The sequence below is a fragment of the Vibrio coralliirubri genome (assembly GCF_024347375.1).
GTDB lineage: Bacteria > Pseudomonadota > Gammaproteobacteria > Enterobacterales > Vibrionaceae > Vibrio > Vibrio coralliirubri.
In genome coordinates this window covers 3,513,095-3,570,765 of record NZ_AP025470.1, presented here as the reverse complement: position 1 = coordinate 3,570,765, position 57,671 = coordinate 3,513,095, and the positions used below count along the sequence as shown (strand labels likewise).

Here is a 57,671-nt window from a genome sequence, read left to right as displayed (position 1 = left end):
CCAACCAACAGACGTGGCATTCTTAACAGATAATTTCTGTACTTACTGGATACACAAACATTATGGCTCGTATTCCTGATAATCCATTGATTCTGATCGATGGCTCTTCTTACCTATATCGCGCGTTCCATGCTTACCCTGGCACAATGAGCAATGGTGATATCCCAACTAACGCTGTTTACGGTGTAGTTAATATGCTGCGCAGCATGATGCGTCAATTTGCTTCTGATCGTATTGCGGTAATTTTTGATGCGAAAGGAAAGACGTTCCGTGATGACATGTACCCAGAGTACAAGGCAAATCGTCCACCTATGCCTGATGATCTTCGTTGCCAGATTGAGCCTTTGCACAATGTGATTCGTGCAATGGGTTTGCCACTTATCTCTATTCCCGGCGTTGAAGCGGATGACGTGATCGGTACGCTTGCTTCTCAAGCTTCTGCGATGGGTATGCCTGTGCTTATTAGTACTGGCGATAAAGATATGGCGCAGCTTGTCGATGACAACGTTACTCTGATCAACACCATGACCAACGTGGTAATGGATCGTGAAGGCGTGATTGAGAAGTTTGGCATTCCACCAGAGCTGATTATCGACTACCTTGCGCTGATGGGTGATAAAGTCGATAACATCCCAGGTGTTCCGGGTGTCGGTGACAAGACAGCGACTGCTCTGCTGCAAGGCATTGGTAGCATCGAAAAGCTGTATCAAAACCTGGATGATATTGCCGCTCTTGGCTTCCGTGGTTCAAAAACCATGGCTAAGAAGCTGATTGATAATAAAGACAACGCTGAGATGTCTTACGAGCTTGCAACGATCAAACTGGACGTCGAGTTAGAAGAGACACCTGAGTCGCTTGTAAAAGCCCAACCAAACACGGATGAGCTGATTAAGCTATACGGTCAACTGGTCTTCAAGTCTTGGTTGAACGAGCTACTTGAAGGTGGCAATGGTGTGGTTGAGGCGGATGAAAAGTCGGGCGCAGTGCGTAGCAATACGGCATCAACCACTTCTACCGTAGAAATGAACACCTCTGCCGTGACGATTGATCGCAGCAACTACGAAACCATCCTAGATGAAGCGTCATTCAATGTTTGGTTAGAGAAATTGAAAGCATCTGAAGTGTTTGCTTTCGATACTGAGACAGACAGCCTAGATTACATGGTGGCGAACCTCGTTGGCCTGTCATTCGCGACTGAAGAAGGCGTTGCCGCTTACGTACCGGTTGCCCATGATTACCTAGATGCACCTCAGCAGCTGGATCGTGATTGGGTACTTGAACAGCTCAAGCCGATTCTTGAAGATGATGCACAAGCGAAAGTAGGTCAGAACCTTAAATACGATATGAGTGTGCTAGCGCGCTACGGTATCGAGATGAAAGGCATCAAGCACGATACCATGCTGGCGTCTTACGTTTTCAATAGCGTAGGTGGCAAGCATGATATGGACAGCCTAGCGCTGCGTTTCCTACAGCACAGCTGCATCTCATTTGAGCAAATCGCAGGTAAAGGTAAGAAGCAGCTTACTTTCAACCAGATTGAGCTGGGTGAAGCGTCTCCATACGCAGCAGAAGATGCTGACGTGACTTTACGTCTTCATAACCGTTTGATGGAAAACATTGAACAAGATGAAAAGCTAAAAGCCATCTATGAAGAAATCGAAGTACCACTGATCCCTGTTATGTCTCGTATTGAACGTACTGGCGTATTCATCGATGACATGCTGCTAGGCGCTCAATCGCAAGAGATTGCGGTTCGTTTGGATGAGCTAGAACAGAAAGCCTACGAGATTGCAGAGCAAGAGTTCAACATGAACTCGCCAAAACAGCTGCAAGCGATCCTGTTTGAGAAAATGGGTCTGCCAGTTATCAAGAAAACGCCATCAGGTGCGCCTTCAACCAACGAAGAAGTGCTGCAAGAGCTGGCTCTTGATTACCCGCTACCTAAGCTGATCATTGAGTATCGTGGTCTTGCGAAACTGAAGTCGACGTACACAGATAAACTGCCGAAGATGATCAACGCTGAAACGGGTCGTGTTCACACGTCTTATCACCAAGCGGTGACAGCAACGGGTCGTTTGTCTTCGACGGATCCAAACCTACAGAACATCCCAATTCGTAATGAAGAAGGCCGTCGTATCCGCCAAGCATTCGTTGCACAACATGGTTGGAAGATTCTAGCGGTCGATTACTCTCAAATTGAATTGCGTATCATGGCGCACCTTTCGGGTGATAAAGCGCTTCTGGAAGCATTCCAACAAGGCAAAGATATCCACGCGGCAACGGCGGCTGAGATCATTGGTGTTGATATTGAGCAGGTAACGACTGAGCAGCGTCGTCGTGCTAAAGCCGTTAACTTCGGTCTTATCTACGGTATGAGTGCCTTTGGCTTGGCTAAGCAACTGGGTATTCCTCGTGGTGAAGCACAGCACTACATGGATACTTACTTCGAGCGTTACCCTGGCGTAATGCAGTATATGGAAGACACGCGCAGTGCAGCTTCAGAGCAAGGCTTCGTTGAAACCATTTACGGTCGTCGTCTGCACCTTCCTGAGATTCAATCTCGTAATGGCATGCGTCGTAAGGCAGCTGAACGCGCGGCGATCAACGCGCCAATGCAAGGTACAGCGGCAGACATCATTAAGAAAGCGATGTTGTTGGTGGATGAGTGGATTCAAGCGGAAGGCGATGGTCGTGTGAAACTGCTTATGCAGGTACACGATGAATTGGTGTTTGAAGTGGAAGAGTCATCTTTAGCCGAAATTGAAAGTAAAGTACAAGAATTGATGGAATCCGCTGCAGAGCTAGAAGTGCCGCTTGTCGCGGAAGCTGGCCACGGTGACAACTGGGATCAAGCCCACTAATCAGTTTTTGACCTTAATAAGCAAATTAGTATGAGCCAGTGCACAAACACTGGCTTTTTTTTGTCTCAAATAAAGTTAAGTCGTAATAAGAATTTAGGTGTTTTAATAAAACATTCATGAAAAAAAACTACAAAAGTTGTTTTCATTTCTGAGCAATTGTTGTACATTAAATCTCGTAGGGTACAGAGGTAAGATGTTCTATCTTTCAGACCTTTTGTTTCACGTTATTGGATTAGGCTGATTCAGCCGCCCCAGTCAGTATTTGACTGGGGCGTTTTTTCTTGTGCGAAAGAAAAATATTTCCACCCTGCAATTCCCCCGTAAAACCTCTCATTTTTAGTGCCTTTTATTACACTTTCTCAAGCACAGTGATAAACCCCTGATTTGCCTTAGATCTGGAATTCGATCAGCTTTTGGTAATTTAAATCCGTCTCTAAGTCGATTGTTTTATCACTTGAAATAACTTTTATTTTACAAGTGATTGATAAAGGATTGATGGGTTACGCTTTATTTATCAGTGTATTGAGTCGGTGAATGCTCAATGTAATCCATGATTTTCTGTTGTTTCTCGGTGCTGTATTTCAGTGCTTCGGCAGTGATCTGGATGGATTGCGCCATCGAAGAGATATTGTTGGTCGCTTTTACCAAGGTTTGCTGCATTGGTTTCAGGATAAGCAGATAGATAGCGGTCAAAGCGATAATAATGACGGCGATAACGGCCGCCAGCGCAATGATGATCTTGGTCTGAATATCATCCAACAGCATTTGACTGGTTTGTTTAAAGGCGAGTCGAGATTGGTCTAAGGCTTGTGGCAGTTGATTGAGGGATGTCTTGGTGGAGTTCGCAAGCTTATTGATGCTTTCAACGGTTTGATTGAGGGCTTGTTGCTGGTCGTCGCTTAGGTTGGGGTTGTTGACTATCGCCTGCAAAGATTCCGATATCACCTCAAGAGACTCACTCGCATCTTGGGCGTACTTTTCCATGCCATCTAGGTCTAATGTCATATCGACATTGATCAGTGGGGCTTGTTCTTGTTCTGGTTCAGAGGCAAACCCTGTCAATGAGACCAACATAAGTGCAATGATGGCCAATGGTGTTTTCCACATGAGTATTCCTTTCTCATTGTTCTGATTATTTAGATGTGTCTTTTAGTATGGTTCACTTCTATTGGTTTTAGTGGCTAAATCCGATCTTTAACACTAAAAACTTAGGCTTAACTCACTAATTTTTGGGCAAAAAAATACCCCACCTATATAAGGAGGGGCATTGATAAGGCTAAATCACGTGTTGTCAGTGCTCTAACCTATAGCGATAAGTAGGGAAACTACTCTGAGTCGTTGTGCTCTTCGTCCGCTAACTCATCAATGATTTGATCAGCAAGCGCTGGGGCAAACCACTCATCCATCTTGGCACGCAGTTGGTCTACGCCGATGCCCTTCATTGAAGAGAAGACATCAACCGCAACATCACCACCGAAAGATTTTGCATCGTTACGGATTTTCAGTAGCTGTGCTTTACGCGCACCACTTTTCAGTTTGTCTGCTTTTGTTAACAAAACCTGTACTGGGATACGGCTATCGATAGCCCAGTAGATCATTTGTTGGTCAAGGTCTTTCATTGGGTGACGGATATCCATCAATACCACTAAACCTTTCAGGCTTTCACGTCGTTGTAGGTATTCACCTAGCGACTTCTGCCATTTTTTCTTCATCTCAAGTGGTACTTGAGCAAAGCCATATCCAGGTAAATCGACGATATGACAACCGTCTGTTACCTTAAATAGGTTGATTAGCTGAGTTCGACCGGGTGTTTTACTGGTTTTCGCCAAGCTTTTTTGGTTAGTAACGCGATTTAGCGCGCTAGATTTACCAGCATTGGAGCGTCCTGCAAACGCAATTTCGATCCCTTCGTCTTCTGGTAAATGACGAATATCAGGTGCACTGGTAATGAAATGCGTGTTTTGATAATGAATTTTTACGCTCACTGTTAACTCCATCTCGACTTTGTGTAGTCGATTGATTACTTTTTTGTGAATTTGTGTAAAATAACCGTGCTCGGCATAAGGTCGCCTATTGTACCATGAGTGGCAACATAGAGTGGTACTGGAAGCTTGATAATTATAATGGAATGTCATGAAGAAATTAGCGCTAATTTTGAGTCTTTTAGCCAGCTGCTCAGTATGGGCTCAAGGTAGTATTGAAGCTGGTAAAGCCAAATCACAAACATGTGTTGCCTGCCACGGTGCTGACGGCAACAGTCTGATCACTCAGTACCCTAAGCTGGCCGGTCAACATGAGAAGTATCTAGAGAAGCAGTTAAAAGAGCTTAAGCTAGGTATGACAAGTGGTGGTAAGCAAGGTCGTTACGAACCTGTAATGGGTGCAATGGCGATGCCTTTATCTGAAGAAGATATGGCTGACCTAGCGGCATACTACGCCTCTCTACCTATCTCTAGTAACTCTACTCCTGAAAATGTAGTAGATGAAGGTAAGGTTCTTTACACAGCGGGTAACGCAGAACGCGGCGTAACGGCGTGTATTGCTTGTCACGGCCCACGTGGTAATGGTACCGAACTTTCTGGTTTCCCTAAGATTTCAGGTCAGCACGCAGATTACATCAAGGCTCAACTTGAAAAATTCCGCGATGGTGACCGTAATAACGACATGAATGCGATGATGCGTGATGTAGCTAAAAAGTTAACAGACGCTGATATTGATACCTTATCGAAGTACGTTGGTGGTTTACACTAATTTGTCGGTTTCTTGCTCTTAGCCAGAGTAAAGGAATGTACGTTCGAGCGAGATTGAAGAGACGCCCCGATCAGTAATGGTCGGGGCGTTTTCTTTTGTATTGGTTTTATTAATGCATTTTGTGTTTATGTCTGATTTATCAATGTGTGATCGATTTGTGTACAAAAGTGTGAAGTCGCACTCTTGTAGTCTTTTTGTAACACGGTAAAGTAACCGCCATCAGCTAGGAGCTGACTTAGATATGGATGATCATCTAGTCTAACGGTATAGACAGAAACGGATCAGGCTAGGACAGCCCAGCAACAAGGTGTTAGAAAAGGATAGCCAAAACTCATCAGGACGATGAACAACAAACAAATTTGGCATGGAAAGCACCAATAACAAATGGAGATTTGTGTACCAAGTTGAGTATGCAAATTTTGGCCGATATAGGCAGATTTAGAGAGCGATAGGTTTTCCTATCGCTTTTTTTATTGATTTGATGAAAAAACACCCAATACCTCTCCACTATAAACTCAGTTTCTGGTATGTTTCGCATCCCTGTTTAAGGATGTGCTATGTATACTTGTCCCTTATGCCATCACCAAGGCGTGAATCACTATTTTGAAGACAAACGCAGAGCCTATCTGCAGTGTCAGCAATGTGAACTGGTATTTGTTAAACCTGAACAAAGGTTAGAAGCAAAAGAAGAAAAAGCACACTATGATCTCCATGAGAACGATCCTAGTGATGCAGGCTATCGCCGCTTTTTATCTCGCATCGCGGATCCACTAACAGACAAAATTTCATCTAACTCACAAGGGTTGGATTTTGGTTGTGGCCCAGGCCCTACGCTATCTATTATGTTAGAAGAAGCCGGACACACCATGGAGTTGTACGATATCTATTACCACCCAGATACCTCTGTGTTGGAAAAAACGTATGACTTTATGACTGCCACGGAGGTGATAGAGCATCTTTATCACCCAGACAAAGTGTGGCAGCAATGGTTGAATTTAGTTAAACCCAAGGGCTGGATTGGTCTTATGACTAAACTAGTAATAGACGTAGACGCGTTTGCTGGTTGGCACTACAAGAATGACCCGACACATGTCGTCTTCTTTAGTCGTCAAACATTCCAGTTTTTGGCAGAGCGGGATAAGCTCGAACTAGAATTTTTTGGAAATGATGTAATTTTACTGAGGAAAGTGCAGTAATGGGTCGTAGTAAGAAATCAAGAAAGCCGGGAGCACTTGGCGCTCCGGAGCCTATGGTTACTCGTAACCGTAGTGAATCTGATGTTGAAGGTCGTGAACGTAAGCGTGTTAAAAAGCGTAAAGGCCTTAAGTCTGGCAGCCGTCACTCAGATGGTAGCGAAGCAAAACAGCGTAAAGCTGCACAAGCTCGTGACCCTCGTTTAGGCAGTAAGAAAAAAATTCCGCTGATCGTTGAACCAGCGAAGAAGCCGACTAAACAAGAGCGCAAGCTATCTAACGAACAAGAGTTAGAGATGCTTGAGAATGATGCTCAACTGAACACACTGCTAGATCGTATCGAAAATGGTGAAAACCTAGGTGCTGGTCTACAGAAGTTTGTTGATGAGAAACTTGATCGTATCGAACACCTAATGGGCCGCTTAGGTCTACTAGAGCCAGAAGACGATGAAGAAGAGATCTTCGAAGAAGCACCGGTTGCCTCTAAGAAGAAAGCGAGCTCTGACGAAGACTTGCTATCTCAATTCGAAGATTTCGATTTAGACAGCTTTAAAGGTTAATAGCCAATGAACGTAACCTTATTAGCAATTGCTGGTGGAATGATCATTCTCGGCTTGGGCTCTTACGCAGGTTACCTTCTACTTCAAGTGAAGAAGCAGACGGAGTTGCAAAAGCAGCATCAAGCACTAGCCATTGAAAAACGTAACGCGACGATTTACGAAAACGTAAGTACTTTGTGCTTAGCGGGCATTCAAGGGCAATGTGACTTACCTGAGATCAGTATCCGAGTGTGTATCATTATGGATAATGTTCAGGGTGATGAGCGTGTCGATTTTGATTCTGAGTATCCTGCTCTTTCTGAGCTGTACCATATCGTAAAAGATATGGCTCGCGGAGAGGCAAGACAGGAACTGACGAAGAAAGAACGCATGCAGCAGAATCTCACGCGCCATAAGGCAGAGACTCGCTTGAATGATGCGGTCATTGAAGATCTGAAAAGGTTGCAAGAGAAGGTTAAACCTCTCAACAACCAAATCGACATTCAGATGATCTAGTCGCTAAGACTTTTAAAATAGAGGCTTGTTTAATACAGGGTGTTCTTGAGGCACCTTATCTTTATAGATAGTGTTAAATGAGCCTTCTTACCTTTTGCGTCTCGTTAATCCCGACGCTTTGTTAGTGATCAAGCTAGCAGTTCTGAGTTTTTGTCTAAAAAATTGATTTTGTCTTGGAACGACCTTACAGGTCGTGTGGCAAAATAACCCGTCTATATTTTAATGTATGTAAAATGATTTGAGAGACCTTAGGTTCTCGCGGATCTAAATTGGAAATACCGCTATGTCGAGCAAGCCAGTAACAACGAATCAGCAAATCGTTTGGGATCAAGAGATCTTAAACAAGTACAACTATTCGGGACCTCGTTACACCTCATACCCAACTGCGTTGGAGTTTCATGAAGCGTTTACCGTCGCTGATTACGACATGGCGTGTACTCAATATCCTGAGCGTCCACTCTCTCTTTACGTGCATATCCCGTTCTGCCACAAGCTTTGTTACTACTGTGGTTGTAATAAAGTCATTACTCGTCACTCGCATAAAGCGGATGAGTACCTTGATGTGATTGAACATGAAATCCGCCAACGCGCCTCTTTATTGAATGGCCGTGAAGTGACGCAATTGCACTTCGGTGGTGGTACGCCAACGTTCTTGACCAAGACACAAATCACTCGCTTGATGATGATTCTACGTGATGAGTTTAACTTCACCGCTGACGCTGAAATCAGTATCGAAGTTGACCCGCGTGAGATTGAGCTAGACGTACTCGACCACCTACGTAGCGAAGGCTTTAACCGCCTGAGTATTGGTGTTCAAGACTTCAATAAAGAAGTACAGAAGCTGGTTAATCGTGAGCAAGATGAAGAGTTCATCATTGCGATGGTTCAGCGTGCGAAAGAGCTAGGCTTCCGTTCAACCAACCTTGATTTGATCTACGGCCTACCAAAGCAGACTCAAGCTTTGTTCGCTGAAACATTGAAGCAAGTGCTAGAGATGAAACCAGGTCGTTTATCGGTATTTAACTACGCACACATGCCTCAGCTGTTTGCTGCGCAGCGTAAGATTAAAGACGAAGACCTACCAGAAGCGAAAGAGAAAATGGCTATCTTACAAGATACCATCGAGACGCTAACGGGGGCGGGTTACCAGTTCATCGGTATGGACCACTTTGCTCTGCCTGAAGACGAGCTAGCAGTAGCACAACGTGAAGGTATTCTGCATCGTAACTTCCAAGGCTACACTACCCAAGGTGAAGCGGACCTAATTGGTTTCGGTGTTTCTGCTATCTCTATGGTCGGTGATGCTTACGCTCAAAACCAGAAAGAGCTGAAGAAGTACTACGCTCAGGTGAATGACCTGCGCCATGCACTTTGGAAAGGCGTGGCACTAGACAGTGACGACCTTCTACGTCGTGAAGTGATCAAGCAGCTTATCTGTAACTTTAAGCTTGATAAAACGATGATCGAATCTGAGTTCTCGGTTAACTTTAATCGCTACTTCAAAGAAGATTTAGAGCTTCTACAAACCTTCATCAACGATGATTTGGTTGAAGTCGATGACAAAGAAATCCGCGTTACTCTGCGTGGCCGCTTGCTGATCCGTAATATCTGTATGTGTTTTGATAAATACTTACGTGCAAAGGCTCGCCAACAGCAGTTCTCTCGCGTTATCTAATCGCTCGATAGAGAATAGAACAATAAAAAATGCCAGCATCATGCTGGCATTTTTGTATCTGACTCATTCAATTTCTGCCTGATTTAGGTGAGGTTCTCAGTGGTATTTTGTTTGATCTTGGCACTTTGCTTGGAGTTGCTAAGGTCGGTAGGCCATTGGTCAAACGGAACTGGGCGACTGTATAAGAAGCCTTGAGCAAGCGGGCACTGCAGCTGCTTAAGAAGTTCAGCCTGTTGCTGTGTTTCAACGCCTTCAGCCACTAAGCTTACTTTGAAACCTTTAGTGATGTTAACGATGGCCGCGACGATGGAGCTGTCGAGATTCTCTTTGCTGAGCTTGCTAACGAAGCTTCGATCTATCTTCAGGCAATCAAATGGCAGCTTTTGCAGATAGGCTAGGGAAGAGTAGCCAGTACCAAAATCATCAATTGCGATTGAGACCCCTAACGCTTTGAGCGTCAGCATGTTATCGATGATGGTCGGATCGTTGTCGACGATGCGTGATTCGGTGATCTCTAGTGTCAGGTTGCTTGCTGGCAGCTTGGTGTCTCTTAGCGTGCCCTTAACCTGTTCGACAAAGCCACTTTCGCTTAGCTGATCGACCGATAGATTGACGTGAATCGAGAAGTCTTTGCTCCACTTTCCTGACTCAATCGCAATGGCTGTATCTCGACAGGACTTATGCAGAATTTGTTTTCCGATATCGTAAATGAGCCCGCTCTCTTCCGCGAGAGGAATGAACTCGAGCGGCGAGATCACCCCTTCATCGGTTATCCAGCGAGCTAAAGCTTCCGCACCAATGGTCGAGCCGGATTCCAGATCAATAATAGGCTGATAAAACGGTTCGAACTGTTGAAGCTCTATTGCTCGGTTCATCCGCGCTAGCATCTTGGTGCGATGTCTCGATGCTTTGCCCATCTCCGGGCTGTAAATGCTGACACTGGTTTTGTCTTGTTTTGCGTTGCTCAATGCAATGCTGCTATTGCGTAGCAGGAGTGTAATGTCGTAGAGATTCGAGACATTCACTATCCCCATCGATACCTTAATCACCACGCTTTCTGATTCCATTGAAAATGGGGAAGCGAAGGTTTGAAGTAAGCGGTTAGTCAGCAGCTGAACATCATCGCTTTGCGTTACGTTTGGGGCGTAAATCGCAAACTCATCACCACCAGTGCGAGCTAATAGGTATTCGGATGGCAGTGTGCCTCTTAAACGAGCGGCCGCAATGATAAGCAGCTGGTCACCATTGTAATGACCTAGGCTGTCATTGATGTCTCGGAAGCGATCAATACCAATCAAATACAGCGTGCCTTCTTCGTTGTCAGGGTGTTTCTTGGCCGCATCAATAAAGCCTTCACGACTGTATAGCTTGGTTAATGAGTCATAGGTAAGTTGAGACTGCAAGGCGTGAAACGAGGCCTTTAAGTTGTTGGCCATTTCATTGAATGACTCCACCAACATGCTGGTTTCATAGATATGCCCCGTCTTTGGCATGCTCGTGTCCCAATCGCCTTTAGCAAGGCGTTTGGCTGCATCTGCAGTCGAGGTGATGGGTTGGGTTACGCGATTAAAGGCAACTAATCCTGCAATGACCCCAAGGCAACTCAGTGCTAGCCCGAGCAACCAGCTGTTTCTTTGATTTTCTGGTAATTCACCGAGCAGATTGCTTTCAGGAATCGACACTCCAATAAACCACGTGAGGCCGTGTTCATCTTCGTAAGGGGTGATTTGGTTAAAGTAGCGTTCGTTGTCTAGGCTAAAGCTAAAGCGCTGCTCGCCCAAATTATCGATTAGGTGGAATTGGTCTACGTAACTGGCGCTTTCACGTATTACGGGGTTAGCACTCTCTGTTGCCAGTAAGCGTTGGCCTTTGTTGGTTTTTCCTGTGCCCCACGAAACGACACTGCCTCCACCTGAGTGCGCGACCAAGCGTTGCTGCTTATCGATGATGTAAACAGAGGCATCTGTTCTATCTTTGAGCTTTCTGAGAAACGCATTGAAGGTATTGATCTTGATGTCGCTGACGACGACGGCTTTGAATTCGTTATCATCATAGATAGGCGCGAGAGCCGATAAGGTGATTTCTTGGCGTTCGTCAGCATTGGCATAAATTGGTGACCACAACGGTTTTTTCTGTGTCGCAACGGGTGTGTACCAAGGACGGATTCTTGGGTCGTAACCTGAAATTACCGATCGAATGTCTTCACTAATCTTGCTGCCACGGTAAATGACCAACTGATCATTGGTGCGTTCGTCTTGCACCATCAAGGTGTAGCCTTTGTTGGCTTCTTTGCGGAAACCGACGTAGTTACCATCTTCAGAGCCAAAGCCGATCACATCGAGTTGAGGTACAGCAGTGTAATGGTCTGAAAACGTATAAAAAATATAGTCTTGGACCTTACTAAGATTACCCGCTTGATAAAGATGGTGGTAGCCGATGTTATGGCTGAGCGAGAGGTTCGCGTGAAATGGCTTTTCTAAAAAATTAGACAGGCTTTGATGAACATTGTCAGTCAGTGATGTTAGTTGGCGTGCACTAACATCACTCACCATCTCTTTGTAGCTTAGCTTTTGAGTGAAAACCATTACGCCCATAGTGAACAGAAAAATCATCACGAATGGCAGAACCACTGCGGTTCTCAAAGTAATTTGTGTTTTCAAAGACATCTTTAGCTACAACTTTGGTGAATAGTGTACTGTAATTGTACCGACACTATTCAAACCAAGCGACACTTTTTTGGTTAAAAAGTAGCTGCATCGAGAATCATATAAGGTCTAGTACAGTTCTTTGAGTTTACGAGTTAGGGTATTTCTTCCCCATCCCAAAACCTTAGCTGCATCCTGTTTATGACCATTAGTATGGTGGAGTGCAGCCTCTAGCAGTATACGTTCAAACTCTGGCAGAGCATAAGTCAGCAGCTCTTTTTCTCCTGAATCAAGCGCACACTTTGCCCAATTAGCGAGCAGTTGTTGCCAGTTATCTCCAGTTCCTGAGGTGGTCACTACTTTTTCTTCCAGCAGCTCTGGTGGCAGGTCTGAAGGAAGAATTTCGCTGCCGCTCGCCATCACGGTGAGCCAACGACAAATGTTTTCAAGCTGACGCACGTTACCCGGCCAATTGAGCTGGTTGAGCTTCAAAATGGTCTCAGGATGCAGCGTCTTCACTTCAACACCGAGCTCTTCGGCGGCGGATGCTAGGAAGTGATGAGTCAGTTTTTCAATGTCTTGTTTACGTTCGCGAAGTGCCGGGATATGGATTCGGATAACGTTGAGTCGGTGGAAAAGGTCTTCACGGAAGTCGCCTTCATGCACTAAGCGCTCAAGGTCTTGGTGGGTTGCGGCAACTATACGAACGTCAACCTTAACCGCAGAGTGTCCACCCACACGATAAAATTGGCCATCAGAAAGTACACGTAGCAAGCGAGTCTGAATATCGAGTGGCATGTCGCCGATCTCATCAAGAAACAGGGTGCCGCCGTTGGCTTGTTCGAAGCGTCCTTGGCGAACGCTGTTAGCACCGGTAAAGGCGCCTTTTTCGTGGCCAAACAGTTCAGACTCGATCAGATCTTTGGGGATAGCAGCCATGTTCAAGGCAATGAAGGGCTTCTTAGCTCTTGGGCTGTGACGATGCAGAGCGTGAGCGACCAATTCTTTACCGGTACCCGATTCACCATTGATCAGCACGGATATGGATGAGCGAGACAAACGACCAATCGCTCGGAAAACTTCCTGCATTGCCGGTGCTTCACCGATGATTTCTGGCGCGTTGGTGTCTTCAGCGACTTCGCTGGCTTGTTCGCGTTTCTGTTCTTGGCTGTGCGCGATCGCTCGTTCGACTAGAGTCAGTGTTTCATCAATATCGAACGGCTTTGGTAGATATTCAAAGGCGCCTTTTTGATAAGCATTCACCGCCGCATCAAGGTCTGAGTGCGCGGTCATAATGATCACGGGCAGGTCGGGAGAGCGCTGGTGAACTTGATGCAACAGCTCTATCCCATCAATGCCGGGCATGCGAATGTCAGACACCAAAACGTCCGGTGTTTCGCGCTCAAGCGCAAGTAACACGCTCTCAGCATCAGCAAATGTTTCGCACTTTATATCCGCAGATGAAAGTGTTTTCTCTACTACCCAGCGGATAGAGCTGTCGTCATCGACGACCCAAACGTATCCCTTACTCATAATTCAATTCCTTTGCAGCCAAATCTATTGTGATAATCATTGTTGTTTTTATGATGTCTTAATCTTTGTGTACCGAGCTAATCCTTTCATCTCGCTGTTCAATAGCGAGGCTCTTGTGACCTAAATCGGTAGATAAATCGTGAATGTGGTGTTGCCCGGCCAGCTTTCAACATCAATTTTCCCATTGTGTTGATCGATCAGGTTTTGAGAGATCGATAACCCCAGCCCTGTTCCACCTTCTCGTCCACTGACCATTGGGTAAAACAGCGTGTCTTTTAAATCATCGGGGATACCCGGACCGTTATCGCTGATCTCAATACGAGCCGCGAGTTTGTGTCGCTGCCCGTGAATATTTGCTTGATGCACCGTTCTGGTGCGAATGGTGATTTTTCCAGAATCTTGAGTCTTTAGAATTTGCGCTGCATTGCTAACGATATTGAGCATCGCTTGTTCAACCTGTGCCGAATCCATCAAGATGTCCGGTAAGCTAGGGTCGTAATCCCTTTCGATGGCGAGCGTTGACCCCGATTCTAGCTCTACGAGCTGCCTGACTTTCTCAAGTATTTGGTGAAGGTTCTCTTCTGACTTAGTTCCTGGCTTTTGAGGGCCAAGTAGACGGTCGACCAATGCTCTTAAGCGGTCGGCTTGCTCAATAATGATCTGCGTATATTCATTAAGAGACTGATCAGGAAGCATTTTCCCAAGTAACTGCGCCGCACCTCTTAAGCCACCGAGTGGGTTTTTGATTTCATGTGCTAACCCGCGTACCAGCAACTTAGCCGCTTGTTGTTGTGCGTGTTGGTTGAGCTCTTGGCTAAGGCGTCTTTGCTGGTCTATTTTGCGCATCTCAACCAATAACAGCGTCTCTCGCTGCCAAGATATTGGGCTAACCGTGACTTCAAGCATCAGTGGGCGGTTATCAACAACGAAGGTAACGTCACTGTCGGTAATGCTCTGGCCACTTTGTAGTGGTTGCGTCAGAAGTGCCAAATCCAGTGAGGCGTGTTGGATAAGTTGGCTCAGTGGATGATCAACGATGCGTCGTGCGCTCTGTGAAAAGAGCTGCTCAGCCGCCGGATTGGCGTATCGGACATACAATTGCTCATCGAGCATCAATGTCGAAGTCACCATATTGTCGAGAATGGCGCTGGAAAGATGGTGTGTATCTATGCTGTCGCTTTTGGCTGATCGATTCACTATTTCGTCCTTGAACTGGTGTTTTTCTCACTGCACCAAATTGGTGCGTAGCTAAGTTCAAGTATGGCGCATATCAACCAGAAGCTAAAGATAATTCATTAGAGTCGCTGAAAGCTGCTTCGATTAGGTGAAAAGTAGAGGTTATTTGGCCTCTTTTAACACATTGGCCTACTTGAGCGTCGCTCGATGTAAATACACGGTGACTGGACTAGTAGATGCAATAAGCTTGCCGCTTCTATGTGCTTGAATTGCAATGGTGTGAGTACCTCGATCGATACCTTTTAATTCCCAAATAGGTTGGGTCTGTGGGGCGCCATATCGACGGCCATCAAGCATCAATTGTAATTGCTCCCCAATACCAAGTTTTCGGTTGAGCTCTATCTGAATCGGAATTAAGCCGCGATTACTACGAATGGTTTGATCATGAACTGGAGTCAACATGGTGAGGGCTAATTGAGTAGGAACCTCACGCTCTGTGGTTTCTGCTTCTGCCTGGGTTTTAGCTGGCGTTTTAGTTGTAGAGGAAGCCGCGGCGTCAACCGGAGTTGAGGCCTCAAATTTAGGGGCGGGTGCTGAAGCTTGCACATCTGGCAGGCGAAGAGCCTCGGCATCTTGAGCGCTAGGGTTATCACTAAAGTGGAGCACGCCATCTTCATCTACCCAGGTATACACCGTTTGAGCAGAGCACGAGAGCGCGACTGTTAACCCGATCAGGAACAGTATGTTTTTCATATCTTTAGCCTCTTTTCACAGCTAGGTGATTTCACGTTTGGCGTTGGTTTTGTTATCGGTTTTTTTGAATTTAGCGCGACAGCCTCTGAGGGCTTTTGTCTAAGGTATGTTACGAGGAGGGGAGCGTCGGGAGAATATAAAAAAGGCCCACCTGCGAGGCGAGCCTAATATTTAGTCAGCGATTCTTACAAGGTTGCAGTAAGAAATAGCTTATCTCTACAGGAGATTAAACTGAGTAGTACAGTTCAAACTCAAGTGGGTGTGTAGCCATGTTCACGCGTTGTACGTCGTCAGATTTCAGAGTGATGTAAGAATCGATGAAATCGTCAGAGAATACGCCGCCAGCTGTTAGGAACTCACGGTCTTCGCTAAGCGCTGCTAGAGCTTCTTGTAGAGATTCTGCAACTGTTGGGATTTCAGCTGCTTCTTCTGCAGGAAGGTCGTATAGATCTTTATCCATAGCTTCGCCTGGGTGAATCTTGTTCTTGATACCGTCAAGGCCAGCCATAAGCATTGCTGAGTAGCATAGGTATGGGTTAGCTGCTGGGTCACCAAAACGTAGCTCGATACGACGTGCTTTAGGGCTTGGTACTACTGGGATACGGATAGAAGCAGAACGGTTACGTGCTGAGTAAGCAAGCATTACAGGTGCTTCGAAACCAGGTACAAGACGCTTGTACGAGTTAGTTGATGGGTTAGCAAACGCGTTGATTGCACGAGCGTGCTTGATTACACCACCGATGTAGTAAAGAGCCATTTCAGATAGGCCGCCGTACTTATCACCAGCAAACAGGTTAACGCCGTCTTTTGCTAGAGATTGGTGAACGTGCATACCAGAACCGTTGTCACCAACTAGTGGCTTAGGCATGAATGTCGCTGTTTTACCAAATGCGTGAGCAACGTTGTGTACAACGTACTTGTAGATTTGAGTTTCATCAGCTTTCGCTGTTAGCGTGTTGAAGCGAGTTGCGATTTCGTTTTGACCCGCAGTTGCTACTTCGTGGTGGTGAGCTTCAACAACTAGGCCCATCTCTTCCATTACTAGACACATTGCTGAACGGATGTCTTGAGATGAATCTACTGGAGCTACTGGGAAGTAACCGCCTTTAACGCCAGGACGGTGACCTTTGTTACCGCCTTCGAAGTCAGAACCTGTGTTCCAAGCTGCTTCTACGTCATCGATCTTGAAGAAAGAACCAGACATGTCGTTTGAGAACTTAACGTCGTCAAATAGGAAGAATTCTGGCTCTGGACCAACTAGAACTGTGTCTGCGATACCTGTAGAACGTAGGTACTCTTCAGAACGTTTAGCGATAGAACGTGGGTCACGGTCGTAGCCTTGCATTGTTGCAGGCTCTAGGATGTCACAACGGATGTTTAGCGTTGCGTCTTCTGTGAATGGATCCAGTACAGCAGATGCTGCGTCTGGCATCATTACCATGTCAGATTCGTTAATGCCTTTCCAACCAGCTACTGAAGAGCCGTCAAACATTTTGCCTTCTTCGAAGAAGTCTGCATCAACTTGGTGAGAAGGAATAGAGATATGCTGCTCTTTACCTTTTGTATCAGTAAAACGTAAGTCGATAAATTTAACTTCGTTCTCTTGGATCAGGGATAGTACATTTTCTACTGACATCTTGGATAACCTCCAGTGTTATTAATTCGGTATTAGCTCGATTCGGTTGAAACTAGCATTGATTAATGTCTATAAGTGCATTAATCGATGCTGATTTATCTATTGCCAAAAACGTGCCAAAAAAATTATTCCATTAATTTCAATGATTTACTTGTTTTGCGATTTTGCTTAATCTGGTTTTTGCACCAAAATGATCTCTAGTTGCACCTTTTTGGTGCAATCGTTTGTCTGTGCACCAATATGAGACATAAGCGAGCACCATTCAGCAATGAATTGCCTAAGTTGTCAATCCACTTTTGTTATTTTGCGGGAGATTTGGCTCGCCACTCGCAGGTGATACTTTTTTAGAGTCCTACGAATTTGGCTGCTCAACACTGTACTGAATCAAAGTTAAGCGGATATGAATCGCTAATAAAGAAAAAAGCCTTGGTTCAGATCACATATTTCTGGGTTTTTGTCTAGAATCTGGTATATTATTGACCGTTTTTTAAATCAAGCTAGCGGTTATTATCCAAACTTTTGAGATAAGTGACGGCTACTTTTATGAGTGAATCGAGAATCCATGTCTACTCCACAGATTGATAAGTTAAGAAATATCGCGATCATCGCGCACGTTGACCACGGTAAAACGACTTTGGTTGATAAACTGCTACAACAGTCAGGCACTCTTGAGTCTCGTGGTGAAGCTGAAGAGCGTGTCATGGATTCGAATGACATCGAAAAAGAGCGTGGCATTACCATTCTTGCTAAGAACACAGCAATCAACTGGAATGATTACCGCATCAACATCGTAGATACTCCGGGACACGCGGACTTCGGTGGTGAAGTTGAGCGTATCATGTCTATGGTTGACTCTGTTCTGCTTATCGTTGACGCAGTTGACGGCCCAATGCCTCAAACTCGTTTCGTAACGCAAAAAGCATTCGCACACGGTCTTAAGCCAATCGTTGTAATCAACAAGATTGACCGTCCAGGCGCTCGTCCTGATTGGGTTATGGATCAAGTATTTGACCTTTTCGACAACCTAGGTGCTACTGATGAGCAACTAGACTTCACCGTTGTTTACGCTTCAGCTCTAAACGGTTGGGCAACAATGACTGAAGGCGAAACTGGCGAGAACATGGAACCATTGTTCCAAGCTGTTGTTGATACAGTAGACGCGCCTGCAGTTGACCTTGACGGTCCACTACAAATGCAAATTTCGCAACTTGATTACAGCTCTTACGTAGGTGTTATCGGTGTTGCTCGTGTTACTCGTGGTTCTGTTAAACCAAACCAACAAGTAACTATCGTAAATGCAGAAGGCAAAAAACGTAACGGTAAGGTAGGTACAGTTCTTGGTTACCTAGGTCTTGACCGTCACGAAGTTGAGCAAGCTAACGCTGGCGACATCATTGCAATCACTGGTCTTGGTGAGCTGAAAATTTCAGACACTATCTGTGACGTAAACAATGTTGAAGCAATGACTCCGCTTTCTGTTGATGAACCAACAGTAACAATGACGTTCCAAGTAAACACTTCTCCGTTCGCGGGTAAAGAAGGTAAGTTCGTTACTTCACGTAACATCCTTGAGCGTCTAGAGAAAGAACTAGTACACAACGTTGCACTACGTGTTGAAGAAACTGATAACCCAGATCGTTTCCGTGTTTCAGGTCGTGGTGAACTTCACCTATCTATCCTGATCGAAAACATGCGTCGTGAAGGCTTCGAGCTAGCTGTATCTCGTCCAGAAGTTATCATCAAAAAAGACGAAGATGGCAACCTAACTGAACCGTTTGAAACTGTGACTATCGACGTGCTTGAAGAGCACCAAGGTGGCATCATGGAAAACATCGGTCTACGTAAAGGTGAGCTAACTGATATGTCTCCAGATGGCAAAGGCCGTGTTCGCATGGACTTCATGATGCCTTCTCGTGGTCTTATCGGTTTCCAAACTGAGTTCCTAACTCTAACGTCTGGTTCTGGTCTTCTTTACCACTCATTTGATCACTACGGCCCTCACAAAGGCGGCGTAATCGGTCAACGTAACAACGGTGTTCTAATCTCGAACGCAACTGGTAAAGCTCTGACTTACGCACTATTCAACCTACAAGAACGTGGTCGTCTATTTGCTGAGCACGCGGATGAAGTATACGAAGGTCAAATCATCGGTATTCATAACCGTTCAAACGACCTAACAGTAAACTGTCTGAAAGGTAAGCAGCTAACGAACGTTCGTGCATCTGGTACTGATGAAGCACAGGTTCTTTCGCCACCTATCCGTCACACTCTAGAGCAAGCTCTTGAGTTCATCGACGAAGACGAACTAGTAGAAGTAACGCCAGTAAGCATTCGTATCCGTAAGAAGCTTCTTACTGAAAACGAACGTAAGCGTGCAGCACGTCCAGCTAAGGCTTAATTGCCAGCTGACTAGCTTCTAGCTAAGTAGATAAGAAACCCCGAGTAGCCTAGCTGCTCGGGGTTTTTGTTTTTTAGTTTGTTTAGATTCGAGTAAACGAGATGCGGGATACGAAGAGCATGCTCCATACCTATTCATCGAGTCGTCATTCCAGAATCGAGGGACGAGATATCTGGAATCTTTCTTTTACGGCATCCAAGAGATTTCCTATCACGCTCGTTCCTCACTGTAGGGAATGACGGTAAATTTGTTTAGATACGGTTAAACGAGATGCGAAGAGTGTTTAAGTCTTCGTCATCCTCAAGAGGGAGGAACGACCGAGTTGGGGATCTAGCTTTTGATATCTAAGTAACGCTCAACGAATTGAAGCCGTTCTTCGACTGGCATAAACGGCACTTCAACCATCTCATAACCAAGTTCTTGGTAGACTGTTACTAACGCGTGGTGAATCTCTAATGCCTCCTCAAACGGATAAGGTCTCACATCATCTTGTACATAAATTGAAGCCTCAGGGCGACAGAGCAAGGCTTGTGAGTGATAGCCTTGGCTTGCTTCTCGGTAGGTCGCATCTATCTCTAGACTAGCCTGAGTTAAGTAACCACAGATATCTGGAATGGCACGATCGAGAAAGGCAACTGGATGCTGACTGGCTTGGTCTTTTTGTTCGCTCATGACGGTTAAACATAGGCGAGCAAAGCCCGGAAGGTCTAACCAAGGTAAGATACCGTTCTCAAGTTGGCTCTGCTGTTCGATTAACTGGCGAGAGGATTCAGCGAAAGTGGGGTAACCCGCATCACCCAAGGTATTGATCAATGTGGTTTTTCCGGCGCCTGGGCCGCCAGTAATAATGATTGGGTTCATACGGGCTTATCTTTATTTGTGTCTACGAGCGTTATTTTTGGTTCAGTTGATCAAGGAATTTATCCGATTCGGCGATCGCAGCATTCATCTGTTCTATCGCGTAGGCGATGTCTTTTTCTAAGCTCATAAACTCACCTTGCAGCGAGCCGACAGCGCTCGCATTGAGGTTATGTTTTAAGTAAAGCGTGTTGTCGCGAAGGGTATTGAGCACGGGATCCATTTTCTTCTCGGCGCGCTTCATTGCTGACAGCATCGTTTGGTAAGACGATTTAGTTTCACGAAGCTTTTGCTCGCTCGAGCGGCGCAGTGAATCACTGGTGTAGAGATCTAACTCACTCTGCCACTCTTCAAACAGCGCATCCGACACATCTTCAATCGCAGCAATGCGGTCACTGACATTTTGCGCGGCTTTCTCGCTGTCTTGGTATTTATCGTTGATTTGGTTGTACATGTCTCCAAGGTCGCCGCCACTGAAATTAGTCAGGCTACTCAAGGCTTCAAGTGCGCTGGTAAACTCTTCCTGAGCATCCTGCTGCGACTCTTTAGCGTCTTCCACTCTATCGACCATAATGTCACGCTTGTGGTAACCCACTTGCTCCATTGCGGAGTAATAAGCTGATTGGCATCCAGTAAGAGTGAAAATAGAGAGGACTATAACTATTAAATAAGGCATCCTAGTTTCCTATAGTTAAATGATATCAATCGTAGTAAATAACTGCTCAACCTAGCTTGTTAAAATGCTCGATAACGGCGTTAGAATTTTTGATTGTAGAATAACTACTTATCAAAACTATTCTTTGCCGAGAAGGGCTTCCTTGTTCTCAAGCCTTTTTCCTACGCTATTTTTGAACATTTTCTTACTGTGATTGATATGTCGGAATATTAATTAGGACTATGAACGAGTTACAAGGGAGTTACAAGTTGAAGATAAAAAAGGTCGCCACACTCAGTATTCAGTTTTCTCGCTATCTTTTGGCGCGAATGACACACGATAGAGTCAATGTGAATGCGGGCTACTTGGCGTACATTACCTTGCTCTCGATCGTACCGATGCTGACGGTTCTGCTCTCTATCTTGTCGTCATTCTCCATCTTTGCTGATGTTGGTATCGTGATTCAAAACTTCGTTATTACCAACTTTGTTCCCGCGTCTGGGGATGCGGTACACGGTGCTTTGTTAGAGTTCGTTGCCAATACCGGAAAAATGACGGCGGTGGGTAGTGTGTTCTTATTCATTGCAGCGCTGATGCTGATCTCGAATATTGATAAGAACTTAAACTACATCTGGCGTGTCGACGAGAAGCGTCGTGCGGTGTTATCTTTCTCTATGTACTGGATGGTGCTCACGCTTGGACCTATTTTAGTTGGGGCGAGCATTGCAGCCACTTCTTATGTGACATCATTGAGCTTGCTGCAAAACGAAGTGGTGTCTGGCGCCTTTAACACCGTGATTCGCAAACTTCCTTTGATTCTCTCTTTCTTTGCGTTTTTCGGTCTGTACCTGTTGGTTCCCAACAAAAAGATACACTTTTCTCATGCGGCTGCAGGTTCTCTAGTGGCGGCTCTGTTGTTCGAACTCAGTAAGAAAGGCTTCGCGGCCTACATTACTCAATTCCCTTCTTACCAGTTGATTTATGGCGCATTGGCGGCAATACCAATTCTTTTTGTCTGGGTTTATTTGTGCTGGTTGATTGCGCTGGTGGGTGCTGAGGTGACCGCTGCATTGGGTGAGCAGGAACAGTGGAGTGACTCGAAAGAAATGGTACACTCGTCGGATAAAGACAAAATCACAGAGCAAGGAAACAACAGTGATAGCACTGATCCAGAGAGTAAGTGAAGCTGCCGTCCGTGTTGATGGCGAAGTAGTTGGTGAGATTGAGCAAGGCTTATTGGTTCTGTTAGGCGTAGAAAAAGGTGATGACGAAGCCAAAGCCAAACGTTTGATGGAACGAGTAACCACTTATCGTGTCTTTGGAGATGAAGACGATAAAATGAACCTCAACGTGAAGCAGGTAGAAGGTAAGGTATTAGTGGTGTCTCAATTCACTCTGCCGGCCGATACCAAGAAAGGGACTCGAGCAGGGTTCTCTCGTGGTGCTCACCCAGAAGATGCTGAGCGTCTTTACAACTATTTCTCTGACCAGTGTGAATCAGTGTTGCCAACGGAACGTGGCCGATTCGCAGCCGACATGAAAGTGTCTTTGGTTAATGATGGCCCAGTGACATTCTGGCTGCAGGTTTAGGCTTAAAGGAATAAGCATGTTTAAACTCATAACACCGACCACCGAAAATCAGCTAAACAAGTATTATCATTTTCGTTGGCAGATGCTCCGTGAACCTTGGCGAATGCCGGTAGGTTCAGAGCGCGATGAATATGACCCAATGAGTCACCATCGTATGATTGTTGATGGCCGTGGTCGTCCGATGGCGATTGGTCGTCTGTATATCACCCCAGATCTGGAAGGTCAGATCCGCTATATGGCGGTGAAGAAATCTCGCCAAAGTAAAGGCATGGGTTCGTTGATTCTAGTCGCACTTGAGTCATTGGCTCGCCAAGAGGGTGCTAAGCGCTTAGTGTGTAATGCACGTGAAGATGCGATCTCATTCTATGAGAAGAATGAATTTGAACGTCGCGGTGAGATTAATGATCAACGTGGCCCTGTGCGTCATCAACAGATGGTTAAGCATCTTGACCCAATGGCAGACGTTCTACGCAAGCCTGAGTGGTGTAATGAGCTTCAGCAGCGCTGGGAACATCAGATCCCGATCAGTGACAAGATGGGCATCAAGATCAACCAATACACGGGTTACCAATTTGAGTGTAGTGCTCAATTGAATCCCAACTTGAACCCGCATAATACCATGTTTGCAGGCTCTGCCTTTACCTTAGCGACCTTAACTGGTTGGGGGATGACTTGGTTATTGATGAAAGAACGCGGGCTGACCGGTGATATCGTGCTGGCAGACAGTAATATTCGTTATCGTCACCCGGTTGAGCAAAACCCTGTTGCCTCTACTTCATTGGATGGGATCAGTGGTGACTTGGACCGCCTTGCGTCAGGAAGAAAGGCACGTATCATCATTCACGTGACCATTCATAGCGGCGATGTGGAAGCGGTAGAGTTTACGGGAACCTATATGCTGATTCCTGACTACAAAAAGGTACTATCGACAGATACTAGGGCGTGTTGATTTTTCGAGCTGGTTTTTGCAGCGAGTTGCTGGGTATTTATACAAGGCAGAGGCTTTGATGTGTAGCTAGCCTACATGAGAAACCGATAACGCAGTAGAAATGACCAGCAAACGCTGCCCGGAGGGTTCGGCTAAAAGCGTTTTACTCTTTGTTGAGGGAGATTTGCTTAGAATGACTAGGCTACTTCCCCCTCGCCGCGATTAAAACGCTTTTATCTCGAACAAAATTCAACCACGAAAGGTCAACACGCCCTAATGTGAGCGAATAGCTAACACCGGTAATACTGTCGATATTGACTGAAAGCGCTACTCCTGAGGAGTGGCGCTTTTTTGTTGGCAGTCGTTAATCTCCGAATACTCAGCTTGGGTGAGCTTTCCTGAGATATGATGACATGGGTCCGATAGGGTAATCGAGAGGGTGTGTTGCTCGGCTTTAAGCAAGTCGAGTTCTCCAGAAGCCTCGCCATTGAGCGTTTGAACCCTTTGTTCTCCTTGCTCTGCTGCTGATGCACCAATAATGTGCATCGGTTCGAGGGTGAAGCGCCCACGGTCAAAATGCGCATTAAGCTCTGGAATTTCAAACACGTTATCAGTCGATGTTTCAGAAAGCTTGTCATTAAAGGTCATCACACCCTGGCGAACGCTGCCAGTGAGTTGCCCTGTGGTTGAGTAACCGAGCATCAGTGAGTCGCCATATAAACCTGCGGCTTGAAGTTCAAACTCGCCATACCCGGTTGCATCGAGCGGTAATTCAAGTCGCTGCAGCATAGGCGCAATCGGTAACCCATCGGCAGAAATATCTAAGCTCCATGGCTTGCTGATTTGGTTAAAGTCGAGTGTTGCATTGGCTTCAATGTAGCCATTCCTGAGTGGTGCAAACAGACGTGTCAGCGTCCATTTCCCTTGTTCGCTATTCATCTCAACCACAGGCTGTGCGCTGAGAATATTTTGATAGTTGGCATCATTGGCGCTCGCCATCAGCTTCCCTTGCCACAGGCCCAGCTTTCTATCCTGTAGCAGCTGGACTTGATGCCCCTCGACATGTAATCCAGAGACCTGCCAGTAAGGTTGTTGTGCGAGTTGGATAAGTTGGCTGCGTTCTATGTTAAGTCGGTTAATCTCGACGTTCTGGAGTTGTGTAAGCCAAGGTATTAGTCGAGCTACGACTAGAGGGCTATCTTGGTTTTCGGTAATCCATTTGATCCCTTGCAGGTCGAGCTGCGCTAATTCAATATTGCTAGGGGTGACTTCGCCATTGAGCTGAACAGTGCCTTGTAGGAATTGAGTATAGAAATCCTCAATCAGAATCCGGTTTGCTTCTAGGTTGAGCTTTAGGCTTGGCTCGATGAACATGTCATCATCAATGGTCACTCCTTCTGCCTGCAGAGAGAAAATGGCTTTCTGCTGCTTCCAGATTTCAAAAGGTAGTTGGATATTTTCGAGTGAGGCATCAAAGGCAGCGAGGTGGCCATCTTGCCACTCTACGTCGCTGCGTAGAATATCTAAGCTATTGATGTGATTGATCTGAATACCTGCCACATCCCACTCTTTGCTTAGTAGGCTTTGAGTCTGTTCCTGATTGAGTCGTAAGCCATCGACGGTCACATTCACCAACGACCAATCTTGTTGATACTGCTCTGCTTGTCCGGAAATCTTGGCGCCACGCCAGTCAAACGAAGCACCATAAAGGGTGCTGTCACTCGGCTTGAGGTCCAGGTCAATCAACAGATTATCGAATGCTTCACCTTGCCAATACAGCTGTGAGGCAGAAAGTTGGGTTTTTCCATAAGGTAGCAGCGAGTTGTCGTTGTTCCACGTTGGGTCGGAGATCTGCAGGTCGATGCCTCGCGCATTAAACTCTGGCGTCGAAAAGTCGAGATTGTTGATGGCCAGCTGGTGGAGCTTGATGTTTGGCTGGCTAAATAAAGAGGTCAGTGTTCTTAGATCGTCTGCTTCTAATTGCAGGCCACTGATCAAAACAGAGTCAAAGACCAGTTTGGTTTCTGTCATCGAGCTGGGGCTGAACCAAAGATCGATCTTGTCGATATACAGAGGTGTCTGCTTTTCGGGTTGGCTTTGGGTTATGCCCATTAAGGTGATGTGATAGGGCGCCTGATACTCAACATCTTCAATGAGTACAGGTTGTTCAATCGTATGTTTGATAAAAAAGTTAGCAACATCCGCACGGTATTGGGTCTGCAGGCTTAATAGCAGCGCTGCGATAGTTGCAACGGCGATAGCCAACACAATGCCGAACACCATGAATACCTTTTTCATTCCCTGAAAGCCTTAAATTTCAATAGTCTCAAAACAGAGTGGAACAAAAAGGGGCAAGCAGCAACAAAAAAGCCCCTCAAAAGAGGGGCTTGCTACAAAAATATCACTTTAAATTGGGCGTTCGCTTTTGGCTAAGCCCGAGCAGATGATTGGGTTAGTCCAGTTGAGGGCCAGCCGCAACCAGTGATTTACCTTCAGCGTTGTCTGTGTACTTATCAAAGTTGTTGATGAAGCGCTCGGCTAGATCTTTCGCTTTGCTTTCCCATTGTAGAGGGTCAGTGTATGTATCGCGTGGGTCAAGGATCGCTGGGTCAACATCGTGCAGCGCTAGCGGTACTTCTAGGTTAAACATAGGGATAACCTTAGTTTCAGCGTTGTCGATTGAGCCATCTAGGATAGCGTCGATGATGCCGCGAGTATCTTGGATAGAGATACGTTTACCAGTACCGTTCCAACCTGTGTTCACTAGGTAAGCTTCAGCGCCAGCCGCTTCCATACGCTTCACAAGCACTTCAGCGTACTGAGTTGGGTGAAGAGTTAGGAATGCCGCACCAAATGCCGCAGAGAACGTTGGTGTTGGCTCAGTAATACCACGCTCAGTACCCGCTAGTTTCGCAGTGAAGCCAGATAGGAAGTGGTACTTCGTTTGCTCTGGAGTCAGTTTAGAAACGGGTGGTAGTACACCGAATGCATCAGCAGTCAGGAAGATAACCTTTTGAGCGTGACCGGCTTTTGATACTGGCTTAACGATGTTGTCGATGTGGTGAATCGGGTAAGAAACACGAGTGTTCTCAGTTTTTGAACCGTCATCAAAATCGATAGAACCATCACCACGAACCGTTACGTTTTCTAGTAGTGCATCGCGACGGATTGCATTGTAGATTTCAGGTTCTGCTTCTTTAGATAGACGAATAGTCTTCGCGTAACAACCACCTTCGAAGTTGAAGATACCATCGTCATCCCAACCGTGCTCATCATCACCGATTAGCTCACGCTTAGGATCGGTTGAAAGCGTAGTTTTACCTGTACCAGATAGACCGAAGAAGATCGCTACATCGCCTTTCTCGCCGACGTTTGCACTACAGTGCATTGAAGCAATGCCTTGCAGAGGAAGCAGGTAGTTCATCATTGCGAACATGCCTTTCTTCATCTCACCGCCGTACCAAGTACCACCGATGATTTGAACGCGCTCTGTTAGGTTGAAAGCAACGAAGTTTTCAGAGTTTAGACCCTGCTTTTCCCAGTTAGGGTTAGTTGTTTTAGCACCGTTCATTACCACGAAATCAGGTTCGAACGTTGCTAGCTCTTCGTCTGTTGGACGAATGAACATGTTCTTAACGAAGTGTGCTTGCCACGCTACTTCAGTGATAATACGCACGCTTAAGCGCGTATCAGGGTTAGCACCACAATAACCGTCGATGACAAACAGGCGCTTGCCAGATAGCTGAGTTGTCACAAGCTCTTTCAGCTCATTCCATACTTCAGTTGTAATCGGTTTGTTGTCATTTTTGCCTTGATCTGACCACCACATGGTATCGCGGGTCGTGTCATCTTTAACAATGTACTTATCTTTTGGTGAGCGGCCAGTAAAGATACCAGTGTCTACCGCAACAGAGCCTAGTTCCGTTACTACGCCTTTTTCGTAGCCTTCCAAACCTGGCAGTGTTTCTTCAACGAATAACTGCTCGTAGCTAGGATTACGAAGAACTTCAGTAACGCCAGTCAGTCCGTGCTTAGTTAGATCAATTTGTGCAGCCTTTGTATGTTCCATAACGGTCATAGGTGCTCCTTGTAGGATATTTTGTAGGGATTTTGTATTAATTTTTTATTGTTATCTGCTCACCATGCTAGCAACGAGACTCGGGGGAAACAGGGATACAGCTCAAAAAATATCCATATTAACCATGGGGTTTTAAGCGTCTCGTCACATATTGGCCCAACTAGTCTATCCTGTACGCAAACCTTTGCGCTAGGGGCGAGAACATTATTAATTGATTAAAATTAAGCGGTGATTTTATTACGAGATGTTACGGAGTTTGCGCTATTTTGATCACAAAAAAGGCCAGCTGAGTGCTGACCTTTTTGGGGTAAATTACGTGTTTTTGGTACGCCGTAAATTAATGAACCGTATTGCTGCCTTTATCTGCTGCTTCTGCGTACAGTGCATCAACATCATTCTTGTCGAACGAGTAGTTTGTGCCACAGTAATCGCAGTGTAGACCAACGCTTCCTTCGGTGCTTAGGATGTCGTAGATCTCTTCTTGAGCAACAGTAATGATTGCTGCTGCACTTCGATCGCGTGAACAACCACAGAAGAACTCAACCGGTTGTGGTGTGAATAGCTGTACTTTCTCTTGGTTGTACAAACGGTAAAGCAGTTCGTTCGCTTCTAGAGTGAATAGCTCTTCGTTTTTCACTGTATCTGTTAGTTGCTCTAGGTGTTCGAAGTCATCTGGAGTACCAGTACCGTCAGGCATCACTTGTAGCAACATACCTGCAGCGTGTGCTTTGCCTTCATGCTCGCCAGTGCGCAGCCATAGACGAGTCTTAAGCTGTTCAGAGTTAGCGAAGTAGCCTTCAAGCACTTGTGCCAGCGTGTCACCTTCAAGACCAACAATACCTTGGTAACGTTCACCTTTCTTAGGATCGATGGTGATCACTAGGTGACCTTTACCCATTAGGTCGTGTAGACCTGCGTCGTCTGCGATATCGCCTTCAAAGCGAGCAACACCACGGATCTTCTGGTCGTGATCGCCATTGATAACTGCTAGAGATACTGGGCCGTCACCTTGCAATTGCATTGTGATAGAACCTTCAAACTTTAGGGTCGCAGTTAATAGCGTTGTTGATACCAATAGCTCACCCAGTAGTTTTTGCACTGGCGCTGGGTATTCCTTGCTAGAAATAATTTGTTGGTACGCTTCATCCATTTGTACCAATTCACCACGTACTGATAGGTCTTCAAATAGGTAGCGATTTAAAACATTACTTGTAGACATTGGGTCTGCCATTTGGCTATTCCTTCTAGCTTATTGATGCTTGAACTTGATGATGTCACGACGTTGCTTCTTATCAGGGCGACGCTCTGGAGCTGGGTTATGAGCATTCAGTTTACGCTGTGTCGCAAACTCTTCTCTTTTTGCCAAGCTCTCGGTGGTTTCTTCATAGAGGGTTTGAGCGATCGGAGCTCCACCGCGATGAGCAGAGATTTTCTCGATCGTTACCGTCTTTTCTTCATTACCTTGGCGCAGTGTAATCACAGCCCCAAGTTCGACAATTTTACTTGGCTTGCTGCGCTGACCATTATAGTGGACTTTGCCACCATCGACCATGTTGCGAGCAATAGACCGGGTTTTGTAAAAACGAGCTGCCCACAACCATTTATCGAGTCTGACAGCTTCATTAGCAGTTTTCATATAGGGCTGTGCCTTATTAAGTGAGAAATGAATGCGGTTTAACTGTAATGAACAGTGCGCAACATGTTTTTGATGATGCTTATCACATTAGATAGAGGTTTTATGTGGAGGCGGTTGGCATTTTTTTCAAGTCATAATACAAAATAGCCATGTTATGCCGATTTATAGATTTGCTATGATATAGTTCAGGATCTTATTGCTTAAATAAGCTTGGTATCGAACGAATGAATAAAAAAGCTGAAAGTTTAATGATTTGCAGCGTTTGTCGTCATGAAAAGGGACTAGGAAAGTGAACTTTTTAGAGCTCAAAAATCGCGTAGGGAATTCTCCTATGTTGAGCCGCTTATTAGAGAATGGATTTGTACTTCAGCAGAAACTAAGCTTAGCGACCTGTTGTGTATTGATTGCAGCTTCCGCATGGATCTTAGGACAGCTTGCATGGTTTATCGAACCTGCCGAGCAAACCGTCGTGCCCTGGGCAGCAACGGCCTCATCGTCTTCAGCACCTCAATCGACCCTCGATATCTCTTCTTTGCAGCAGAGCAACATGTTTGGTGCTTATAATCCAAGCACGCCCGCTGTGGTTGAACAGCAAGTTATCCAAGATGCGCCTAAGACGCGATTAAATCTCGTTTTAGTGGGTGCAGTCGCAAGCTCGAATCCAAAACTGAGCTTAGCGGTGATCGCCAATCGCGGCACGCAAGCGACCTACGGAATTAATGAAGAGATTGAAGGCACTCGAGCCAAGCTAAAAGCGGTATTAATCGATCGTGTGATTATTGATAACTCAGGGCGAGACGAAACCTTGATGCTTGAAGGTATTGAGTACAAGCGTTTGGCCGTATCAGCGCCTGCAGCACCTCGTAGCTCTTCTTCAGTTCGTGGTAATAACCCGGCTTCTGCAGAAGAGAAGCTTGATGAAATTAAAGCGAAGATAATGAAAGATCCGCAACAAATCTTCCAATATGTTCGACTGTCTCAGGTGAAGCGCGACGATAGCGTTATTGGTTATCGCGTGAGCCCTGGCAAAGATTCAGAACTTTTTAACTCAGTAGGGCTCCAAAACGGAGATATTGCTACTCAGTTAAATGGTCAAGACCTGACTGACCCCGCCGCTATGGGCAACATATTCCGTTCTATCTCCGAGCTGACAGAGCTAAACCTCGTCGTCGAGAGAGATGGTCAACAACATGAAGTGTTTATTGAATTTTAAAACTTTGCGTCTAACGAAGGACGAAAGTGTAGGAGAAGTACGTGAAGCATTGGTTTAAGAAAAGTGCATGGTTATTGGCAGGAAGCTTAATCTGCACACCCGCAGCCATCGCGAGTGATTTTAGTGCCAGCTTTAAAGGCACTGATATTCAAGAGTTTATTAATATTGTTGGTCGTAACCTAGAGAAGACCATCATCGTTGATCCATCGGTGCGCGGAAAAATCGATGTACGCAGCTACGACGTATTGAATGAAGAGCAATATTACAGCTTCTTCTTAAACGTATTAGAGGTGTATGGCTACGCGGTCGTTGAAATGGACTCGGGTGTTCTTAAGATCATCAAAGCCAAAGACTCTAAAACCTCTGCCATTCCTGTTGTTGGTGATCGTGATTCGATCACTGGCGACAGTGTAGTCACGCGTGTTGTGACGGTACGTAATGTCTCGGTTCGTGAACTTTCTCCTCTGCTTCGTCAACTGAACGACAATGCTGGCGCGGGTAACGTTGTGCACTACGACCCAGCCAACATCATCCTTATTACCGGTCGAGCGGCGGTAGTAAACCGTTTAGCTGAAATCATCAAGCGTGTTGACCAAGCGGGTGACAAAGAGATTGAAGTCGTTGAGCTAAAGAATGCATCAGCGGCGGAGATGGTGCGTATTGTAGACGCTCTAAGCAAAACAACAGACGCAAAGAATACGCCTGCATTCCTTCAGCCTAAGCTGGTTGCCGATGAGCGTACCAATGCGATTCTTATTTCTGGTGACCCTAAGGTTCGTAGCCGCCTAAGAAAGCTAATCGAGCAGCTTGATGTCGAAATGGCAACCAAGGGCAACAACCAAGTTATTTATCTTAAGTATGCAAAAGCAGAAGACTTAGTCGATGTACTGAAAGGCGTGTCGGATAACCTACAGTCGGAGAAACAATCTTCAACCAAAGGCAACTCATCGCAACGCAACCAAGTAATGATCTCAGCTCACAGTGATACCAACTCATTGGTTATTACTGCACAGCCAGACATCATGAACGCGCTGCAAGATGTGATCGCTCAACTCGATATCCGTCGTGCTCAAGTATTGATTGAAGCCTTGATTGTTGAAATGGCAGAGGGTGATGGCATTAACCTTGGTGTGCAATGGGGTAACCTTGATACTGGTGCTGTGATTCAGTACGGCAACACCGGAGCGTCAATTGGTGGTGTCATGGTTGGTTTAGAAGAAGCGAAAGACACTGAAACGACCACCGCGGTATATGACTCTGATGGTAACTTCCAGCGTAATGAGACAACCACTGAAAAGGGTGATTATTCAACGTTAGCTTCTGCACTTTCTGGCGTTAATGGTGCGGCTATGAGTGTCGTTATGGGCGACTGGACAGCGTTGATCAGTGCGGTAGCAACCGATTCAAATTCCAACATCCTATCTTCTCCAAGTATCACGGTAATGGATAATGGCGAAGCGTCGTTCATTGTGGGTGAAGAGGTTCCGGTTCTAACTGGTTCAACGGCAGGTTCAAGTAACGATAACCCATTCCAAACGGTTGAACGTAAAGAAGTGGGTATCAAGCTAAAAGTAGTCCCACAAATCAACGAAGGTGACTCAGTTCAGCTGCAAATAGAGCAAGAAGTATCGAACGTATTAGGCGCAAATGGTGCGGTTGATGTGCGTTTTGCTAAGCGTCAATTGAATACGTCGGTGATTGTTCAAGATGGCCAAATGTTGGTGCTTGGTGGCTTGATTGACGAGCGTGCATTAGAGAGTGAATCTAAGGTGCCATTCTTGGGTGATATCCCAGTGCTTGGTCACCTGTTCAAATCAACCAGTACTCAGGTTGAGAAAAAGAATCTAATGGTATTCATTAAGCCAACCATCATCCGTGATGGCATGACGGCTGACGGTATCACTCAGCGTAAATACAACTTCATCCGAGCTGAGCAGTTGTACAAGGCTGAGCAAGGTTTGAAACTGTTGGATGACGATAATATCCCTGTATTGCCTAAATTTGGTGCCGATATGAATCACCCGGCTGAAATCCAAGCCTTCATCGATCAAATGGAAACAGAATAATGGCTGAATTGGTAGGGGCGGCACGTACTTATCAGCGCTTGCCGTTTAGCTTTGCGAATCGCTACAAGATGGTGTTGGAATATCAGCACCCAGAGCGTGCGCCGGTGCTTTACTATGTGGAGCCTCTGAAGTCGGCAGCGATCATTGAAGTAAGTCGCGTGGTGAAAAATGGCTTCACGCCACAAGCGATCAGCGCAGACGAATTTGATAAAAAATTGACCGATGCTTATCAGCGTGACTCGTCGGAAGCTCGTCAGCTAATGGAAGACATTGGTGCCGACAACGACGATTTCTTCTCATTAGCAGAAGAGTTGCCACAAGATGAAGACTTGCTCGAATCAGAAGACGATGCGCCAATCATCAAGTTAATCAATGCGATGCTGGGCGAGGCGATCAAAGAAGGTGCTTCGGATATTCATATCGAAACCTTCGAGAAGTCACTGTCTATCCGTTTCCGTATTGATGGTGTGTTGCGTGATGTGTTGGCGCCGAGCCGTAAACTGGCTCCGCTGTTGGTTTCGCGTGTAAAGGTTATGGCTAAGTTAGATATTGCGGAAAAACGCGTGCCACAAGATGGTCGTATTTCTCTGCGTATCGGTGGCCGAGCGGTCGACGTTCGTGTATCAACCATGCCTTCTTCACATGGTGAGCGTGTGGTAATGCGTCTGTTGGATAAGAATGCCACTCGTCTAGACCTGCACAGTTTAGGCATGACGGCAGAGAACCACGAAAACTTCCGTAAGCTTATTCAGCGCCCACACGGCATTATCTTGGTTACTGGTCCTACGGGTTCTGGTAAATCAACCACTTTGTACGCCGGCCTGCAAGAGCTCAACAGCAACGAGCGCAATATCTTAACCGTTGAAGATCCAATCGAATTTGATATCGATGGCATTGGCCAAACGCAGGTAAACCCTAAGGTTGATATGACCTTTGCGCGTGGTTTACGTGCCATTCTTCGTCAAGATCCCGATGTGGTAATGATTGGTGAGATACGTGACTTGGAGACCGCAGAGATCGCTGTTCAAGCCTCTTTAACCGGTCACTTAGTAATGTCGACTCTTCACACCAATACGGCAATCGGTGCGATCACGCGTCTGCGTGATATGGGCATCGAACCTTTCTTGATCTCTTCTTCGCTGCTGGGTGTTTTGGCTCAGCGCTTGGTTCGCACCCTGTGTAACGACTGTAAAGAACCTTACGAAGCGGATAAAGAACAGAAAAAACTGTTTGGGTTTAAGAAGAAAGACAGCCTGACGCTTTACCATGCCAAAGGGTGTGAAAGCTGCAGCCACAAAGGCTATCGAGGCCGTACCGGTATTCATGAACTCTTGATGATTGACGATTCGGTACAAGAGCTGATTCACAGTGAGGCAGGCGAACAGGCGATTGAGAAAGCAATTCGTGGCACAACACCAAGTATTCGAGATGATGGCTTGAGCAAAGTTCTGAAAGGGGTAACGTCCCTAGAAGAAGTGATGCGCGTGACCAAGGAAGTCTAGTATGGCGGCATTTGAATACAAAGCACTGGATGCCAAGGGTAAAAGCAAAAAGGGCTCGATTGAAGCGGATAACGCTCGTCAGGCTCGCCAACGCTTAAAGGAACAAGGCTTGATGCCGGTTGAGATGACCGAAGCCAAGGCCAAAACAGCGAAAGGTGCTCAGCCCTCGACCAGTTTTAAGCGTGGTATCAGCACGCCAGACCTTGCTTTGATTACTCGCCAAATTTCCACCTTGGTGCAATCAGGCATGCCGCTAGAAGAGTGCTTGAAAGCCGTTGCCGAACAGTCTGAAAAGCCACGCATTCGAACCATGTTACTGGCGGTTCGTTCGAAGGTAACGGAAGGTTATTCGCTAGCCGATAGTTTGGCTGATTACCCTCACATCTTTGATGAACTGTTTAGAGCCATGGTCGCAGCTGGTGAGAAATCGGGTCACTTAGATGCGGTATTGGAGCGACTGGCTGATTACGCAGAAAACCGTCAGAAGATGCGCTCTAAGTTGCTGCAAGCGATGATCTACCCTGTGGTGCTGGTGGTGTTTGCGGTGACGATTGTTTCGTTCCTGTTGGCAACCGTGGTACCTAAGATCGTTGAACCGATTATACAAATGGGCCAAGAACTTCCTCAATCGACACAATTTTTATTAGCATCGAGTGAATTTATCCAGAATTGGGGCATCCAATTACTATTGTTGTTCATCGGTGTGATTGTGTTGATTAAGACCGCGCTGAAAAAGCCGGGTGTTCGCATGAGTTGGGATCGCAAGCTATTAAGCATTCCACTGATCGGCAAGATCGCGAAAGGGATTAATACCTCTCGTTTTGCTCGAACACTCTCTATCTGTACCTCGAGTGCGATTCCTATCCTTGAAGGGATGAAGGTTGCGGTTGATGTAATGTCGAATCACCATGTGAAGCAACAAGTACTGCAGGCGTCAGACAGTGTTAGAGAAGGGGCAAGCCTGCGTAAAGCGCTCGATCAAACCAAACTCTTCCCTCCGATGATGCTGCATATGATCGCCAGTGGTGAGCAGAGTGGTCAGTTGGAACAAATGCTGACAAGAGCGGCGGACAACCAAGACCAAAGCTTTGAATCGACGGTGAATATCGCATTAGGTATCTTTACGCCAGCACTTATCGCTTTGATGGCAGGCTTAGTACTGTTCATTGTGATGGCGACTCTGATGCCGATGCTTGAAATGAATAATTTAATGAGCGGCTAACCTACCGCTTATAAGACGTTAGTTTTTGGATTAACGAGAAGAAGGACATTATTACCTTCAACTCGCTGTCTGTAATTTGGAGAAAATAATGAAAAATAAAATGAAGAAACAATCAGGCTTTACTCTACTCGAGGTGATGGTTGTTGTGGTTATCCTTGGCGTATTGGCGAGCTTTGTTGTACCTAACCTATTGGGTAATAAAGAGAAGGCAGACCAACAAAAAGCCATCACTGATATCGTGGCGCTAGAGAACGCGCTAGATATGTACAAACTGGATAACAGCGTTTACCCAACAACGGACCAAGGTCTTGATGCATTGGTTTCTAAGCCAAGCAGCCCAGAGCCTCGTAACTACCGCGACGGTGGCTACATCAAGCGTCTGCCAAACGACCCATGGGGTAACGAGTACCAATACCTAAGCCCTGGTGATAACGGCACTATCGATATTTTCACTCTTGGTGCTGATGGCCAAGAAGGCGGTGAAGGTATTGCTGCGGATATCGGCAACTGGAACATGCAGGATTTCCAATAAGCTTCAGCTTATTGTTTGATTCGTTCCTGTTGGTTGATAAGTTATTGGGCTTGATACCGTTACATGATGTTAGGACATAAACAGATGGAGTCTAAAGGTGAAAACTAAGCAAACACAGCCAGGTTTCACCTTGATTGAAATTCTCTTGGTGTTGGTACTACTGTCAGTAACGGCGGTCGCGGTGATCGCGACCATTCCTACCAATAGCAAAGATGTTGCTAAAAAATACGCTCAAAGCTTTTATCAGCGAGTTCAATTACTCAATGAAGAGGCTATTTTGAGTGGTTTGGATTTTGGCGTTCGTGTTGATGAAAAGAAATCGACCTATGTACTGATGGCGCTTAAGTCTGAAGGCTGGCAAGAAGTCGACTTTGAAAAAATTCCCTCTTTAACTGAACTACCGGAAGAGCTCGCCTTGTCACTGACCTTAGGGGGTGGCGCATGGGAAGACGATGATCGGTTGTTCAACCCAGGAAGCTTGTTTGATGAAGATATGTTTGCTGATCTTGAAGAGGAAAAGAAGCCGAAGCCACCGCAGATCTACATCTTGTCGAGTGCTGAAATGACGCCATTTGTATTGTCGTTTTATCCAAATACCGGAGACACCATACAAGATGGTTGGCGTATTCGAGTATTGGATAATGGTGTCATTCGATTACTAGAGCCGGGAGAAGAATATGAAGAGGAATAACCGTTCTCCTTCTCGTTCTCGTGGTATGCCCCTTGGTTCTCGAGGAATGACGCTGCTTGAGGTATTGGTTGCGCTCGCTATCTTTGCGACTGCGGCGATCAGCGTGATTCGTGCTGTTACGCAGCACATCAATACTCTCAGTTATCTCGAAGAAAAAACCTTCGCTGCTATGGTCGTTGATAATCAAATGGCTTTGGTGATGTTGCATCCTGAGAAGCTAAAAAAAGCGCAGGGCACACAAGAGTTGGCCGAGAGAGAGTGGTTTTGGAAGGTCACGCCAATCGATACTAGCGATGATTTATTAAAGGCGTTTGATGTGAGTGTGGCAACCAGTAAACAAGCTTCTCCAGTGGTCACGGTGCGCAGTTATGTGGTCAATTAAAAGCGTGTCGTTAGCTAAGAGCAAGTCGCTAAGTAAGAGCATGTCCGCCAATAAGCGTGTGCCTCGTAAACAAGGTCTACCTTCGAAAGGGAGAGGCTTTACCTTAATTGAGGTTTTAGTCTCGATCGCTATCTTTGCCACGTTAAGTATGGCGGCTTATCAGGTAGTGAATCAGGTTCAGCGCAGCAACGAGCTTTCAATCGAACGCAGTGCTCGTTTAAATCAACTGCAGCGTAGCTTGGTCATTTTAGATAATGATTTTCGCCAGATGGCGGTGCGACAATTTCGTACCAACGGTGAAGAAGCATCATCTAAGCTGATCTTAATTAAAGAGTATTTACTGGATTCCGACAGCGTTGGCATCATGTTTACTCGCCTTGGCTGGCATAACCCACAGCAGCAGTTTCCTCGCGGAGAAGTCACCAAAGTGGGTTACCGCATTAAAGAAGAAACACTTGAGCGTGTGTGGTGGCGTTATCCCGATACCCCTGCAGGCCAAGAGGGTGTGATTACGCCTTTGCTTGATGATGTTGAAAGCTTGGAATTCGAGTTTTATGACGGAAGCCGCTGGGGGAAAGAGTGGCAAACCGACAAATCGCTACCGAAAGCGGTAAGGTTAAAGCTAACCTTGAAAGATTATGGAGAGATAGAGCGTATTTATCTCACCCCAGGTGGCACGCTAGATCAGGCCGATGATTCTTCAAACAGTGACTCTTCAAGTAGTAATGAGGGGAATAATGACTCATCGAACTAACAAGCTTGCACTGACAAGGTCTGCTATGGGGCGCAAGCAGCGTGGTGTTGCGCTGATCATTATCCTGATGCTACTGGCGATCATGGCAACCATCGCTGGCAGTATGTCGGAACGCCTGTTTACTCAATTCAAGCGCGTTGGCAATCAATTGAATTACCAACAGGCTTACTGGTACAGCATTGGTGTAGAAGCGCTGGTGCAAGACGGCATTAGGCAAAGCTACAAAGACAGTGATACCGTCAACTTGAGTCAACCATGGGCGTTAGAAGAACAGGTATACCCATTGGATTATGGTCAAGTTAAAGGCCGTATTGTTGATGCTCAGGCATGTTTTAATCTCAATGCGTTGGCTGGTGTGACGACGACTTCAAGTAACCAAACACCTTATTTAATTACGGTTTGGCAAACCTTGCTGGAAAACCAAGATGTTGAGCCTTATCAGGCCGAGGTTATCGCACATTCAAGCTGGGAATTTGTTGATAGTGATACCCGAACCACCTCTTCAGCAGGTGTCGAAGACAGTACTTATGAGGCGATGAAGCCATCTTATTTGGCAGCGAATGGCTTAATGGCCGATGAGTCCGAGCTACGAGCGGTTTATCAAGTCACGGGTGAGGTGATGAATAAGGTTCGCCCCTTTGTTTGTGCTCTGCCGAGTGACGACTTCCGTTTGAACGTGAATACACTCACGGAAAAGCAGGCGCCGTTATTGGAAGCGATGTTTGCCCCCGGCTTAAGTGAATCGGATGCCAAACAGCTGATAGACAAACGCCCATTCGATGGCTGGGATACGGTGGATGCGTTTATGGCTGAACCTGCCATTGTGGGTGTGAGTGCCGAAGTTAGTAAAAAGGCGAAAGCATATTTAACTGTAGATAGCGCCTATTTTGAGCTAGATGCAGAGGTATTAGTTGAGCAGTCACGTGTACGTATACGGACGCTTTTCTATAGTAGTAATCGAGAAACAGTGACGGTAGTACGCCGTCGTTTTGGAGGAATCAGTGAGCGAGTTTCTGACCGTTCGACTGAGTAGCGAACCACAAAGCCCTGTGCAGTGGTTAGTTTGGTCGACAAGCCAACAAGAAGTGATAGCAAGTGGCGAACTTTCTAGCTGGGAGCAGCTTGATGAGTTAACGCCTTACGCTGAAAAGCGCAGCTGCATCGCTTTATTGCCGGGAAATGAATGCTTAATTAAGCGTGTTGAGATCCCGAAAGGTGCTGCTCGCCAGTTCGATTCTATGCTGCCGTTTTTATTAGAAGACGAAGTCGCACAAGATATCGAAGACTTACACCTGACTATTTTAGATAAAGACGCAACGCACGCGACAGTGTGTGGTGTCGATCGTGAATGGTTAAAGCAAGCGTTAGACCTGTTTCGCGAAGCCAATATTATCTTCCGTAAGGTGTTGCCAGATACACTGGCCGTGCCTTTTGAAGAGCAAGGCATCAGTGCATTACAGATCGACCAGCATTGGCTCTTACGCCAAGGTAACTATCAAGCCGTATCGATCAGCGAAGCATGGTTACCGATGTTTTTGCAAAGTGATTGGGTTGTTGCTGATGACGAAGAGCAAGCGACGACTATCTTCAGCTACACCGCAATGCCGAGCGATGACGTTCAACAGCAAAGCGGTGCGAATTGGCAAGCAAAGCCTGCTGAATTGGTGATGTCTTTGTTGAGCCAACAAGCGATCACAAGCGGCGTAAATTTACTGACTGGCACCTTTAAAACCAAATCTTCATTCAGTAAATATTGGCGAGTTTGGCAAAAAGTGGCGATTGCTGCTTGTTTGCTAGTGGCTGTGATTGTGACTCAACAAGTGTTGAAGGTTCAGCAATATGAAGCTCAAGCACAAGCCTACCGCATGGAGAGTGAGCGTATCTTTAGAGCTGTGCTGCCTGGTAAACAACGTATTCCGACGGTCAGCTACCTTAAGCGCCAGATGAACGATGAAGCCAAGAAATATGGCGGCTCAGGCGATGGTGATTCTTTATTAGGGTGGTTAGCATTGCTGCCTGAAACCTTAGGTCAGGTGAAGTCAATTGAAGTCGAAAGCATTCGCTACGATGGTAATCGTTCTGAGATTCGACTTCAGGCGAAAAGTTCTGACTTCCAACATTTTGAGAGCGCGAGAGTGAAGCTCGAAGAGAAATTTACCGTCGAACAAGGTCCATTAAACCGTAATGGCGATGCCGTATTTGGCAGCTTTACTCTTAAACCCCATCAATAACCTGCGTAAGGAGATCAGTGATGAGAAATATGATTGAGCCACTCCAAGCGTGGTGGACTTCAATAAGTCAAAGAGAGCAACGATTAGTTATTGGTTGCTCAATTCTATTGGTGGTCGGTGTCGTTTATTGGGGGCTAATCCAGCCACTCAGTCAGCGAGCTGAACTCGCGCAGAGCCGTATTCAAAGTGAGAAGCAACTACTGGCTTGGGTAACCAATAAAGCCAATGAAGTGGTTGAGCTAAGAGGCAGTGGTGGCATCAGTGCCAGTCAACCTCTGAATCAATCTGTGCCAGCTTCTATGCGTCGCTTTAATATCGAGCTGATACGTGTGCAACCACGTGGCGAGATGCTGCAAGTGTGGGTAAAACCTTTGCCTTTTAATAAGTTCGTTGACTGGCTAACATATCTGAAAGAAAAACAGGGTGTTGAGGTTGAGTTTATGGATATTGATCGCTCTGATAACCCTGGGGTTATTGACGTCAACCGACTACAGTTTAAACGAGGTTAATGTGAAACGCGGTTTATCTTTTAAGTATGGCCTGCTCTTCAGTGGCATCTTTATCGTCTTTTTCTCGGTCAGCTTGTTGCTGCACTTGCCGGCTTCTTTTGCTCTCAAGCAGGCTCCTGCTGTGCGCGGTTTGAGTATCGAAGGCGTTGAGGGCACCGTTTGGCAAGGCAGCGCTAACAACCTCGTGTGGCAGCGCATTAATTACGGTTCAGTGCAGTGGGACTTCCAGTTTTCTAAGCTATTTCAAGCCAAAGCAGAACTAGCGGTTCGTTTTGGTCGTAACAGCGACATGAACTTATCAGGTAAAGGGCGTGTCGGGTACAGCATGAGCGGCGCATACGCAGAAAATTTAGTGGCTTCAATGCCTGCTATGAACGTGATGAAATACGCTCCAGCTATTCCAGTACCGGTTTCTATTGGTGGGCAAGTTGAACTGACGATTAAGCATGCGGTTCACGCTCAGCCTTGGTGTCAATCTGGTGAAGGTACACTGGCTTGGTCTGGTGCTGCAGTCGATTCTCCCGTTGGATCGTTAGACCTTGGCCCTGTGATTGCGGACATCACCTGTGAAGACAGCACAATTGCAGCGAAAGGTGTTCAGAAGAGCGAACAGGTAGACAGTGAGTTCTCAGCGAGCCTAACACCTAACCAACGCTACACGTCGGCGGCATGGTTTAAGCCGGGTACGGCATTCCCGCCAGCAATGCAGAGTCAGCTTAAGTGGTTGGGTAACCCTGATAGCCAAGGTAAGTACCAATTTACTTATCAAGGTCGTTTTTAGCTAAACAGCTAGGGTCACTAAATTACGAGATATAAAAAACGGGCACCTCATTGAGGTGCCCGTTTTGTTTGAATAATGAGAGTTACAGGGAGCAAACTCGCCTAGTCTTTACCTTGCAAAATTTCTGCCCACGGTAAATCTGCATCACCGAGTACAATGAAGTTCGGGTTTTCTAGTGTCTCTCTTTCATTGTACGAAAGCGGTTCTAGCTGAGTACTTAAGATACGTCCGCCAGCTTCTTCAACAATGCACTGCGTTGCTGCTGTATCCCACTCTCCGGTTGGTCCAAGGCGCAGATAACAATCCACAGCACCTTCTGCGACTAAACATGCCTTAAGCGCTGCTGAGCCTAGAGGAACCAAATCATAATTCCATGCTGAGCTCATACGGCTAGTGATGCGATTGATGTCTTGGCGACGGCTGATCGCCATTGCGATTGACTGGTTTGGCAGCTCGTGACGGTGCGTTTTGATTTTTACGCTGTCATTAAGGTCTGGGATCTTCCAAGCACCTTTGCCACTGTAAGCGTAATAGCTCACACCTGAAACGGGTGCGTATACCACGCCCATTACTGGCTTGTTATGTTCGATTAGGGCGATAATTGTCGCGAAATCACCACTTCGTGCGATGAACTCCTGGGTGCCGTCCAGTGGGTCAACCAACCAGTAGCGATCCCATTGAGAACGTTGCTCTAGGCTGATGTCCGCAGCTTCTTCAGACAACACTGGAATATCAGGCGTGAGCTCACTGAGTTTTTTCGAGATCAGCTTATGCGCCGCAAGGTCGGCACTGGTGACTGGTGTGTCATCACTCTTGGTGAACTCTTCGTAATCTTTTTTCTCGTAGATCTCTAAGATGAGTTGGCCAGCAGAGCGAGCAATCTCAATGACAGAGGGTAGGAGGTGAGACAAATCTTTTGTTATTGGCATAAATGTTCTCTTACTCTTAGAGCGAGCCTGAATGTTCTAGTTATTGTTTAATACACGAAGGCTTAAAAGCAGGGCTGTAATACTACGAGCCTCACAGAAATCGAGATGTGTTAACAGTTCTTCGGCTTGAGCAAGTGGCCAGCGCACAATGTCGAGTGGCTCTGGTTCGTCACCTTCTAGCTTTTCTGGGTAGAGCTCTTCTGCGATAAACAGCGTCATTTTGCTAGAGAAGTAAGAGGGTGCAAGGATCACTTCCTTCAGCGGAGTCAGCTTGTTGGCACCGAAGCCAATTTCTTCTTTAAGTTCGCGAACGGCGGCTTCGTTTGGCTGCTCACCTGGATCGATAAGCCCTTTAGGAAAACCCAGTTCATAGCGTTCTGTGCCCGCTGCGTATTCACGCACCAACAGAATATCGCCTTGTTCAGTAATCGGAACCATCATTACTGCGTTGCGGCCGCTAGGCTTCATGCGTTCGTAAGTGCGCTGTTCGCCGTTTGAAAAGCGTAAATCGAGAGACTCGATAGAGAATAGTTTTGATTGAGCGACAGTTTGCTGAGCCAAAATCTCTGGCTTGGTCCTTTTTGTCATTGCGCTCGCTCCTTAGCTCATTGGAATTCTTTCTTATAAAGTCATTCTAATATAGGGGAAATGACGTTGAGTTCCTAGATCCGAGTTTTCATATCCTAGAATTATTAGAGCAGGAACCGATTGCGATCACTTGAATACCTTACTCAAGATGGTAACCAACCGAGAATTCTGGTTATTTCGTTCAGGAATACAAGAGCATAGTGAGATCGTGTTCGAGCGTATCTGTTTAGCCCCAAAACAAAAAAGGTTGATGCTTGCGCATCAACCTTTTTAATCAGTGATTCATACTAACTGAGTAATTAGTAGTAAGAGTGCTCACCACGATCGTGCTCAGTTGCATCACGAACAGCAGTCAGTTCACCTTCGAATTGTTGAAGAAGTTCTTTCTCGATGCCTTCTTTTAGCGTTACATCAACCATAGAACAACCGTTACAGCCGCCACCGAATGCAACGATAGCAGCGCCGTCTTCAGTGATTTCAACCAAGCTAACGTGACCACCGTGACCAGCAAGCTGTGGGTTAACCTGTGTTTGGATTGCGTATTCAACGCGTTCTACAAGTGGCGCATCATCAGATACTTTACGCATTTTAGCGTTTGGTGCTTTAAGCGTTAGTTGAGAGCCCATTTTGTCAGTCACGAAGTCAATCTCAGCTTCGTCTAGGAATGGTAGGCTTAGCTCATCTACGTATGCAGAGAATGCTTCGAAAGAAAGCTTTGTATCAGACGCTTCGATAGCATCTGTTGGGCAGTAAGAAACACCACACTCAGCGTTTTGTGTGCCTGGATTTACCACGAACACACGAATGTTTGTACCTTCAGGCTGCTGTGACAGCAGATTGGCAAAGTGAGTTTGAGCTGTTTCTGTAATAGTAATATTTGACACGACGAATACCTGAGTAGATTTGTAGGTTATTAGCGCCATTCTACTCCTGTCAGATTTGTAATTCAGCCCTTTTTTGTTGGATTGCTGTACAAGTAGTGATTCACAGCTTTTATCCAGAGGGCTCAGGAGTGCGGCAGATGCAGTAAATATCAATCCTTTTAACGCCCACTTCAAGTAGTAATTGGCATAATTGATACACAGTACTGCCAGTGGTTACAACATCATCAATTATCGCGAGGTGAGAGGGGATAGTTCCTTGAAAGTCTTGTTTTCGCAGCGCAAAAGCACTCTTTAGATTGTGTAATCGTGCGGATTTAGTCAGCCCCTGCTGCGAAGCAGTTGAGCGAATTCGACGAAATAACACATCACTTTTAACGCCAAGCTCTTGAGCCGTGTAATTGGCTAGCAGCTGACTTTGATTAAAGCCGCGATGAGTGTATCGGCGCCAATGCAGGGGCACGCTGGTGATCAGCGGAGCAGGGTGTTCGATACGTGATGCCAATAGCTTAGATAGATCACGTGCAAACCAAAACTTATCAGCGTACTTCATTTGCTGAATATAACCTGCTGTAGGGAAGGTGTAGTCGCCGACACAGTAGAGGCGATGCCACGGTGGTGGTTTTGATAAGCACTCGCCACATTGTTCGACAGTGGTGACTGTTTTTAAGCCACATCGCTGACAGCGTGGCACTGGCTCAAAGAGTTTGAGACAAGAATTGCACCATCGAGGGTGTTTATCACTGGGCAGTTTATCGAGTTTGCACAGGTGGCATTGAGGTGTGACCAGACGTGGTGTGTGTTTTTGTAGCCAATCGGATAACATAGCTCGCGATGCTTTTGGGTTATGGTGTTCCTTTTGCTAACCATACTGAAAAGCGCGGATTATCGCTGATGGAAAAAGTAGGGAATATTGAGAATGAGTGACGCGTTATATTGGCATGTTTCTGGGCAAGGGCCTGATTTAGTACTGGTTCACGGCTGGGGAATGAACGGTGCGGTATGGCAACAAACCGTTAATGCATTACAAGCTGATTTTCGAGTGCATGTTGTCGATTTACCAGGGTATGGACACAGCGCGCACTGCCACGCTCAAGATCTTGAAGAGATTGCTCAGCAACTGTTGGCCGAAGCACCAAAGCAAGCGATTTGGGTAGGTTGGTCACTTGGAGGTTTGGTCGCAACGCACATGGCTCTCCATCACTCAGATTACGTGAGCAAGCTGGTGACTGTCGCCAGTTCTCCTAAATTCGCTGCCGCAAAAGAGCCAGTATTATGGCGAGGCATTCAGCCTAACGTATTAACCGCATTCACCGAACAACTGGTTGAAGATTTCCAAACCACCATCGAACGCTTTATGGCATTGCAAGCCATGGGCAGCCCTTCAGCAAGACAAGATGTAAAACAACTCAAGCAAGCAGTGCTGTCTCGCCCGTTGCCGAATCCTGACTCATTATTGGCAGGATTAAAGATGCTGTCGGATGTTGATCTGCGTGAACAACTGCCTGAGATTTCAGTGCCAATGCTGCGCTTGTATGGTCGATTAGATGGATTGGTGCCAATCAAGGTTGCAAAAGACTTGGGGAATGCTCTGCCTCATACTGAGCAATACATTTTCACTCAGTCTTCGCATGCACCGTTTATGACCGAAGCCGATGCCTTTTGCAGTGAGCTTGTCAGCTTCGCACAAAAATAATTGCTAAATATATATCCGGCTTGGTCGATATATAACCTAATACCAATCAAAGTAAGTAAGTGTTCAAAAATAGCGTAGGAAAAAGGCTTGAGAACAAGGCAGAGCTTTTTGATAAGTAGTTATTCTACAATCAAAAGCTCTAACGCCGTTATCGAGCATTTTAACAAGCTAGGATGAGCAGTTATTTACTACGATTGGTATAATACCAACGTGTTGCATGATACTCAGACCTAACTCTCTCCTGATCTGATTGCGCTAAGTTGGGCTATGCCTGTTGTGCTGACTCACAGTACAACAGCGTTATAGCAATAGTGATGGGCGATTCTTGAGGAGTTCGCGATGATTGTGTCACCTGCAACTGCAGTGAGTGTGCCACTTATCGCCCCGTCCGTTAATGTGCAAACAGAGCAAGTTGCGCGTGATAATAGAGTTCGAGAGCCTGTTGCTCCCGCAGTAGCGTTGGCGAAAACCAATGCAGAGCGAAAGGTAAAGTCGGACGATAAGCGAAGGCAGCAGTCGGCTTGGGATCCTTCAGACCATCCTGGTTATGAAATGGAGAACGAGTCAGAGGCCAATTCGATTAGCCAAGAAGAGCCACAAGATCCTTTTGATAGGTTGTTCAGCTTGTTGGCACTGAGAACATACAGTGCTGACCAAGGAAAGGGCTATACCATGCGTTTTCGCCTGCCAAAGCATGTTTTAGATGCGGCGATTCAGGAGGGACAGATGGAGAAACGACGTAAGGTCATAAAATATCATTATGGTCATGCTGTTGCGCCTCATGCTCCATCAGAGATGCTGGTCGTGTTGTAATTATACTCTTCATACTTGAAGCCGCAGCGTTGTTAACTGCGTAAGTTCACCCTAATCACATAGAACCCCTATGCTCATAGGGCTGAACTTACTTGTTGCCTAGCTGCAACTCCAATTATTTTGAGTATAAGCACGAAGAATACAACCAAACTTCGATGTCTTTTTTGAACACATAATAAAAACCTGCATACCCTAAGGGATGCAGGTTTTTTGTTTTAGGTGAATCAGTTTAACGGATTATTTTTTCGCTTTAGCAAATGCAGCAGCGAACGCACCACCCATCGCCGCGTTTTGTTGCGGCTCCTCACGACGACGTTGTCCACCTTGTGAATTTTGGTTCGGGCGGTTTTGCGTGCGAGGTGCACTTGAACGTTGCGCGCGGTTGTCTTGGCCTGGTTCATCTTTCATACGCATGCTTAGCGCAATACGCTTACGCTGAACATCGACTTCCATTACCTTCACCTTGACGATGTCACCGGCTTTCACCACTTCACGCGGGTCAGAGACAAAGCGATCGGTGAGCGCTGAAATATGCACTAAACCATCTTGGTGAACACCAATATCAACGAAGGCACCAAAATTCGCTACGTTCGATACCACACCTTCTAAAATCATGCCCGGTTCTAGATCTGAAACACTGTTAACGCCATCGGCGAAGGTTGCAGTTTTAAATTCAGGGCGAGGGTCACGGCCCGGTTTATCGAGCTCTTTGATGATGTCGGTTATCGTAGGAACACCGAAGTTCTCATTGGTGTAATCAACCGCATGTAAACCACGTAAGAAGTCTGTATTACCCACCAGAGACTTAATGTCTTTGTGGTTTTTCTCGGCGATGGCTTTCACTAATGGGTAAGCTTCTGGGTGAACCGATGATGCATCGAGAGGGTTTTTGCCGTCCATGATACGTAGGAAACCAGCACACTGTTCAAAGGCTTTTGGCCCCAAGCGAGCGACTTTTTTCAGTGTAGTACGTGCTTCAAAACGACCATTTTCATCACGGAAGTCCACGATGTTCTGAGCGATGGTGCTAGACAGGCCAGCAACACGAGTCAGTAGCGCAGCCGAAGCGGTATTCACATCAACACCAACCGCGTTTACACAGTCTTCGACAATCGCATCTAGACGCTTAGCGAGCATAGTTTGGCTCACATCGTGTTGGTATTGGCCCACACCGATCGATTTAGGGTCAATCTTCACTAGCTCTGCCAGTGGATCTTGCAGACGACGAGCAATAGACACCGCACCACGAATTGATACATCCATGTTCGGGAACTCTTTTGCTGCTAACTCAGACGCGGAATAAACCGATGCGCCCGCTTCGCTAACAATGATCTTTTGCGCTTTTAGGTTGCCGCGTTTAATTACGTCAGCCACAAAGCTGTCGGTTTCGCGTGAAGCCGTGCCGTTACCAATCGCAATCAAATCAACATTGAATTGACGAACCATCTGCTCAACCACGTGTGCCGATTTGTCGTATTGCTTTTGAGGTGGGTGAGGGTAAATCGTTTCTGTTGCCAAAACCTTACCGGTTGAATCCACGACAGCGATTTTCGAACCGGTACGTAAACCCGGGTCCAAGCCTAAGGTTGCTCGAGGACCAGCTGGCGCTGCCATGAGTAGGTCTTTTAGGTTGGTTGCAAATACTTCAATCGCTTCGATCTCTGCACGCTCTTTCATCGCGCCCATCAATTCAGTTTCCATGTGCATAGAAACCTTGATGCGCCATGCCCAGCTAATCACTTGCTTACGCCAAGCATCCGCAGGTGCGCTGCTTAGGGTAATGCCGTAGTGATCAGAGATGATGTTCTCGCAGTACGAACCACGTACACCTTCTTCTTGCTCCGGGTCAGCGTTCATTGCCAGTGTTAGGAAGCCTTCATTTCGGCCACGCAACATGGCAAGTGCACGGTGTGACGGTACTTTGCTCAGAGCTTCGTTATGCTCGAAGTAGTCTTTGAACTTCTCACCTTCGTTCTCTTTGCCTGCCACAACACGAGCACCAAGCTCTGCATTGCGGTTTAGGTGTTGGCGAATCTTTTCAAGCAAGTTCGCATCTTCCGCAATGCGCTCCATGATGATCGCACGTGCGCCATCGAGTGCAGCTTTCGTATCGGCAATGCCTTTATCGCTGCTGATGAAGTTAGCGGCTTCCGTTTCCGGATCGTGCTGTGGTGCATTCCATAACGTATCGGCAAGTGGCTCTAAGCCTGCTTCAATTGCGATCTGACCTTTGGTACGGCGTTTTGGTTTGTATGGTAGGTATAAATCTTCTAGGCGAGTCTTGCTGTCTGCTTGAGTGATATCACGCTCGAGTTCTGGCGTGAGTTTTCCTTGGTCTTGAATCGACTTAAGAATCGTTTGGCGACGATCGTCTAGCTCGCGAAGATAAGAAAGGCGGCTATCAAGGTTACGTAGTTGGGTATCGTCTAAGCCACCCGTAACTTCTTTACGGTAGCGGGCAATAAAGGGAACGGTGTTACCGTCGTCAATTAGGTTTACTGCGGCAGTGACTTGCTCAGAACGGACATTCAGTTCTTCAGCGATCAGTCGACAGATAGCTTGGCTCATCCGATGAATCTCTTATTTAATATCATGACAAATACATGGGGGTGAGCGTACGCTTTTTCTAGCTTTGGCTGTGTAATTATCCTGTCAGAAGTCGAATTTCCGTTTCTGATAACTGCTTTGTGCGAGATCTCTTACAAGTGATGTGAGACTAAGTCGCTTTAAACCGATGATATCGTCTTAATCTCAACCTAAGTTGCTGATTTTATTTAATTGTGTGTTTGTGGGCGTATTTCCCACCTGAAATGTTTTTTGGGACTATCTAGGAAACTCGCTCAATTACCGTAATATTTAACTTGTCGACAGGGAGTTGGCAGGAACAGGAAAAAGCCTAATGGACTAGGTATCTTCAGGATGAAGATTTGATTACTTAGGATGAGTGGTCAGCAAGGAAGTGATAATCTCTGGATGAGATTCGCCAGTCAGGATGACAGGCTAGAATGGACACCGCTAGGATGGCGATGAACAAAAAGGAAATTGGTTAAAGGATTTAGCCACTATCAAGGAAAGATGCAGGGAGCACCTTATCTCGAAGAGATAAACAGTAGCCGGATTGCTGCGATAGAGACTTAACCCCGCTAGGCGAAAGCCTTGCGGGGTTTTCTTTTATCTGGAGTTTGAGTTTTCTGAACACTCAGCTCATCGCTAAGTGTCTATTAAGTTTGGTTATTCGTTGTCTGCATAGCGAATCGAGTTAATGAACCACTCTTTGTCGCCTTCCGGTGTTTTTACCGTAAACTCGTCATCCACTTCTTTCTTGAGCAGAGCTCTAGCCATTGGTGAGTCGATAGATATATAGCCTTTAGCATCGCCGTAGATCTCTTCTGGACCGACAATTCGAAACTTCTTAATTTCTCCATCATCATTCTCAATTTCGACCCAAGCACCGAAAAAGACCTTACCTTCTTGTTGTGGCGAGTAATCCACGATCGTGACATCAGGTAGGAACTTTCTTAAGAAACGCACTCGGCGATCAATCTGTAGAAGCAGACGCTTATTGAAGGTGTAATCTGCGTTTTCTGAACGATCTCCAAGGCTTGCAGCCCAAGTGACTATTTTGGTGATCTCTGGACGTTTCTCGTGCCATAAGTGGTCATGTTCTGCTTTGAGTTTGTTATAACCTTCTCGGGTGATAAGTTTGGTTTTCATAAATCTGACTTAATGAAATGATGATCTAAGATAGAATATATAGAAAGGCAACATACGTTAACAATTATTTAGGCGACTTTTTCTCCAATAATGTTACATTTTTAATGTCTTATACTAGGGCGTGTTGATCTTTCTAGCTGATTTTTGCAGCGAGTTGCAGGGTATTTATACAAGGCAGAGACTTTGATGTGTAGCTAGCCTACATGAGAAGCCGATAACGCAGTAGAAATGACCAGCAAACGCTGCCCGGAGGGTTCGGCTAAAAGCGTTTTACTCTTTGTTGAGGGAGATTTGCTTAGAATGACTAGGCGACTTCCCCCTCGCCGCGATTAAAACGCTTTTATCTCGAACAAAATTTAACCACGAAAGGTCAACACGCCCTAATACAATTTACCAAGAATGCTTAACCTTAGGTTTAAGCTTTAATAGGTGGAACCATTACATGCAAGAAAACTACAAAATTTTAGTGGTCGATGACGATGCTCGTTTACGTGCACTGTTAGAGCGCTATCTGTCAGAGCAGGGCTTTCAAGTGCGTAGCGTGGCAAACAGTGAGCAGATGGACCGCCTGTTAACCCGTGAAAATTTTCACTTGATGGTATTGGATTTAATGTTGCCGGGCGAAGATGGTCTATCGATCTGTCGTCGTCTACGAAACGCAAACAACTCGCTACCAATCCTGATGCTTACTGCAAAGGGTGATGAAGTGGATCGCATTGTGGGCTTGGAAGTGGGTGCTGATGACTACCTGCCGAAACCATTTAACCCACGTGAATTGCTCGCTCGAATTAAAGCGGTACTGCGTCGCCAAGTCATTGAAGCGCCGGGCGCACCAAGCACAGAAGAGTCTGTGGTTGAATTTGGTGAATTCCGTTTGAACCTAGGTACTCGCGAAATGTTCCGCGGTGAAGAGCCAATGCCGCTTACTTCGGGTGAATTTGCGGTACTTAAGTCATTGGTAACGAATGCTCGTGAGCCAATGTCTCGCGATAAGCTGATGAACATGGCTCGTGGCCGTGAGTATTCAGCAATGGAACGTTCAATCGATGTTCAGATTTCACGTCTGCGTCGTCTAGTTGAAGAAGATCCAAGTAAACCTCGCTACATCCAAACGGTGTGGGGCTTGGGTTATGTATTCGTTCCAGATGGCAAAGCGGTGTAATCCAGTTTTATAAGCTCGAAAGCAGCTTTATCGATTCTGTGAATCAGAATTCTTTATTTACGGGTCATCTCATTAATATGTGATGGCCCGTTTTGTATTCAGCACAATGGTTTAGGGTTATAGTCATATAACACTTTCTTTATCTTTCTACATCTTGGGTACCCCATGCGCATACGTAGCTCCTTTACTCAGTCGATAGTGCTTTTCTTAACGCTATTGGTCGCTAGCCAAATTTTTTCTTATTACGCGGTGTTTAACTATGCGTTGATGCCGAGTTTGCAGCAGTTTAATAAGATTCTGGCTCACGAGTTAAACCTGGTATTGGACCAAGGCAGTGATATCGAGATTGATGCGCCATTGCGTCAGCGTGTGCTTGAACAGCTCGGGGTAACCGTTCACGCTAAAGACAGCGAAGCGGCGGGTGAGTATTACCATGCGGTCGCAATCGACTTGATGAGTGAGGAGATGACCAAAGAGCTGGGTTCTGAAACTGAAGTACGGCTGATCTTGGGTAATGAAAGCTATGTGTTGTGGATGGACATTGCGCAGCTGCCTAACTCTTTGATTCGTATCCCTCTGTCAGAGCTGCAAGAAGAAGACTTTGCCCCGCTATTCCGTAACAGCCTAATCATGGCGTTGTTGATTGTTGCGGGTGGTTGGTTGTTTATTCGCTTGCAAAACCGGCCGTTGATAGCGCTAGAGAAAGCCGCGCAAGGTGTCGGGCGAGGTGATATTCCACCGCCATTGCCAGTTCAAGGCGCACAAGAGATTCGCTCGGTAACTCGAGCCTTTAACCAGATGTCGAAAGGCATCCAAGAGCTAGAAGAAGACCGCGCTTTGTTGATGGCGGGTATCAGCCATGATTTGCGTACTCCGTTAACGCGTATTCGCTTAGCGACTGAGATGATGTCACCAGAGGATGCCTACTTAGCTGAGGGGATCATCAGTGATACCGAAGAGTGTAACGAGATCATCAGTCAGTTCATGGATTACTTAAAGCCGGTCGACCGAGATTCATTCCAAGCGGTGTTCGTCGATGATATTGCTCGTGAGGTATCGAGCTCTGAGGGTGGCTACGAGATTCAGATTGAAACCGATATTCCAGAATCAATGAAGCCAGCGCTAGGTAACCCAATTGCGATGAAGCGTGCTGTGAGTAACTTAGTGGTGAATGCACTGCGTTACGGCAATGGTTGGGTCAAGGTATCAACTGGCATGACGGCGGATAACAAACTGGCTTGGGTGACAGTAGAAGATAACGGGCCGGGTATCCCGCAAGATCAGATCGGTAAGCTATTTGAACCTTTCACACGTGGTGACACGGCTCGTGGCAGCGAAGGAACGGGCTTGGGCTTGGCAATTGTGAAACGTATTGTCAGCCAACATCAAGGTGCTGTTGTGGTCAATAACCGCAGTGAGGGTGGTTTGAAGGCGCAGATCAGTTTCCCGGTTAAGCCCTAGTTATAATCGGTCCGTTTGAGGACGATAAGTTCGGTTCGGGGAACGGTTAAGAGATCCCCGACTCGGTCATTCTTCCCTCTCGGGGATGACGAATTGTTAACCATGGACCTTGATGACGGAAGTTTATTTTGATCGTCATTCCCTATCGTGAGGAACGAACGAGTAGGGAATCTCGCTCTTGATTGATGCAAGTAACGCGCATGAAAAAGGCTTCCTTGAGAAAGCCTTTTTACGTTTAAATGCGGCCTTAGCGTTAACTAAGCCTTAGAATAAACATCGCGCTCACCCAACCAGCGGTTGATGATCGCCTTGGCGTTGTCTGGGTAGCTATCGTGAATATGGCGTGCAATACGCTGCACTTCTGGGATTAAACGTTGGTCTCGTACCAAGTCAGCAATCTTGAAATCCGCTAAACCCGTCTGTTTAGTACCAAGCAGTTCCCCAGGGCCGCGAATCTCTAAGTCACGCTGTGCAATCACAAAGCCATCGTTACTTTCACGCAGTACACCTAAGCGCTTCTGAGCGGTTTTAGACAGCGGTGAGTGATACAGCAATACACAATGACTTGCGACCGAACCACGGCCAACACGGCCTCGTAATTGGTGCAGTTGCGCTAGGCCGAGACGTTCTGGGTTCTCGATGATCATTAAACTCGAATTCGGAACATCCACACCCACTTCAATCACGGTAGTCGCAACCAACAGATGAAGCTTGTTCTCTTTGAACTCTCGCATCACTGCTTGTTTCTCGGCAGGTTTCATTCGGCCGTGCACCAAGCCAATTTTCACATCTGGCAGCTTTCGTTGCAGCTCTTCTGCAGTGTCAGCCGCGGCTTGAGCTTCTAATACTTCGGACTCATCAATCAGTGTACACACCCAATACGCTTGTTTGCCCTCATTGAGACACGCATTACGCACCCGTTCGACAATATCATCACGTTTAGTATCAGGGATCGCTACGGTTTGAATCGGTGTTCGTCCTGGAGGTAGCTCATCGATGATTGAAGTTTCGAGATCAGCATAGGCGGTCATGGCGAGCGTTCGCGGAATCGGCGTTGCGGTCATCACCAACTGATGTGGGTAATAGCCTTGTTTGGCGCCTTTCTCACGCAGCTCTAATCGCTGGTGGACACCAAATCGGTGCTGCTCATCAATGATGACTAAACCAAGGTTTTTGAACTCGACATGCTCTTGGAATAGGGCATGAGTACCGACCACCATTTGCGCTTCGCCACTGGCAATACGCGCCAGTTCGGTTTCACGAGCTTTACCTTTGAGTTTTCCAGCCAGCCAACCGACTGGAATGCCCATTGCTTCAAACCAGTTAGCAAAGTTGATTGCGTGCTGCTCGGCTAATAGTTCAGTTGGCGCCATCAGTGCCACTTGCTGACCATGTTCCAGTGCGCGAACAGCCGCCAGTGCAGCGACTAAGGTTTTACCTGAGCCTACATCCCCTTGCACTAAACGCATCATAGGGTGCGGCTTCTCAAGGTCAGCTTCGATCTCTTTAGTCACTCGTGCTTGAGCATTAGTTGGAGAAAACGGCAGCTGAGCCAACAGCTTATCTTTTAGAGCATTCACTGAAGGGAAAGGCATTGCCTTGTCTTGCTGTCCTTTACTACGAACAGACAGCATCGACAGGTTTTGAGCTAGCAGTTCTTCCATAATCAGGCGTAGCTGCGCAGGGTGTTTACCTTCATCAAACAGCTCTAGGTCAATGCCCGGAGGTGGTCTGTGAATGGTATGCAGTGCTTGTGCTAAGGTAATTTGGTGGTCGTATAAACCTGATGGGAGAAGCTCGTTAACCGCCGCTTTGTCTATCAGATCGAGCGCTTGGTCAGTGAGGTTGCGCAGTGTGACTTGTCTTAGCCCTTCGGTGGTTGGGTACACCGGAGTTAGGTTCGCTTCCACATCTGGTTGCTGCCTTGGTGCAAAGAACTTGTAGTCAGGGTGAACGATCTCCAGTCCCATATTACCGCGCTTGATCTCACCGTAGGCATGCACTTGCTTGCCTTCGGCAAAGTTATTCTTCATTCCTGCAGTAAAGTTGAAAAAGCGCAGCGTGATAGTGCCGTTACCATCGCTGATCTTTACTGCGAGCATCTTACGTTTACCGAAAATGGTATCGACGTGCATCACCTTGCCTTTCACTGCAGCCCATAAGCCCGCGTGCAGTTTTACGATCGGATAGATGCGAGTTCTATCTTCGTAGCGTAAAGGGAGGTGAAACAGTAAGTCTTGTACGTTGTTAAGCCCAACCTTCTCCAGTTTCTCTGCGACTTTTGCGCCGACTCCAGATAAAGAGTTGAGAGGGATAGCAGATAAAAGCTGTGACATAACAAGGCTCATAAACGTAAGAGAGATAATCTATTCAAGCATTTTACTGGATTTTTGTACAGGATAAAGGGAAAGAGCAGATTAGAAGCAGATGCGAGATGCGGGTAAACGAGATTCGAAGGGATGAAGAGTAGATGCGGGATGCGGGTAAACGAGATGGGAAGGGATGAAGAGCAGATTCGGGGTGCGAGTTAATGGGATTCGAAGGGATGAAGAGCAGATGCGGGATGCGGATAATCGAGATACGAAAAGAATAGGGTGGTATAAAAAATTAAAGCAGACTCGAAATACGAAGAGTTGAGGTGGTGATGATGTGACCCCATAAAAGTAGACACTTAATACAGAGCATTGAGTGTCATGAAAGTAAAATCACAAAGACAATATACAGACGAATTTAAACGAGAAGCTGTTCAGCGATCTCTCGATTCTTCTGATACCGTTAAGTCAGTAGCACTATCCTTAGGAATATCGCCGGTGCTACTTTCTAAATGGAGATGCCAAATGACATCGAAAAAGACTAACTCCCTCCCAATACCTAACCACGGCCCCGAAAAATCCTTTGCACAACTGGAGAAAGAGATCCGTCAATTGAAAAAGAAGCTTGAGATGGCAGAGCTGGAGAATGATTTCTTAAAGGAAGCGAAGGCTTTCTTCGACAGCCAAAAAGAATAAGGTTCGAGTATATCCTTAAGAAGGCCAGTGTGAAGCTTCCTGTCATACGACTATGCCAATGGTTGGGTGTTTCTAAAGCGGGTTATTACAAGTGGCTAACAAGGAAACCATCGAAGCGAGAGACAGACAATGAGTCTTTAAGTCACTACTTGAGGAGAGAAAGCAAAGCTCAGTATTGTATTCCAGGCTATCGAAAGCTTTGGGAAGCAGCGGTCGCTAACGGCTTTATTTGTAATAAAAAGCGAGTACAGAGGCTTCTGCAGAATATGGGCTATCGCTCTTGCGCGAGCAAGAAGCGATATGGACGAGCACCAAGACAAAATACGCTTATACCTGCCTATAACATTCTTGCCCGTCAATTTAAGGTGGATAAACCCGATCGAGTTTGGGTGTCAGATATAACTCAGGTGCGCTGTACTGATGGTTGGCAATACCTGTGCGTCGTCTTAGATTTGTTTTCACGCAAAGTGATTGGTTGGTCGACAAGTCGCATTAATAACGCAAAGTTAGTGCTAAGAAGCCTGAATAAGGCTTGGAAACAAAGGCAGCCCTTAGGTCACGAGCTTTTGTTTCACTCCGATCAAGGTATACAGTATCGAGCGTTGGAGACGATCCGTTGGCACCGTAAACGAAAGATTAAAGTCAGCATGTCGAGAAAAGGAAACTGTTGGGACAACGCTTGTTCCGAAAGCTTCTTTGCGCAATATAAGAAAGAGTGGATGAACAACTTAGATCAGCTTTCACGACAAGAAATGACGATGCAGAGTCGAATTTATATCGATACCTATTATAATCCAGTAAGAAGACATGGGACTCTAGGTGGAGTGAGTCCCATGGACTTTGAACTAATCAACTAAACCCCTGTGTCTACTTTTTAGGGGCCATATCATGAAAAGCTTTTGCTCTTCGCATCTCGAGACTCGTATCTCTCATCTGCTTTATCTATCTGCTTTCAGATCTAGTTCTTACGACGTCTTACTTTGAGCGCGTGTGGCATCACACGTAGCTTCTTCATAATGCTCGCAAGGTGAACACGATCTTTGGTGGTCAGCAAGATTGTCACTGTGTACAGGCGGCCATCACGTTCTTCGGTTGAAATACCGTGAATGTTAGAACCTGTTTTCGAGATAACGTTAGTTAGCTCAGCCAGTGCACCTTGGTGGTTCTGCAGATCAACCTGAAGCTCAGCTGTGAACTCTTGGTCGTAATCGTCAGACCATTCAACCGCCATGTATTTGTCTGGTTCTTTCTGGTAACCACGAACGTTTGGACACGTTTCACGGTGAACCACAAGGCCACGACCTGGAGATACATGGGCAATGATGTGATCATCTGGAATTGGGTGACAACAGTTAGCGAACGTCAGTAGTAGACCTTCAGCACCACGGATCGGAAGTTTCTTCCTCGGTGTGTCACTGTTGTTTTCTACTTCAGTCAGTTCGTCAGCATCACCAAGCAGGCGACGAGCAATTACGATACTCATCAGCTCGCCGAGACCAATCGACGCCAGTAAGTCTTCAACGCTTTCTAGACGTAAGTCAGACAATACATGTTCTAGATTCTCTTGGCCGATATCGGCAATCGAGTGTTCGCCAAGTGCATGATTCAGTAGACGGCGACCTAGTGTAATCGACTCTTCACGACGCATGGTTTTCAGAACCTGACGGATCTTAGTACGTGCGCGTGAGGTCACCACGTAGTTGAGCCATGCTGCATTAGGACGTGCGCCCGGAGCACTGATGATCTCAATCGTTTGACCGTTCTTCAGCGATTTGCTGAGTGGGTAAGGGTTCATGTCTACACGAGCACCTACACACATGTTGCCGACGTCGGTATGCACCGCGTAAGCAAAATCGACCGCTGTTGCGCCTGCAGGAAGTTCGACAATGCGACCTTTCGGCGTGAACACGAAGATCTCATCTGGGAACAGATCAGACTTAACGTTTTCAATGAATTCGAATGAGTTACCCGCGCTTTGTTGCAGCTCAAGTAAGCTCTGCATCCAACGTTGTGCTTTAACCTGTGCGGTTGTGCCATTACTGCTGCGTGAGCCGTTGCCTTTGTAAGACCAGTGCGCCGCGACACCTTTGTCTGCCATTTGATCCATATCTTCAG

General features: G+C 46.3%; 49 protein-coding genes (1 of these 49 cut by a window edge). 28 read left to right on the top strand and 21 right to left on the bottom strand.

Annotation, left to right across the window (positions count from 1 at the left end; genetic code table 11):
* Positions 1-62: 62 nt before the first annotated feature.
* Together polA and spfP are read left to right on the top strand one after the other, a co-directional pair.
* Entirely contained in the window at positions 63-2,861 is a 2,799-nt protein-coding gene (gene polA / locus OCV20_RS16145) for a DNA polymerase I (RefSeq protein WP_086774457.1), read from the top strand.
* A gap of 193 nt (positions 2,862-3,054) precedes the next feature.
* Positions 3,055-3,102, top strand: coding sequence for a small protein SpfP (gene spfP, locus OCV20_RS25960; protein ID WP_438356636.1), 48 nt, complete (start codon positions 3,055-3,057; stop codon positions 3,100-3,102).
* 266 nt (positions 3,103-3,368) lie between these two features.
* On the opposite strand, the gene OCV20_RS16140 is transcribed toward spfP, so the two are convergent.
* Positions 3,369-3,968: a hypothetical protein gene (locus OCV20_RS16140; RefSeq protein ID WP_059021868.1), complete on the bottom strand. Its 600-nt coding sequence runs from the start codon at positions 3,966-3,968 to the stop codon at positions 3,369-3,371.
* 218 nt (positions 3,969-4,186) lie between these two features.
* Positions 4,187-4,846: a ribosome biogenesis GTP-binding protein YihA/YsxC gene (yihA, locus tag OCV20_RS16135; protein WP_017060162.1), complete on the bottom strand. Its 660-nt coding sequence runs from the start codon at positions 4,844-4,846 to the stop codon at positions 4,187-4,189.
* Between the two features lie 148 nt (positions 4,847-4,994).
* On the opposite strand from yihA, the gene OCV20_RS16130 reads away from it, so the two are divergent.
* The 5 genes from OCV20_RS16130 to hemN all read left to right on the top strand — a co-directional run bounded on the left by OCV20_RS16130 (position 4,995) and on the right by hemN (position 9,535).
* A complete protein-coding gene (locus OCV20_RS16130; RefSeq protein ID WP_012602993.1) occupies positions 4,995-5,612 on the top strand; it encodes a c-type cytochrome in 618 nt (205 codons plus the stop codon).
* A 557-nt stretch (positions 5,613-6,169) separates the two neighbouring features.
* On the top strand, positions 6,170-6,808 hold the full coding sequence (locus OCV20_RS16125; RefSeq protein ID WP_048612436.1) for a class I SAM-dependent methyltransferase: 639 nt from the start codon (positions 6,170-6,172) through the stop codon (positions 6,806-6,808).
* Positions 6,808-7,365, top strand: a complete 558-nt coding sequence (yihI, locus tag OCV20_RS16120; protein ID WP_017060163.1) for a Der GTPase-activating protein YihI — start codon at positions 6,808-6,810, stop codon at positions 7,363-7,365. Before OCV20_RS16125 ends, yihI begins: the two co-directional genes overlap by 1 nt.
* 6 nt (positions 7,366-7,371) lie before the next feature.
* A complete protein-coding gene (locus tag OCV20_RS16115; RefSeq protein ID WP_086774458.1) occupies positions 7,372-7,860 on the top strand; it encodes a DUF2489 domain-containing protein in 489 nt (162 codons plus the stop codon).
* 283 nt (positions 7,861-8,143) lie between these two features.
* Positions 8,144-9,535 carry an oxygen-independent coproporphyrinogen III oxidase gene (gene hemN, locus OCV20_RS16110; RefSeq protein ID WP_048607592.1) on the top strand — a complete coding sequence of 464 codons (1,392 nt, stop codon included), beginning with the start codon at positions 8,144-8,146 and terminating at the stop codon, positions 9,533-9,535.
* A gap of 83 nt (positions 9,536-9,618) precedes the next feature.
* Here the strand turns inward: hemN and gepA are convergent, their stop codons facing one another.
* The 5 genes from gepA to glnA all read right to left on the bottom strand — a co-directional run bounded on the left by gepA (position 9,619) and on the right by glnA (position 17,278).
* Positions 9,619-12,201: a phosphodiesterase GepA gene (gene gepA / locus OCV20_RS16105; protein WP_086774459.1), complete on the bottom strand. Its 2,583-nt coding sequence runs from the start codon at positions 12,199-12,201 to the stop codon at positions 9,619-9,621.
* Positions 12,202-12,309: 108 nt separating this feature from the next.
* Complete coding sequence (glnG, locus tag OCV20_RS16100) at positions 12,310-13,713, bottom strand: nitrogen regulation protein NR(I) (protein WP_017059224.1); 1,404 nt, start codon at positions 13,711-13,713, stop codon at positions 12,310-12,312.
* A gap of 120 nt (positions 13,714-13,833) precedes the next feature.
* Positions 13,834-14,910: a nitrogen regulation protein NR(II) gene (gene glnL, locus OCV20_RS16095; protein ID WP_019826501.1), complete on the bottom strand. Its 1,077-nt coding sequence runs from the start codon at positions 14,908-14,910 to the stop codon at positions 13,834-13,836.
* A gap of 168 nt (positions 14,911-15,078) precedes the next feature.
* On the bottom strand, positions 15,079-15,642 hold the full coding sequence (locus tag OCV20_RS16090) for a DUF4124 domain-containing protein (protein WP_048612439.1): 564 nt from the start codon (positions 15,640-15,642) through the stop codon (positions 15,079-15,081).
* A gap of 226 nt (positions 15,643-15,868) precedes the next feature.
* Positions 15,869-17,278 carry a glutamate--ammonia ligase gene (gene glnA / locus OCV20_RS16085; protein ID WP_017059221.1) on the bottom strand — a complete coding sequence of 470 codons (1,410 nt, stop codon included), beginning with the start codon at positions 17,276-17,278 and terminating at the stop codon, positions 15,869-15,871.
* Positions 17,279-17,840: 562 nt separating this feature from the next.
* Between glnA and typA the strand changes: the two genes are divergently transcribed.
* Positions 17,841-19,676: a translational GTPase TypA gene (gene typA / locus OCV20_RS16080; RefSeq protein ID WP_017059220.1), complete on the top strand. Its 1,836-nt coding sequence runs from the start codon at positions 17,841-17,843 to the stop codon at positions 19,674-19,676.
* Between the two features lie 330 nt (positions 19,677-20,006).
* On the opposite strand, the gene OCV20_RS16075 is transcribed toward typA, so the two are convergent.
* Together OCV20_RS16075 and OCV20_RS16070 are read right to left on the bottom strand one after the other, a co-directional pair.
* Entirely contained in the window at positions 20,007-20,537 is a 531-nt protein-coding gene (locus OCV20_RS16075; RefSeq protein ID WP_086774460.1) for an AAA family ATPase, read from the bottom strand.
* 31 nt (positions 20,538-20,568) lie between these two features.
* Complete coding sequence (locus tag OCV20_RS16070; protein WP_086774461.1) at positions 20,569-21,210, bottom strand: DUF2959 domain-containing protein; 642 nt, start codon at positions 21,208-21,210, stop codon at positions 20,569-20,571.
* Between the two features lie 221 nt (positions 21,211-21,431).
* On the opposite strand from OCV20_RS16070, the gene OCV20_RS16065 reads away from it, so the two are divergent.
* From OCV20_RS16065 to OCV20_RS16055, 3 genes are read left to right on the top strand one after another with little or no spacing between them, the layout of a single operon-like run.
* Entirely contained in the window at positions 21,432-22,373 is a 942-nt protein-coding gene (locus tag OCV20_RS16065) for a virulence factor BrkB family protein (RefSeq protein WP_086774462.1), read from the top strand.
* Complete coding sequence (dtd, locus tag OCV20_RS16060) at positions 22,345-22,779, top strand: D-aminoacyl-tRNA deacylase (protein ID WP_004735590.1); 435 nt, start codon at positions 22,345-22,347, stop codon at positions 22,777-22,779. The genes OCV20_RS16065 and dtd overlap by 29 nt, the downstream gene beginning before the upstream one ends.
* Before the next feature lie 16 nt (positions 22,780-22,795).
* On the top strand, positions 22,796-23,728 hold the full coding sequence (locus OCV20_RS16055) for a bifunctional GNAT family N-acetyltransferase/hotdog fold thioesterase (RefSeq protein WP_048617771.1): 933 nt from the start codon (positions 22,796-22,798) through the stop codon (positions 23,726-23,728).
* Between the two features lie 306 nt (positions 23,729-24,034).
* On the opposite strand, the gene OCV20_RS16050 is transcribed toward OCV20_RS16055, so the two are convergent.
* The 4 genes from OCV20_RS16050 to hslR all read right to left on the bottom strand — a co-directional run bounded on the left by OCV20_RS16050 (position 24,035) and on the right by hslR (position 29,421).
* Entirely contained in the window at positions 24,035-26,005 is a 1,971-nt protein-coding gene (locus OCV20_RS16050; RefSeq protein ID WP_086774463.1) for an AsmA family protein, read from the bottom strand.
* A 154-nt stretch (positions 26,006-26,159) separates the two neighbouring features.
* Positions 26,160-27,785, bottom strand: a complete 1,626-nt coding sequence (pckA, locus tag OCV20_RS16045) for a phosphoenolpyruvate carboxykinase (ATP) (protein WP_017062492.1) — start codon at positions 27,783-27,785, stop codon at positions 26,160-26,162.
* Between the two features lie 337 nt (positions 27,786-28,122).
* The gene (gene hslO, locus OCV20_RS16040) at positions 28,123-29,016 is read right to left on the bottom strand and encodes an Hsp33 family molecular chaperone HslO (protein WP_019826486.1); all 894 of its coding nucleotides are present in this window, start codon (positions 29,014-29,016) and stop codon (positions 28,123-28,125) included.
* A gap of 18 nt (positions 29,017-29,034) precedes the next feature.
* Complete coding sequence (gene hslR, locus OCV20_RS16035; protein WP_048607611.1) at positions 29,035-29,421, bottom strand: ribosome-associated heat shock protein Hsp15; 387 nt, start codon at positions 29,419-29,421, stop codon at positions 29,035-29,037.
* Between the two features lie 331 nt (positions 29,422-29,752).
* Here hslR and gspC point away from each other — a divergent pair, with 331 nt between their 5' ends.
* The 12 genes from gspC to OCV20_RS15975 all read left to right on the top strand — a co-directional run bounded on the left by gspC (position 29,753) and on the right by OCV20_RS15975 (position 41,304).
* Complete coding sequence (gspC, locus tag OCV20_RS16030; RefSeq protein ID WP_048618589.1) at positions 29,753-30,634, top strand: type II secretion system protein GspC; 882 nt, start codon at positions 29,753-29,755, stop codon at positions 30,632-30,634.
* Between the two features lie 41 nt (positions 30,635-30,675).
* The gene (gspD, locus tag OCV20_RS16025) at positions 30,676-32,700 is read left to right on the top strand and encodes a type II secretion system secretin GspD (RefSeq protein WP_059021853.1); all 2,025 of its coding nucleotides are present in this window, start codon (positions 30,676-30,678) and stop codon (positions 32,698-32,700) included.
* Positions 32,700-34,202: a type II secretion system ATPase GspE gene (gspE, locus tag OCV20_RS16020; RefSeq protein WP_050619715.1), complete on the top strand. Its 1,503-nt coding sequence runs from the start codon at positions 32,700-32,702 to the stop codon at positions 34,200-34,202. The genes gspD and gspE overlap by 1 nt, the downstream gene beginning before the upstream one ends.
* A gap of 1 nt (position 34,203) precedes the next feature.
* A complete protein-coding gene (gspF, locus tag OCV20_RS16015) occupies positions 34,204-35,424 on the top strand; it encodes a type II secretion system inner membrane protein GspF (protein ID WP_086774464.1) in 1,221 nt (406 codons plus the stop codon).
* Positions 35,425-35,512: 88 nt separating this feature from the next.
* Complete coding sequence (gene gspG, locus OCV20_RS16010; protein WP_004741459.1) at positions 35,513-35,956, top strand: type II secretion system major pseudopilin GspG; 444 nt, start codon at positions 35,513-35,515, stop codon at positions 35,954-35,956.
* A gap of 97 nt (positions 35,957-36,053) precedes the next feature.
* Positions 36,054-36,647, top strand: coding sequence for a type II secretion system minor pseudopilin GspH (gene gspH / locus OCV20_RS16005; protein ID WP_050633883.1), 594 nt, complete (start codon positions 36,054-36,056; stop codon positions 36,645-36,647).
* Positions 36,634-37,029, top strand: a complete 396-nt coding sequence (gene gspI / locus OCV20_RS16000; RefSeq protein ID WP_086774465.1) for a type II secretion system minor pseudopilin GspI — start codon at positions 36,634-36,636, stop codon at positions 37,027-37,029. The genes gspH and gspI overlap by 14 nt, the downstream gene beginning before the upstream one ends.
* Positions 37,016-37,783, top strand: coding sequence for a type II secretion system minor pseudopilin GspJ (gene gspJ / locus OCV20_RS15995; protein ID WP_086774466.1), 768 nt, complete (start codon positions 37,016-37,018; stop codon positions 37,781-37,783). The genes gspI and gspJ overlap by 14 nt, the downstream gene beginning before the upstream one ends.
* Entirely contained in the window at positions 37,767-38,816 is a 1,050-nt protein-coding gene (gene gspK / locus OCV20_RS15990) for a type II secretion system minor pseudopilin GspK (RefSeq protein WP_048612451.1), read from the top strand. Before gspJ ends, gspK begins: the two co-directional genes overlap by 17 nt.
* On the top strand, positions 38,785-40,014 hold the full coding sequence (gspL, locus tag OCV20_RS15985; protein WP_086774467.1) for a type II secretion system protein GspL: 1,230 nt from the start codon (positions 38,785-38,787) through the stop codon (positions 40,012-40,014). Before gspK ends, gspL begins: the two co-directional genes overlap by 32 nt.
* A 20-nt stretch (positions 40,015-40,034) precedes the next feature.
* Positions 40,035-40,523, top strand: coding sequence for a type II secretion system protein M (locus OCV20_RS15980; protein ID WP_086774468.1), 489 nt, complete (start codon positions 40,035-40,037; stop codon positions 40,521-40,523).
* Between the two features lies 1 nt (position 40,524).
* Positions 40,525-41,304, top strand: coding sequence for a type II secretion system protein N (locus OCV20_RS15975; RefSeq protein WP_086774469.1), 780 nt, complete (start codon positions 40,525-40,527; stop codon positions 41,302-41,304).
* Between the two features lie 101 nt (positions 41,305-41,405).
* Here OCV20_RS15975 and cysQ read toward each other — a convergent pair whose 3' ends face one another.
* The 4 genes from cysQ to OCV20_RS15955 all read right to left on the bottom strand — a co-directional run bounded on the left by cysQ (position 41,406) and on the right by OCV20_RS15955 (position 44,528).
* Positions 41,406-42,233 carry a 3'(2'),5'-bisphosphate nucleotidase CysQ gene (gene cysQ / locus OCV20_RS15970; RefSeq protein WP_048612454.1) on the bottom strand — a complete coding sequence of 276 codons (828 nt, stop codon included), beginning with the start codon at positions 42,231-42,233 and terminating at the stop codon, positions 41,406-41,408.
* Between the two features lie 36 nt (positions 42,234-42,269).
* On the bottom strand, positions 42,270-42,821 hold the full coding sequence (gene nudE, locus OCV20_RS15965; RefSeq protein ID WP_086774470.1) for an ADP compounds hydrolase NudE: 552 nt from the start codon (positions 42,819-42,821) through the stop codon (positions 42,270-42,272).
* Positions 42,822-43,120: 299 nt separating this feature from the next.
* Positions 43,121-43,705 carry a Fe-S biogenesis protein NfuA gene (nfuA, locus tag OCV20_RS15960; protein WP_029405734.1) on the bottom strand — a complete coding sequence of 195 codons (585 nt, stop codon included), beginning with the start codon at positions 43,703-43,705 and terminating at the stop codon, positions 43,121-43,123.
* A gap of 109 nt (positions 43,706-43,814) precedes the next feature.
* Positions 43,815-44,528, bottom strand: a complete 714-nt coding sequence (locus OCV20_RS15955) for a ComF family protein (protein ID WP_202910128.1) — start codon at positions 44,526-44,528, stop codon at positions 43,815-43,817.
* A 93-nt stretch (positions 44,529-44,621) separates the two neighbouring features.
* Between OCV20_RS15955 and bioH the strand changes: the two genes are divergently transcribed.
* Positions 44,622-45,398 carry a pimeloyl-ACP methyl ester esterase BioH gene (bioH, locus tag OCV20_RS15950; protein WP_050652718.1) on the top strand — a complete coding sequence of 259 codons (777 nt, stop codon included), beginning with the start codon at positions 44,622-44,624 and terminating at the stop codon, positions 45,396-45,398.
* Between the two features lie 339 nt (positions 45,399-45,737).
* Positions 45,738-46,211, top strand: a complete 474-nt coding sequence (locus OCV20_RS15945) for a hypothetical protein (protein WP_048618565.1) — start codon at positions 45,738-45,740, stop codon at positions 46,209-46,211.
* 237 nt (positions 46,212-46,448) lie between these two features.
* Here the strand turns inward: OCV20_RS15945 and OCV20_RS15940 are convergent, their stop codons facing one another.
* Entirely contained in the window at positions 46,449-48,779 is a 2,331-nt protein-coding gene (locus OCV20_RS15940) for a Tex family protein (protein ID WP_086774471.1), read from the bottom strand.
* A 663-nt stretch (positions 48,780-49,442) separates the two neighbouring features.
* The gene (gene greB, locus OCV20_RS15935) at positions 49,443-49,925 is read right to left on the bottom strand and encodes a transcription elongation factor GreB (RefSeq protein ID WP_086774472.1); all 483 of its coding nucleotides are present in this window, start codon (positions 49,923-49,925) and stop codon (positions 49,443-49,445) included.
* 442 nt (positions 49,926-50,367) lie between these two features.
* Here greB and ompR point away from each other — a divergent pair, with 442 nt between their 5' ends.
* Positions 50,368-51,087, top strand: a complete 720-nt coding sequence (gene ompR / locus OCV20_RS15930) for an osmolarity response regulator transcription factor OmpR (protein ID WP_008218409.1) — start codon at positions 50,368-50,370, stop codon at positions 51,085-51,087.
* Positions 51,088-51,252: 165 nt separating this feature from the next.
* Positions 51,253-52,548: a two-component system sensor histidine kinase EnvZ gene (gene envZ, locus OCV20_RS15925; RefSeq protein WP_086774473.1), complete on the top strand. Its 1,296-nt coding sequence runs from the start codon at positions 51,253-51,255 to the stop codon at positions 52,546-52,548.
* A gap of 257 nt (positions 52,549-52,805) precedes the next feature.
* On the opposite strand, the gene recG is transcribed toward envZ, so the two are convergent.
* On the bottom strand, positions 52,806-54,884 hold the full coding sequence (recG, locus tag OCV20_RS15920; RefSeq protein ID WP_086774474.1) for an ATP-dependent DNA helicase RecG: 2,079 nt from the start codon (positions 54,882-54,884) through the stop codon (positions 52,806-52,808).
* 357 nt (positions 54,885-55,241) lie between these two features.
* On the opposite strand from recG, the gene OCV20_RS15915 reads away from it, so the two are divergent.
* Positions 55,242-56,413, top strand: a protein-coding gene (locus OCV20_RS15915) for an IS3 family transposase (RefSeq protein WP_108721736.1) whose coding sequence is annotated in 2 segments (ribosomal slippage) — positions 55,242-55,524 and positions 55,524-56,413 — 1,173 coding nt in all. Because the reading frame shifts where the segments join, the coding sequence is not laid out codon by codon here.
* A 101-nt stretch (positions 56,414-56,514) separates the two neighbouring features.
* Here OCV20_RS15915 and spoT read toward each other — a convergent pair.
* Positions 56,515-57,671 carry the 3' portion of a bifunctional GTP diphosphokinase/guanosine-3',5'-bis pyrophosphate 3'-pyrophosphohydrolase gene (gene spoT / locus OCV20_RS15910; RefSeq protein ID WP_048612458.1) on the bottom strand. Its footprint extends 970 nt past the window's final position, so only the last 1,157 of its 2,127 coding nucleotides appear in the window; its start codon lies beyond the right edge, outside the window — the gene reads right to left on this strand; it ends in the stop codon at positions 56,515-56,517.

Coding starts and splice junctions, on each gene's coding strand:
- glnG (WP_017059224.1), bottom strand. CDS start 13,713: ATGAGTAAGGGATACGTTTGGGTCGTCGATGACGACAGCTCTATCCGC.
- nudE (WP_086774470.1), bottom strand. CDS start 42,821: ATGACAAAAAGGACCAAGCCAGAGATTTTGGCTCAGCAAACTGTCGCT.
- greB (WP_086774472.1), bottom strand. CDS start 49,925: ATGAAAACCAAACTTATCACCCGAGAAGGTTATAACAAACTCAAAGCA.
- OCV20_RS16115 (WP_086774458.1), top strand. CDS start 7,372: ATGAACGTAACCTTATTAGCAATTGCTGGTGGAATGATCATTCTCGGC.
- gspK (WP_048612451.1), top strand. CDS start 37,767: ATGACTCATCGAACTAACAAGCTTGCACTGACAAGGTCTGCTATGGGG.
- gspJ (WP_086774466.1), top strand. CDS start 37,016: ATGTGGTCAATTAAAAGCGTGTCGTTAGCTAAGAGCAAGTCGCTAAGT.
- typA (WP_017059220.1), top strand. CDS start 17,841: ATGTCTACTCCACAGATTGATAAGTTAAGAAATATCGCGATCATCGCG.
- OCV20_RS16075 (WP_086774460.1), bottom strand. CDS start 20,537: ATGAACCCAATCATTATTACTGGCGGCCCAGGCGCCGGAAAAACCACA.
- gspG (WP_004741459.1), top strand. CDS start 35,513: ATGAAAAATAAAATGAAGAAACAATCAGGCTTTACTCTACTCGAGGTG.
- OCV20_RS16050 (WP_086774463.1), bottom strand. CDS start 26,005: ATGAAAAAGGTATTCATGGTGTTCGGCATTGTGTTGGCTATCGCCGTT.
- ompR (WP_008218409.1), top strand. CDS start 50,368: ATGCAAGAAAACTACAAAATTTTAGTGGTCGATGACGATGCTCGTTTA.
- hslO (WP_019826486.1), bottom strand. CDS start 29,016: ATGGCAGACCCAATGTCTACAAGTAATGTTTTAAATCGCTACCTATTT.
- OCV20_RS16125 (WP_048612436.1), top strand. CDS start 6,170: ATGTATACTTGTCCCTTATGCCATCACCAAGGCGTGAATCACTATTTT.
- pckA (WP_017062492.1), bottom strand. CDS start 27,785: ATGACCGTTATGGAACATACAAAGGCTGCACAAATTGATCTAACTAAG.
- OCV20_RS15980 (WP_086774468.1), top strand. CDS start 40,035: ATGAGAAATATGATTGAGCCACTCCAAGCGTGGTGGACTTCAATAAGT.
- gspE (WP_050619715.1), top strand. CDS start 32,700: ATGGCTGAATTGGTAGGGGCGGCACGTACTTATCAGCGCTTGCCGTTT.
- OCV20_RS15955 (WP_202910128.1), bottom strand. CDS start 44,528: ATGTTATCCGATTGGCTACAAAAACACACACCACGTCTGGTCACACCT.
- cysQ (WP_048612454.1), bottom strand. CDS start 42,233: ATGCCAATAACAAAAGATTTGTCTCACCTCCTACCCTCTGTCATTGAG.
- OCV20_RS15945 (WP_048618565.1), top strand. CDS start 45,738: ATGATTGTGTCACCTGCAACTGCAGTGAGTGTGCCACTTATCGCCCCG.
- recG (WP_086774474.1), bottom strand. CDS start 54,884: ATGTCACAGCTTTTATCTGCTATCCCTCTCAACTCTTTATCTGGAGTC.
- bioH (WP_050652718.1), top strand. CDS start 44,622: ATGAGTGACGCGTTATATTGGCATGTTTCTGGGCAAGGGCCTGATTTA.
- OCV20_RS16070 (WP_086774461.1), bottom strand. CDS start 21,210: ATGCCTTATTTAATAGTTATAGTCCTCTCTATTTTCACTCTTACTGGA.
- envZ (WP_086774473.1), top strand. CDS start 51,253: ATGCGCATACGTAGCTCCTTTACTCAGTCGATAGTGCTTTTCTTAACG.
- OCV20_RS16055 (WP_048617771.1), top strand. CDS start 22,796: ATGTTTAAACTCATAACACCGACCACCGAAAATCAGCTAAACAAGTAT.
- OCV20_RS15940 (WP_086774471.1), bottom strand. CDS start 48,779: ATGAGCCAAGCTATCTGTCGACTGATCGCTGAAGAACTGAATGTCCGT.
- hslR (WP_048607611.1), bottom strand. CDS start 29,421: ATGAAAACTGCTAATGAAGCTGTCAGACTCGATAAATGGTTGTGGGCA.
- glnA (WP_017059221.1), bottom strand. CDS start 17,278: ATGTCAGTAGAAAATGTACTATCCCTGATCCAAGAGAACGAAGTTAAA.
- hemN (WP_048607592.1), top strand. CDS start 8,144: ATGTCGAGCAAGCCAGTAACAACGAATCAGCAAATCGTTTGGGATCAA.
- gepA (WP_086774459.1), bottom strand. CDS start 12,201: ATGTCTTTGAAAACACAAATTACTTTGAGAACCGCAGTGGTTCTGCCA.
- gspI (WP_086774465.1), top strand. CDS start 36,634: ATGAAGAGGAATAACCGTTCTCCTTCTCGTTCTCGTGGTATGCCCCTT.
- OCV20_RS16065 (WP_086774462.1), top strand. CDS start 21,432: ATGAACGAGTTACAAGGGAGTTACAAGTTGAAGATAAAAAAGGTCGCC.
- OCV20_RS16090 (WP_048612439.1), bottom strand. CDS start 15,642: ATGAAAAACATACTGTTCCTGATCGGGTTAACAGTCGCGCTCTCGTGC.
- polA (WP_086774457.1), top strand. CDS start 63: ATGGCTCGTATTCCTGATAATCCATTGATTCTGATCGATGGCTCTTCT.
- gspF (WP_086774464.1), top strand. CDS start 34,204: ATGGCGGCATTTGAATACAAAGCACTGGATGCCAAGGGTAAAAGCAAA.
- gspC (WP_048618589.1), top strand. CDS start 29,753: ATGTTGAGCCGCTTATTAGAGAATGGATTTGTACTTCAGCAGAAACTA.
- yihI (WP_017060163.1), top strand. CDS start 6,808: ATGGGTCGTAGTAAGAAATCAAGAAAGCCGGGAGCACTTGGCGCTCCG.
- OCV20_RS16130 (WP_012602993.1), top strand. CDS start 4,995: ATGAAGAAATTAGCGCTAATTTTGAGTCTTTTAGCCAGCTGCTCAGTA.
- OCV20_RS16140 (WP_059021868.1), bottom strand. CDS start 3,968: ATGTGGAAAACACCATTGGCCATCATTGCACTTATGTTGGTCTCATTG.